Source organism: Achromobacter marplatensis, from assembly GCF_049060505.1.
Taxonomy (GTDB): domain Bacteria; phylum Pseudomonadota; class Gammaproteobacteria; order Burkholderiales; family Burkholderiaceae_B; genus Achromobacter; species Achromobacter marplatensis_A.
Window position 1 is genome coordinate 167,072 of record NZ_JBMGRB010000008.1, and the last position, 53,890, is coordinate 220,961.

Consider the following 53,890-nt stretch of genomic DNA (forward strand, 5'->3'; position numbering starts at 1 on the left):
CCAGAGGGGTGGTAGGTCACCCTTGAAGCAACGGTGTCAGCATGACGACACGTGCCAAGCCGCCGTGCCGGAATGCGGGCTATCTAGACTCAGCCTGTGCGTTGGCGCAATCGCGTCCAAAAACGCCGTATCGTGCGACACAACTACCATCGCGCCCGGATACGCTTTTAGCGCGTCCTCTAACGCCTCCGCCGACGCAATATCCAGGTGGTTCGTGGGTTCATCCAGCAGCAGCAATTGCGCGGGCCGCTCGCGCCACAATGCGCGCGCCAGGGCCGCCTTGACGCGTTCGCCACCGCTCAGCGTTTCCGCAGGGGCGTCGACCAAGGCAGGGCCCAGCCCCAGCAAAGCCAGGCGGCTGCGCAGCTCGCCTTCGGGCAGGGATGTGCCCAGGGTTTCCAGGGTTGCCAGCAATGATCGGCCGTCCGGCAAACCCGTAGCACGCTGATCCAGCATGGCGGTGGGCACACGCACGTCGCATGTGCCCTGCTTGGCGCCAAGCTCGCCAGCCAGCATCGACAAGAGGGTGCTCTTGCCGCACCCATTCGGTCCGTGGACAGCCAGCCGGAACGGGCCGCTCAGGGTCAGGCTCACTGCCTGCGCGTTTGCGGGATAAGGAGGCACGGCGTTTTCCAGATGCAGGACGCGCCGTCCCTGGGGGACGACTGTTTCTGGCAGCGCCAGCGCCACGCCCGGTGTGGGCGTCACGCGCGCCGCGGCTTGCTTGACGGCATCGTCAAGCGCGGCGCTTGTTTGCTGTCGGCGCAGGTGTTCGCGGCCGGCATGCCCTTGGGCATTTGCCTTTTTCATGCCCAGCAGGATGGCCGCCTGGTTGGCGTCGCGTGCTTGGCGGGCGTTACGCGCGCTGCGTTGGAGTAGGGCGTCGTGTTGTTGCCGCAGCGCGCGCAAGCCGGCCACGCGTTCGTGGCGGGCATGCGCCAGCGCGGCGTCGGCGGCGGCGGATTGCAGGCGGCGTTGAGCGCGATAGGCGCTGTAATTGCCTGCATGGCCGCTGAGCGTGCCGCGGTCCAATTCGACGATGTGGCACATGGCGTCCAGCAAGGCGCGGTCGTGACTGACGATGATCAGGCCGCCGCGCCATGCGTTGATTCTCTCCATAAGCCAGCCGCGCGCCCGCGTATCCAAATGGTTGCTGGGTTCGTCCAACAGCAGGCCGTCCGCGCCTTGCAACAGGGCGCCTGCAAGCGCTACACGGGTCAACTCGCCGCCGCTTGCGGCGCGGGCGGGATAGTCCGGCGCCCAGGCCGGCAGCCCCGCGTCGGCAAGCATGCGGGACCAATCATCTTGAATCAGCCAATGCCCATCGGCCAAATCGAAGTCGGTCTGCGCGGTGCTTCCGGCTTGGATGTTGGACAGGGCGCGCAGAATGGCGCCTATGCCAGCAACGTCGGCCAAGGTGGCGCCGGGTTCATGCGTGTGGGTCTGGGGCACGTAGGCGATACGCCCGTGGCGCGCGACACGGCCCGAATGCGCAATCAGGCCGCCCTGCAATACGCGCAGCAGTACGGACTTGCCTGTTCCGTTGCGCCCGACCAGCCCGTGGCGCGTCACGGCAAAGTCATGGCTGATATCGTCCAGCAGAACGCGGCCATCGGGCAGCGCGTAGCTGACGTGGTGCAGGGCGATGAAAGAAGCCGCCGCAGGCGGTTGAGGATGCGCCTGGGCCGGCGCGTGCGAAGACTGGGCCATGGAGAGCTCTCCGGATCAATGAGACGCCTTGCGCGCAAGGCGGCAAGGAGGATCAGGGGGGAGGGCTTAGAGAATCATGGCCTGGCGGGTCTCCGCGATGGGATCAATGGACGGTTCGAACGAGCCGGTGCGGGAAAGTTCCCGCGAGGGGCGGGCGCATCTGTGCGCGCCTACGCCCGAAAGCGTAAGAATATCAGCCTTCCAGCACGCGAAGATCGGGCGGGCGGTTTTCAATAATCGCTTCCATGCTGAAGAAGCCGGTCACCGTTGATAACTCAAAATCCGTGATCAGCTTCTGATAGAAGCGGTCATAACCCGCCATGCCGCGACAGACCACCTTGATCAGATAGTCCCAGTCGCCGCCAATGCGGTAGAACTCGGTCACCTCGGGCAGGCGCTCCACGTGTTGGCGAAACCCGTCCGCCCAGGCTTTGGCGTGGTGGTTGGTGCGGATCATCACGAATACGGTCAAGTCCAGCCCTAGCGCGGCCAGGCTGACCTCGGCCCGCGTGCCGCGGATGATTCCGCAGGCATTCAAGCGCTGCAGGCGGCGCCAGCATGCGTTTTGCGACAAACCCACCCGATCCGCCAGCTCCCGCTGAGACAGTGCGCCGTCTTTTTGCAGGCAGCTGATGATGCTGAGATCAAGTTTATCTATTTTTTCCATTTGTTCGATCATTTGATCTGTTTTTGCCGGTTTTAAGCAAAATATCGGTGATGTTTCATCATGGCTTCCATCGTATGATATTTCAGAATCTATCGGAATCCGCGCCACCATGAATACGCCCATTGCCACCGGCCCCGCCAAGCCCACCCTCTTGCAGCAGTTTCAAGAAAGCCTGAAAACCGGCGACGTCGCCGCGGCGCTCGCCGAAGGGCTTATCGGCAAGGACGCCGTCGTGGACGGCCCGTTTGGCACGAAGCCGCTGGTCTACGCGGACTACGTCGCATCCGGCCGCGCTTTGATGCAGGTGGAACGCTTCATCCTCGAACAAGTGCTTCCGTATTACGCCAACTCGCACACCGAGGCGTCCTATTGTGGTGGGTTCATCACGCGGTTGCGCCGCGAAGCGCGCGCCGCCGTCGGCCGGTGCTGCGGCGCCGGCGACGAGCACGCGGTGATTTTCGCGGGCTCGGGCGCAACGGCCGGCATCAATCGGCTGGTTCACTTGTTCGGCGTGCATGCGGCCATTGCAGCGGGTCGGAAAGTCCGCGTGATCATCGGTCCGTATGAACATCACTCGAACATTCTGCCCTGGCGCGAATGCGGCGCCGAACTCATCGAATTGGGTGAAAACCCCGAAGGCGGACCGGATCTGGCCGAGTTGGCCGCCGCGTTGCAAGCGCCGGGCGGCACGCTCGTCGTCTGCGCGCTGTCGGCGGCTTCGAACGTGACCGGCATCGTCGCGGATGTCCCGGCCATCACGCGGCTGGTCAAACGGTCGGGCGCAAAAATGCTGTGGGACTACGCCGGCGGCGCGCCGTACCTGTCCGTTCAGATGTCGCCGGCGCCGGATGCGCAGATCGACGCCATCGTGTTCTCGCCGCATAAGTTCATCGGCGGCCCGGGCGCCTCCGGCGTGCTGATCGTGCGGCGCGACGCCGTAACGGAGACGACGCCGACGTGGCCGGGCGGCGGCACCGTCAAATTCGTGTCGCCGGTGGGGCACGATTACAGCGGCAGCCTGGAATCCCGCGAAGAAGCGGGCACGCCCAACGTCGTGGGCGACATCCGCGCCGCGCTGGTCCTGCTGGTGAAGGAAGCGTTGGGCGCCGACTTCATGCAGCAACGCAACGCGCAATTCGTGCAGCGGGCGCTTGGCGCCTGGAAAAACGTCGAGCAACTGGAGCTGCTGGGATCGCTGACGGCTCACCGTCTGCCGATCTTCTCTTTCCGGGTTCGCAACGGCAAGGGCGGTTTCGTGCATCAGCAACTGGTCACCCGCATGTTGAGCGACCGCTTCGGCATCCAGGCCCGCGGCGGTTGCGCATGCGCCGGGCCTTATGTCCATCGCCTGCTCGATATTGGCGAGGATCAGTCGCTGCAAATGCGCCAGGCCATCCTTGACGGCCGCGAAATCGAAAAACCGGGATTTGTCAGACTGAATTTCAGCGCGCTGTTGCCTGACGCGAAGGCCGAGTTCATTCTGGAGTCGGTGCGCGCGTTGGCTGCGGACGCTGCCGATTTCGAAGGGCTGTATGGCTTCGATCCCAGCCGTGCCATTTTCTTCCCGAAAAGCGCCGAACTGGCCGCCGCGGCCTGATCAGTCTTTCATCTGCGGGCCGCAGGTCCGGATCCAGGCAGCCTTCATGTCGGCAAGGTCGTCCGACGCGCGGGTCAGCGTCTTGACGACCTGATCCGAGAAGGCCGCGCCCTCGCGGCGACACGCCTCGAAATCGTCGCTGAGCGCAAAGCGCGCATCCAGCAAGTCCAGGCGGCCTTGGCACAGGTCGCGATTCAATTGCAGGTCGTTAGATGCTTCGCGTGTGCGTTGCACGTCCTGCGCGCGTTTGACGCTGGCCAGCCCGGCGTCGATCCGCGCCACGCAATCGTCGGCGGCATGCGCGGACGCCCCCGCGCAGGCGGTGATGATCAGGAAGGCGGCCAGGGGCCGGCGGTGCGGAACTGCCATGCGGTGAACCTTGATGTGACGCTGAAGATGGTTCGCATCATAACTGCCGCGAAAACGCGTTGCGCCCGGTTGCGGCGCGGGCGCTGCCACTGCATGGAAAACCAGTATGGCAAATCGCCTGAACACGTCTACCATCGCTAACAGGTCAACGATTCCGAAGATCCAATCCGGCAAGGAAATTGGACGCACATCCGGCTGAAGTTCTGTTTTATCAACACGTTATGTTGGAGATGAAAGAGAATGTCGAATACGCTCATCAAAGTCGATCTGGACCAGTCCCCTTACGAAAACAAGCAAATCCATAACCGATGGCATCCGGACATCCCGATGGCGGTCTGGGTCAAGCCCGGCGACGATTTCGTGCTGGAAACTTATGACTGGACCGGCGGCGCGATCAAAAATGACGACAGCGCCGACGATGTGCGCGACGTGGACCTGTCCACGGTGCACTTCCTGTCTGGCCCGGTGGGCGTCGAAGGCGCCGAGCCCGGCGACTTGCTTGTCGTGGATTTGCTGGACATCGGCGCCAAGCCCGATAGCCTGTGGGGCTTCAACGGGTTCTTCAGCCGCAATAACGGCGGCGGCTTCCTCACTGAGCACTTTCCGCATGCGCAGAAATCCATCTGGGATTTCCATGGCATGTTTACCTCGTCGCGCCACATTCCGGGCGTGAATTTCGCGGGCCTGATTCACCCCGGCCTGATCGGTTGCCTGCCCGACAAGAAGCTGCTGGATACCTGGAACCGTCGCGAGCAGGCATTGATCGACACTAACCCCAACCGCGTGCCGCCGCTGGCGAATCCGCCGGCGCCCAAGACGGCGCACATGGGCGCGTTGCAAGGCGCCGAACGCGATAAGGCTGCGGGCGAGGGCGCACGCACGGTGCCGCCGCGCGAACACGGCGGCAACTGCGACATCAAGGACTTGTCGCGCGGCGCGCGCGTCTTCTTTCCGGTCTACGTGAAGGGGGGCGGCCTGTCCGTGGGCGATCTGCACTTCTCGCAAGGCGACGGCGAGATCACGTTCTGCGGCGCGATTGAAATGGCGGGCTGGGTGCATATGCGCGTGACGCTGATCAAGGGCGGCATGGAGAAATACGCCATCAAGAATCCCATCTTCAAGCCCAGCCCGATCACGCCCGCCTACAAGGACTACCTGATCTTCGAGGGCATTTCGGTAGACGAGACGGGCAAGCAGCATTACCTGGACGTGAACGTGGCGTACCGGCAGGCGTGCCTGAACGCCATCGAATATCTGAAGAAGTTCGGCTATTCGGGCGCGCAGGCCTATTCGCTTCTGGGTTGCGCGCCGGTGCAGGGGCACATCAGCGGCGTGGTGGATATTCCCAACTCCTGCGCCACGCTCTGGCTGCCGACCGAGATCTTCGATTTCGATATCCAGCCGTCGGCGTCCGGGCCCGTCAAGCACATCAAGGGCGGGGTGGACATGCCGCTGTCGCGCGACCGCTAGGAGACAACGATGCCCATGTACGACTATGCCTGCGGCGATTGTGGCGAATTCGCCGTCTTGCGGCCGCTGGCGCAATGGCGCGATCCTGCGGATTGCCCGCAATGCGGCGCGGCGTCAGGCCGCATCATCGGCGGCGCGCCTGCGATTTCGGCGCTGTCTTCCGCCGTGAACCGCGCGCGCGCCGTCAATGAGCGCAGCGCCAACGAGCCGCGCAGTTCACGTTCGGGCCACGGCATGAATTGCGGATGTTGTTCCAGCGGGCGCGCATCCGGCAAGACGCGCACTACCGCGGATGGGGCCAAATCATTCGCGGGCGCAAGGCCCTGGATGATCAGTCACTAGGACGATGAAGTTGAAGCCAAAGGGCCGGATTGTCCGGCCCTTTTTCGTCGTGGGCCGTAGGATGGGTGAAGCGCGAGAATTCTTAAGCAAGGACATTGCGGCCCAGCGCGCGCAACCCATCAAGCAGCGGTTGCTTCCAGGCAGGGGCGGCCACAACGCGACGGCTGCTTGATGGGTTGCGCGCGTTGGGGTTTCATGTTCTTTCGCACAGTTTCTCGCGCTTCATCCATCCTACGTTTCCTTATTCCTTGTTCAGGCCTCCAGGGGCGCGACGGCGGCGCCCTGGATCTTGTGCCGGGCCAAGGCGTCGGCGACAAAGCCCGACTTTTTCATGGCTTCAACGAAGGCCGCCAGATAGGCGCCGGCCTTGGCGCCGCGGCTTTTGGGCACGCCCATCGCCTGGCGGATCAGCATGAAGTGGCCGTCCAGCAGGCGCAGCCCGCCCAGGCGCTGCGCATCGCCTTCCAATTGTTGCTTTACGCCGGCGGCCACTTCCATGTTTTCTTTCAGGAACGTATCCACGACGGCGGGCGAGGTGGGGGCGCGGAAAATATCGGCCTGCTTCAGCTCGCGGGTCAGATACAGGTCATAGGCGCTGCCCTTGCCGACCACGACGCGCTGGCCTTTGCGGTCGATCTGGTCCATGGCGGTGATGGGGGAGTCCTGACGCACCAGGTAGGCGCCCTCGATCACGACGTAGGGCGCGGTGAACGCGATCTGTTCGCCACGCAGCGGATCGATAGCAAAAAAGCCCACGTCCGCCTGTTCGGCGGCCACCGCGTTGACCGATTCACCGGCGGACTTGAACACCACCAGCTCCAGTTTCACGTCCAGGCGCCGCGCCAGCTCCGTGGCCAGATCCACCGATACGCCGCCGGGCAGGCCGGTGGCGGCGTCGGTGTTGGCCAGGATGGGGTTGCCCAGGTTGATGGACGCGCGCAGCGCCCCGGTGGGGGCGAAGGCGGAGAGCAGCTCGTGATCGGTCTTCATGGCTTCCTTGGGGTAGGGCCGCGCCGCCGGGCGCTGGCGATTCCAGAAGAATAGCCGGAAGACCGAGGCTTGCGCGATGCCCGGGGCGTGCCTTATTGCGCGCGCCGCAGCACATAGTGCGGCGCCAGCGGGCCGGTCGGGCGCGTGCCGTCGCGGTACAGCATGGTCACCTGGTTTTCGCCGACGAAATAGCGCTGGCTGTCGCCCGACGCGTCCAGCCGGATGGTGCTGCCGTCGGATTCCCAACTGAAGGCGCCCGTGACGATTTCGGGCTGCGGTTCGCGGTCCAGGTATTGGGTCTGGCGTTCGTAGCGGTCGCCTTTCAGCAGCGTCAACCGGGTTTTGATGCCGGGGCAGTCGGCGCAGGGCAGGGTGCCTTCATAGCTACCGGGCCAATCCAGCGCGTTGCGCGCGGTGTGGCCGTCGGCCGGCGTGTCGCGGGCGTCGTTGGCGTTGAAGGGGGCGCAGCCGGCAAGCAGGGCAAGGCTCAGGGTGCAGGTCAGGGTGGTTTTCATCATGGCGAGCTCCTGGTGGGAAAACGGGTTCACGATACGGACAGTACCCGGGGCATGCTGAAACGGGATGTAAAGCCCCGGGGGAAATGTGCGCTACGCTTGGGGTCTTCTGCTGCCGGACCGGCGCGCATACCAAAGCCATCATGACGAAAGCGAAAGGCGAACACCACTACACCGTCACGGTGAACTGGACCGGTAACACCGGCACCGGCACCTCCAGCTACGCGGCCTACTCGCGCGACCACGTGATCCGGGCTGAAGGCAAACCCGATGTGCCCGGGTCTTCCGACCCGGCTTTCCGGGGAGACCCGGCACGCTGGAATCCCGAGGACATGCTGGTCGCGTCGCTATCCGCCTGCCACAAGCTTTGGTATCTGCATTTTTGCGCGGTCGAAGGCGTCACGGTGGAGGCCTACCGCGACGACGCACAAGGCATCATGACCGAGGATCCCGCCCGCGGCGGCGCGTTCACCTGCGTCACCTTGCGCCCCGAGGTCACCATCCGCGCGGGCGATGACGCGGCGCTGGCCGCCGAACTGCACGACCGGGCGCACCACTTCTGCTTCATCGCGAATTCCGTGAATTTTCCGGTGCGTTGCGAGCCCCGCATCGTGTTTGCGCCATGACCGCCGCTGCGGGCAAGACCACAATCTGGGGGCGGCGCAGTTCGTTCAATGTGCAAAAGGTGCTGTGGCTGGCGGACGAATTGGGCCTGGATTACGAGCACGTGCCCGCAGGCGGGCAGTTCGGCCTATTGGAGTCGCCCGAATTCCTGCGGATGAACCCGCACGGCAAGGTGCCGGTGCTGCGCGACGCCGACGCGACCGTCTGGGAGTCTCACGCAATCTTGCGGTATCTGGCCGCACGCCATGGCGGCCCCGCATTCTGGCCGGAGCAGGCGGCGGCGCGCGCCCGTGCCGACGGCTGGATGGATTGGGCGCAGACCGCGTTGCAGCCCGCATTCCTGGGCGGCGTGTTTTGGGGCTACTACCGCACGCCCGAGGTGCAACGCGACGCTGCGGCCATCGCGCGCAGCCTCGACGCCACCCATGCCTGCCTGCGCAAACTGGATGACGCGCTGGCGGATCAGCCTTATCTGAGCGGGCAGGCGCTGGGCCTGGCGGACGTGCCGGCGGCGACGGCCTTGTACCGCTACTACGAGTTGGACATCCCGCATCCGCCCTTGCCGCATGTGCGCGCCTGGTACGACAGGCTGCAGGCGCGGCCTGCGTATCGTCAACAGGTGATGGTGCCGTTCGAAGAACTGCGCGGGCGGCTGGAATTCTGATGGTCACGGTAGGGTAGACTGCTTCGCACCGTATGAATGTGGATAGCCATGACAACCGCTTTGATAGTGATCGATGTGCAGCGCGCTTTGTTTGAAACGTCGCCGCCGCCCGCCGACGCCGACCAGGTTCTGGACCGCATCAATGATCTGACCGATCGTGCGCGCGCCGCAGGTGTGCCGGTGATTTATGTGCAGCACGAAAGTCCCGGTAGCGCGTTTTTTCCCGGGCAGCCCGCCTGGGAGCTTGATTCCCGCCTGAAGCCCATGCCGGAAGACGCCCGCGTGCGCAAGACCACCCCTGATTCGTTTCATGGCACGACCTTGAGCCAGACGCTGGCCGATGCGGGCGTGACGGAACTGGTCGTGTGCGGCTATGCCACCGAATTTTGCGTGGACACCACCGTGCGCCGCGCGGCGGGGCTGGGCCTGCCGGTCACGCTGGCCGCCGATGCCCACACCACGCAAGACAAGCCGCACGCGCCGGGCGCGCAGATCCGCGCGCACCACAACGCCACGCTGTCCGCGATATCCAGCTTCGGCGTCAAGATCGCGGCCGTGCCTGCCGCCGACATCGCCTTTTCCGCAACGGCATCCCGCTAAGGCCGCGCGTTTCGTTCGATGGATCCCGAACTTCTCCAATTGCTGGTCACCCGCGACATGCCTTTCGGCAAGTACAAGGGGCGGTTGATCGCCGATCTGCCGGGCCCGTATCTGGCCTGGTTCGCGCGCAAGGGATTTCCCCCCGGGGAACTGGGCCGTTTGCTGGCCTTGATGCACGAACTGGACCACAACGGCCTGTCGTCGTTGTTGGCGCCCCTGCGCAAATCCCGGCCCGCCACACCCAAGGCATAGGCCCGAAACGGCGGGAAACAACTCTGCTTGCCGCTGTAGCGTCTTGGCACGTCCCCCGCTGGCGGGGGACGCTACGATAAGGCGATTCGTCCGGGGCGGGCCCACGCCGTTGCACGCTCGGACGATTGCTTACCAAACAGAGGTCGCCATGAAAAAACACACCCTTTCCGCCTTCCTGTTCGCGGCTTTGTGCGCGGCTGGCGCTGCGCAGGCCCAAGACGCTACGCAGGCCACGCGCGAATACCAATATCCCAGTTCGCCCTCCAAGGACGGCAGCCAGTCGCCGCCTTCCACCTTGCGCATGACGGTGACGCCGGCGCCGGGTGCTGCCCCCGCGGTCATCCGGGATTCGGCGGAAAGCCAGGCCCAGTACGTGCGTTGCCGCGAGGTTTCGGACCGTGCCGCGGTGTCCAATGCGCAAATGCAGGCCGGCGTGGCGCAATGCCTGAAAGAGCTGGAGCAGCGCCGGCAGCAGTAAGGGCGTCGCATGGGGAAAGGGCAGGCAGGGACGACAGCAGCCTACTGGCCGCGAAGCGAGTACACTTGTCCGCCGTTTTGCTATAAGCCCCAGAATTCTCCATGATTTCCTCTGCATGCGGCGTCGACTTCGGTACGTCCAACTCCACCGTAGGCTGGAGCCGCCCCGACCAACGCGCGCTCCTCGCCCTGGAAGACGGCAAGACCACCTTGCCATCGGCCATTTTTTTCCATGACGAAGACGCCGAGGTCAGCTATGGCCGCGCGGCCATTTCCGACTACCTGGCGGGCTACGACGGGCGCTTGATGCGTTCGATGAAAAGCCTGTTGGGCAGTTCGCTGATCGATGGGTCGACGGAAGTGCAGGGGCGTTCCATCCCATTCCGCGTGCTGCTGACGCGTTTCATCGCGGAATTGAAGCGTCGCGCTGAAACGGCCGCGGGCCGTGATTTCACGCGTGCCGTGCTGGGGCGGCCGGTCTTCTTCGTGGACGACAACGCCGCGGCCGACCAGACCGCCCAAGACACCTTGGGCGAAATCGCGCGCAGTGTCGGCTTCACCGACATCGAGTTCCAGTTCGAACCGCTGGCTGCCGCATTCGACTACGAATCGCAGATCGACCGCGAAGAGCTGGTCCTGGTCATCGACATCGGCGGCGGCACGTCCGACTTCTCGCTGATCCGGTTGGGGCCGGACCGCGCCGGCAAGGCCGACCGTCGCGACGACATCCTGGCCTATGGCGGCGTGCATATCGGCGGCGTGGATTTCGACAAGCAACTGAGCCTGGCGCACGTCATGCCGCTGCTGGGGCTGGGCAGCCAGTTGCGCAGCGGTAAGGACGTGCCCTCCACGCAGTACGGCAACCTGGCCTGCTGGCACACCATCAACCAGGCCTACACGCGCAAGGCAGCGGAACATTTCGCCTACATTCGCGCCGAAGCCGGCGACCGCGAGAAGATCGACCTGCTGTTGAACCTGGTCAAGCAACGCGCGGGCCACTGGGTGGCGGTGCAGGTGGAAGAGGCCAAGATTGCGCTGTCGGAAGCGCCGTCGGCCCGTATCGACCTTTCGCGCATCGCGCCGGAACTGGGGGTGGACGTAACGCGCCCGTCGTTCGACGCCTGCGTGGGGCGCTTGATCGAAAAGGTCGAAACCACGGTGGGCGCGCTGTTGCGCGACGCCGGCGTGACCACGGCCCATGTGGATACGGTGTTTTTCACCGGCGGTTCCAGCCGCGTGCCGCGCCTGCGCGAAACCGTGTCGGCGCTGGTGCCGGGCGCGCGCAGCGTGGAAGGCGACCTGTTCGGCAGTATCGGCGCTGGCCTGGCGCTGGACGCCCGCCGCAAATTCGACTGACAGGCGGGGGCAGGGCGCGGCGCTGGCCGCCCGGTCGGCGATGGTAAGCTGCATTGCTTGCCGAAGGCGCTGCGGCGCCTGCCTGTTCCAAGACCCCAGACCCCGACGCGCCCTCATGACCCGCCCGACCGATACCCATCTTGTTGAAACCCTGGTGACCAGCGAAGCGCCTTATGAAGGCAGCTTTCTGAAGATCCGCCGGGACACCGTCAGCCTGCCCAACGGCAACACGGCCGTGCGGGAATACGTCGTGCATCCCGGCGCGGTCGTGGTGATCCCCTTGCTGGATGACGGCCGGGTCTTGCTTGAACGCCAGTTCCGCTATCCGATCGGGCGCGTCATGACCGAATTTCCGGCCGGCAAGCTGGACCCGGGCGAAGACCCGCTGGTCTGCGGCAAGCGCGAACTGCTTGAAGAAACCGGCTATACCGCCGACCAATGGGCCCATGCGGGCGCCTTGCATCTGGCTATCGCCTATTCCACCGAGATCATCCACATCTTCTTCGCGCGCGGCTTGCGCGCCGGTCCGCGCCAACTCGATCAAGACGAATTCCTGGACGTGATCAGCGCGGATCCCGCCGAATTGCTGGCAGCGTGCAGCAAGGGCGAAGTGACCGATGCCAAGACGCTGACCTGCGTGCTGTGGATGCAAAATGTGCTGTCTGGCGCATGGCAGCTGGACTGGCAGGACAACGCCGGCTGACATGCCCGCGTTCCCGGTCCTGGTCCAACCCGCCGGCCTGCGTTTCGACGCCGATGCCGGCACATCCGTCTTGCTGGCGGCGCAGGCGGCAGGCATCAAGCTGCCCAGCTCGTGCCGCAACGGCACCTGCCGTGCCTGCATGTGCCTGATGCTTGAAGGCTCGGTAGCCTATGGCATCGAATGGCCCGGCCTGTCGCGCGACGAGAAGGAAGAAGGGTGGATCCTGCCTTGCGTGGCGCACGCCACCTCGGCCCTCGAGATCCAGGCGCCCCTGGCGGCGTTGATCGACACCGCGCCCGCCACACCGGCCGTGGCCCGGCCCCTTACCGGCGCGCGGCGCTAAAGGCAAAAACCGGCAACAGCCCAACGGCCATGCCGGCCGCCATGCCCAGCGCCATGCCGCCAAAGGGCGACGCGCCCAATGGAAGCGCCGCCATCACGCCCAGCCGCGCGCCCAACACCATTCCGACCGCCATCGCCAATGCGCAGACCAAGCGTTGCGCAAGCGGTGGGGCGGACGCCCGTCCCGCCGGCCATGGCGCCAGCGCAGCCAAAGCCATCGCGGCGCTGCTGGCGGGCATCAGGGCGCCGTGCCGCCTTGCCATGTCCAGCAGCCCGCCCGGCGCGCCGCATTCGCTGGCCAACAGCGCCGCGGGCGTCAAGCGGGTGTCGATCCATAGCCCCACCGCCATGGCCGCCAGGCAGGCGAACCACAGCGCCGCCATGGCGCGCGCGCCGTCAGGCGCAGGCGTGGCACGCCTTGGACGCGTCGTCGTACCGGTCATGGTGGCGGACCCAGTCGCCCAGGTTGAAGTGCGGGCCGGTTTCATTGCGGCCCAGCGGCGCGAAATCCAGATAGTTGTACGCGCCGACCAAGCGTTCCACGCCGCGTTCGAAGGCCGAGTAGGTGTGGAAAATCTCGCCGTCGGGATCGTGGAAGAACGCGCTGGCGCCCGAGCGTTCCTCCACGCTGCCATCGGCCCGCGGCACCGAGGCATGGAGGTCGAAGTTGAAGTCGCAGCCCTCGGACGAGAACCAATCGAAGCGCCAACCCATGCGCCGTTTGAAGGCGTCCAGCTTGGCCAGCGGCGCGCGCGACACCGCCACCACCGATACGTCGTGATGGCGCAAATGCGTCAGGGCGCTGTCCAGGTGATCGGCCAGGAACGAACAGCCTACGCAGCCTTCGTCCCAATCCGGGCCGTACATGAAGTGATAAAGGATCAATTGGCGTTTGCCGGCGAACAAGTCAGCCAGTCCGAGGGGACCGCTGGCGCTTTGGAATTGGTAGGGCTTGTCCACCCGCACCCATGGCAGTTCGAGCCGGTCACGGGCCAGGGCGTCCTGGGCCCGCGTCATGGCTTTTTCACGGTCTAGCAGGGCCTGACGGGCGGCGTCCCATTGCGGACGGGAAACGACGGGATGTGGGGTTTGCATGGTGCGACTCCTTTGCATGGGGGCCGGCGGGGCCCGGGCGGCAAACGGGCGGTTCACGCCTCGTTTGCCAGATGGTCCGCCAGCCGGTCCATCGCGCCTGCCCAGCCGTTCTCGTGGCTGTCGCGGGTTGCCTGGTCGACAAACGGAGTTTGCAGGAAGGCCAGTTCGGTGCCGCCCTGCGAGGGAGCGAATTCCAGCGTGATCAGCGACCCTTCCTGGGGGGTGTCGCGCCAGGCCCAGGTAAAGACCAGCCGGCGCAGCGGCTGCACCTCGCGGTACTCGCCGCTGGCGTAGTGCGACTGCCCGTCTTCCGTGACGAAGCCCACCTGGTAGGCGCCGCCCACGCGCACATCGGTGTCGGCTACCAGCACTTGCCGCGTGCCGGCGGGGCCGAACCAGCGCATCAGCGCTTGCGGGTCCGTCCAGGCGCGCCAGACGCGGTCGACGGGGGCGGCGAAGCGCCGGGTAAGGCGGAGTTCGATGGGGTCGGTGGACATGGGTGGATCTCCTCGTCGTGGTACAGGTACCGGGCCAGCGAATCCAGTTGGCCGTTCCAGAATTTCTCGTAGCGCGCCAGCCAGTCGGACGCCGCCCGCATCGGTTCGGGCGATAGCGTGCAACTGACGACGCGGCCATCCTTGGCGCGGGCGATGAGCCCGGCGTCTTCCAGCACGCGCAGATGCTTCATGAAGGCGGGAAGCGACATGGCGTGGGGGCGGGCCAGGTCGCTGACCGACGCCGTGCCCCGTTCCAGATCGGCCAGTACCCGCCGCCGCGTGCCGTCGGCCAAGGCGGAAAACAGGCTGTCCAATGTATCGTCGTTTAAGTTAACCATAAGGTTAAGTATCGGCCCGAAAAATGGCCAGCGTCAAGCTGGCTACATTGGGAATTTCCCTAGGTCAATCGTGTCTTGCTGCTTGAAGAACAGGGCGATGGCGGGCGCCGCGCCCGCCACGCCGAAGAAATGGTGGGCTATTTGCCGCGCGGCTTGATGATGTCGCAGGCGGCCGCCCGGTCGCCCACCTGGGCACTGCTGCCCAGCAAGGCTCGGGCGCCGCACACGGACCCGAACATGCCCTTGTTGTCGTGGCCGACGCCGCCAACCTCGAAGCTGTTGCGGTGTAGCGGCACGGGCTTGGGGCCACGGGCCGCCAATTGGTATTCGTATTGCACGTAGGCGGTGCCGCGGGCCAGCCGGGTGGCGCCTTGCGCCTCGGCGCCGCAGGTTTTGTCCAGCAGGCGGTGTTCGGGGTTGTTGTCGGCCCCGCCCAGCAGGTAGGTCACGTCGCGGGCGGCATAGCGGATGAAGAGCCGCGTATCGTCCGTTTCGCGCGCGTAGGCCGGCAGCTTGTCCGTGCCGTACTTGTACTGGTTGTAGGTGGGGCAGATGCCGCGTTCGTAGGGCGCATAGCCTTTGCCGTCGGCGCGCGGGCGCTCGTTGGTCAGGTACAGGTACGACGAGGGGTTGGCGACCACGTAGCGCAGCGCCAGTCCGTCGCGCCGCAGGGGGCCGTCGGTGTTGTTCAGCACGGCATAGCGTTGCACCAGCTGCCCGCCTGCGGAGTGCCCGGCCAGCACGATGTTGGCCAGGGCGGGCAGGCGCTTGCGGTCGTCCAGGCTGCGCAACAGGTCGTCCAGCACCTGGAACGAGGTGACCGGGGCTGGCCGTCCGGTGGCCTGGATGCTTTCCTCGCCGTCTTCCCAGCTGGCTTTGCGCCACGCGGCCATGCCACCGAATCCCGAATCGATGGATCCGGGAAAGCGCGGCGCCAGGACCAGCGTGTCGCGCGCCCGGTCCGGGTTCTGCGCAAGCAGGCCGGTGGCGGTGTCGAAATAGCGGTCGGCGTCGCGCTTCACGCCATGGATCATGATCAAGACCTGCTTGATATCGCGCAGGTCGTCCCGGGACAGGTTGCGGTTAGCATAAACCGGCATCTTGTACCGATGCCCCGGCTTGCCCAGTTCAACGGCCTGCCAGTGCAACGGCGTGGCGCGTTTGGGCGCGGGAACGGTTTCGTCGTAATCGTAGGGGGCAGGCAGCGGCGTCTGGGCGTGCAGGCCGCACGGTGCAAGCGTGCCGGCCAACGCCAGCGCGGCGCCCAGGCGGCGCCCGGAGAAGCGGCGCGCGCAAGCGGGCGTCGGCTGATCGGGCGCGGAAGAAGCAAAGGCGCGGCGCATGGCGCGGCGTGACGTCAGCAGATCTCGAGGCCCAGCAGTTGCTTGAGCGCAGGCAGATCCAGAATACGGACTTCGCGCTGGTTGATCTTGATCAGGCCTTCGCGCGCAAAACGCGAGAACAGCCGGCTGACCGTTTCCAGCGTCAAGCCAAGGTAATTGCCGATTTCCTCGCGGCTCATGCGCAGCACGAATTCGGTCGACGAATAACCCAGCGAGGCATACCGCTGCGACAGGTTCAGCAAGAAGGCCGCCAGACGCTGTTCGGAACGCATGGAACCCAGCGATGCCAGCATCTGGTGCGAACGCGTGATCTCGCGGCTCATCAGGCGCCGGAACTGCTGTTGCAGCGACGGCAGGTGCGCGGCCACGCGGTCGACGTCGGCCAGGCGGATGACACAGACTTCCGAGTCTTCCAGCGCGACGGCGGCCGACACGTGCTTGCCGTCCAGCATGCCGTCCATGCCGACGATTTCGCCGGGCAGATGAAAGCCGGTGACCTGGATCTGGCCGGTTGCGTCTTCCAACTGGGTCTTGATGCTGCCGAAGCGCACGCTGTAGACGGCATCAAGCGGGTGATCCAGCGAATACAGCGTCTTGCCCTTTTCCAGGCGGACACGCTCTTTCACCAGCTCGTCCAGTTTTTCCACTTCGGCGGCGGCCATTCCCACGGGCACGCACACGTGTCCCAACATGCATGTGGAACAGTGGGCGCCATCAGGGGCGACGGGAACCCGTTTTTGCATACGATGACCTCTATAGAGCCCGTCGCCAGCCAGGGGGGGCGAAACGGGTGTGAAGCGTGAAGACAGCGGCTATTGTAGTCCGTTGTTACTACGGCCGTCTTACGGGGTTCCGCGGGTTGCCCGGCCGTGCCGATGCGCGATCCAGTCTTCGCCGGCGATATCGGTGGCGGCGCCTCGCCACGCCGGGTCGATGGGGTAGTACTGGCAGCGGATTTCAGGGGGGCCTGGGGGTGTTGGATCCAGGCGCGCGACGATTTCGCGGCGCACAAAGCAGCCAGCCTGGCCGGGCACGTATTCCTCGATCTCGTCCATCAGCGCGATGAACGCCGGCGTTACTTCGTAGACCTCGCCGCGCACGCGGCGTCCGTCCGCCACCGGGATCAGCCCCGGCCAATCGCCGAAGTCCACCAGCATGCCGGGCACCGTCGCCGTGCCCACCGGCCGAGGGGCGGGCAGGCCTTGTTTGGCGGCGGCTTGCGCCAGGTCATTGATTTCGCCGGCGCGTAGGGTGCCATAGACAAAAACGTATATGCTCATAGATCGGATTGTGCTGCACGGCGTAGCAAAACAAGTTGCCGGATGGTGTTGAAATTCTCTCATCCGGCCGCATATTCAGGATATCGAGCCAGCCGGCACGTATCGGTCAGGCTCCCCAACAAGCCAAACGACCATCATGCGATTCGACAAACTTACCACCAAGTTCCAGCAAGCCCTGGCGGACGCCCAAAGCCTGGCCGCCCGCAACGACCATCCCTATATCGAGCCCATCCACGTGCTCTCCGCCTTGCTGTCCGACGCGGACAGCGGCGCAGGCAGCCTGCTGGCGCGCGCCGGCGTGGCGGTCAACCGCCTGCAACCCGCCCTGGAAAGCGCGATGAAGTCGCTGCCGCAAGTGCAGGGCGACGACAATGTGCAGGTCGGCCGCGACCTGAACGCGGTGCTGACCCGCACCGACAAGGAAGCCGCCCGCCGTGGCGACACCTATATCGCCAGCGAACTGTTCCTGCTGGCGCTGGCCGACGACAAGGGCGAGGCCGGCCGCATCCTGCGTGAAGCGGGCCTGCAGAAAAAGGCCCTCGAGGCCGCGGTCGACGCCGTGCGCGGCGGCGAAAACGTGTCCGGCGCCGAAGGCGAATCCAACCGCGAAGCGCTGTCCAAGTACACCATGGACCTGACCGAGCGCGCCCGCCAGGGCAAGCTTGATCCCGTGATCGGCCGCGACGACGAGATCCGCCGCACCATCCAGATCCTGCAGCGCCGCACGAAGAACAATCCCGTCCTGATCGGCGAGCCCGGCGTGGGCAAGACCGCCATCGTCGAAGGCCTGGCGCAGCGCATCGTCAATGACGAAGTGCCCGAGAGCCTGCGCGGCAAGCGTGTGCTGTCGCTGGACCTGGCCGCGCTGCTGGCGGGCGCCAAGTTCCGCGGCGAATTCGAAGAGCGCCTGAAGGCCGTGCTGAAAGAGCTGGGTCAGGACGACGGCAGCAACATCGTTTTCATCGACGAGCTGCACACCATGGTCGGCGCGGGCAAGGCCGAAGGCGCGATGGACGCGGGCAACATGCTCAAGCCGGCGCTTGCGCGCGGCGAGCTGCATTGCATCGGCGCCACCACGCTGGACGAATACCGCAAGTACATCGAAAAGGACGCGGCGCTGGAGCGGCGTTTCCAGAAAGTGCTGGTCGACGAACCGGATGTGGAATCCACCATCGCCATCCTGCGCGGGCTGCAGGAACGCTATGAGATCCACCACGGCGTCGAGATCACCGACCCGGCCATCGTGGCCGCGGCCGAGCTGTCGCACCGCTACATCACCGACCGCTTCCTGCCCGACAAAGCGATCGACCTCATCGACGAGGCCGGCGCGCGCATCCGCATGGAAATCGATTCCAAGCCGGAAGTGATGGACAAGCTGGACCGCCGCATCATCCAGCTGAAGATCGAACGCGAAGCCGTCAAGAAGGAAACCGACGACGCGTCCAAGCGCCGCCTGGGCGTCATTGAAGACGAACTGGAAAAGCTGCAACGCGAATACAACGACTTCGAGGAAATCTGGAAGGCCGAGAAGGCCGCGGTACAAGGCACGCAGGCCATCAAGGAAGAGATCGACAGCGTGCGCGCCGAAATGGCCGAATTGCAGCGCAAGGGGCAGTTCGACAAATTGGCCGAGCTGCAATACGGCAAGCTGCCGGACTTGGAATCGCGCCTGAAGGCCGCCGAAGTTGGCGCCGCGCAGGCCGCTGAAAATGCCGAGGGCGACGAAACGCGCCCGCGCTTGCTGCGCACCCGCGTCGGCGCCGAAGAAATCGCCGAGGTCGTGTCGCGCGCAACGGGCATTCCGGTGTCCAAGATGATGCAGGGCGAACGCGAGAAGCTGCTGCACATGGAAGAATTCCTGCACAAGCGCGTGGTGGGCCAAGACGAAGCCGTGCGGCTGGTCTCCGACGCCATCCGGCGTTCGCGTGCCGGTCTGGCGGACCCGGCGCGGCCCTACGGTTCGTTCCTGTTCCTGGGGCCGACCGGCGTGGGCAAGACCGAGTTGACGCGTGCGTTGGCCGAATTCATGTTCGACTCCGAAGAGCACCTGATCCGCATCGACATGAGCGAATTCATGGAGAAGCACTCGGTGGCGCGGCTGATCGGCGCGCCGCCCGGATACGTGGGCTACGAAGAGGGCGGTTACCTGACCGAAGCCGTGCGCCGCAAGCCGTACAGCGTGATCTTGCTGGATGAAGTCGAAAAGGCCCATCCGGACGTGTTCAACGTGCTGCTGCAAGTGCTGGACGACGGGCGTCTGACCGATGGCCAGGGCCGCACGGTGGACTTCCGCAACACGGTGATCGTGATGACGTCGAACCTGGGTTCGCATCACATCCAGAGCCTGGCCGGCCAGCCCTACGACGTGGTCAAGGAAGTGGTGTGGGGCGAACTCAAGCAGACCCTGCGGCCCGAGTTCCTGAACCGCATCGACGAAGTGGTCGTGTTCCACGGTCTTGAGGCCCAGCACATCGAGTCCATCGCCCGCATCCAGCTGCGCCGTCTTGGCGCGCGCCTGGAGAAGCAGGAAATGCGGCTGGAAGTCACCGAGCCGGCGTTGGCGGAACTGGCCCGTTCCGGGTTCGATCCCGTGTTTGGCGCGCGCCCCTTGAAGCGTGCGATCCAGCAGCAGATCGAAAACCCGGTGGCGCGCCTGATCCTGGAGGGCAAGTTCGGCCCCCGCGACGTGGTGCCGGTGGATTGGCGGGATGGCGAATTCGTGTTCACCCGAACCTTGCAGTAAGCGGTGGCGCATGAAAAATCCCGGCAGCAATGCCGGGTTTTTTTCGTCAGTCGTGCGCTGCGTCAGGAGTTGGCGTAATCGGCCCGCTGCGCGCCCATCTGCCGCCCCACGCTTTGCAGCGAGCGCAGCACCAGCGCCACTCCCCGTCGCGTGTCCTCGTCACGCAGCAGCGCCAGCAAACCCATCAGGCTGGGCGGATGCGTTTCTGCCAGCGTTTGCGCATGGGCGGCGCGCACGCTGTTGGCGGCTGTCCATGCGGCGCCCGCCGCTTGCTCGGACAGCAACCCAAGCTTTTCCACCATCGGCTGATCCAGCAGGTCCACCAGGTCGGAAGTCAGCGAGATCAGGTCGACGATGTTGTCCAGCCGTTGGCTGTCGACAAGCGGACGCAGCTTGCCGGCCAGCGCCTGCAGTGTTTCATCATGGGTATTCATGTTCATAGCATTCCCCTTGCGACCGCCCAGTACAGCCCCCGGTTGAATCCATGCCGAAGCAGCCCGCCCAGTTTGGTGGGAGGGGTGGGCTGCACGTCATGGGTGTAGTCGTACCAGAGGGGCATGCCCGCGTTCAGACCCATCTGGGCAACGGCCTGCACACGGCCTTCGTAGGCGCTGCAAGGGTGGCCCAGGCGGATTTCGCCCGCGATGTTGTTGGCGATGACGGGCGCCTGGTTGTGGCACGAGCCGCCCGCTTTGCTGACCGGCAGGTCCACCGTATCGCCGATGACGTAGACATTCTGCAACCCGTAGACCTGCATTGTCTCGTGGTCTGTCGGCAGCCAACCCTCGTTGTCCTCTGCCTGGGACACGCCCGACTCCAGCACGGCGTCGACGGCGCGTATCGGCGGCGTCGCCATCAGGATGTCGAACGGCTGCTCGCCGCCTTCCGCGGAATACGCGACGCGTGCCTCCGGGTCCACGCGCGCCAGCGTGAAGCCGCGCTGGAACTTGATGCCGCGTTGCTCGAAGATGGCGGGCAGCACCTCGCAAGTGGGCTGCTGCAAGAACAGGCAGTTGCGCAAGAGTTGCGATGTGGTGGGGTAGGTGTAGACGATTTCGACTTTGTCGCGCACGCCGCGACGGCGCAAGTAGTCGTCCAGCATCAGGGTGGTTTCAATCGGCGCGATGCCGCATTGGTGGGGGACGTTCGGCGTCTTCGGGAAGGTGACGCTGACGAAGATCCGGCCTTTGTCGATCTTGGACAGCCGGCTGGCCAACTGGCGCGCCGGCGCGTACTGGTAGAAATGGTCGCCGGCTTCCTTCAGGCCTTCTATGCGCTCGGGCGCGGGGATGCAGCCCGTGGCGATGACCAGGTAGTCATAGCCGTAGCGCTTGCCCTGTTGCGTCAGCAATTCCTGGCTGTTGAACTCAAACCGCGTGACTTTATCGACGTGGAAATGGATCTCGGGGCGCAGCAGGGAACGCTCCGGGCGCTTCAACTCTTCCTGGAAAAAAAGGTTGAAGGCCACATACATGAAGGCGGGCTTGTAGTAATGGTCGGGGGAGTCCGACAACAACGTGACGCTGACTTCGCCTCGGGACACTTCGGGGTATAGCTTGGAGACCAGTTGGTTGGCCAGCATGGTGCCGCCAACCCCACCGCCTACGACAACAATTCGCTTGCTCATAAAAATCCTCCAGTGAGAATAGTCAGGAACCAAGTGCAGTTGCGCGTCTATATGTACCAATGGCGGGTAAGAAGGTCAAATAAATAACTATTTCTTATATTTGATGGTGTCGAATATGCGCCCGAGGCGGTCAGCCACTTAGGCCTGGCGCGGCTGGCAAAGGCCGGCGCTACCGGACAGGCCGCCTGGCGGAATGCGGCAAGGCGGCGGATGCCGCCGACCGCGATTCGACTCCGTTGCCGAGGCCAACGCCCTTACGATTGGCGACGGCTTGCCGGCAGAGCGCTGCCATTAAGCGGTGGACCCGATCAATAGTCCCAGATCACCGGAACCCAACGAAAGGCGTCGCCGTCGACCGCTACGCGGCCGACGGAGGGGAACGGCAGATGAGCGGCCACCAGCAGGCCGCCGTTCTGCGCCAGTTCGTTAAACAGGCCAAAGCGGACTTTGGCTGATTTCTCGGGGTCGTGTTCGAAGCCGTTATGCCAGTCGGGGTGATCGAAGGCGACGGGGAACATCGCGTCGCCGGCAAAGGTCAGCCGTTCGCCGCCCGATACCAGGTCGACCACGCTGTGTCCGGGCGTGTGGCCGCCGGTAAGCCGGACCACCACGCCCGGAGCCACTTCATGCCGGTCTTCGAAGATCTGCAAACGGTCACGGTAGGTGTTGTAGAAGCTGGTGGCGGTGGACCGGAGTACGTCCGGCACGGGATTTGGCATGACGGTTTGGGAGAAATCGGGCGAGGTCCAGAATGCGACTTCCGCCGCGGCGACATGGATGCGCACGTCGGGGCGCAAGCGCCGCTTCACGTCGTCGACCAGCAAGCCGCCCACGTGATCCATGTGCATATGGGTGATGATCACATCCGTCACGGATTCCAGCGCGATGCCGGCTGACGCCAGGCGTTGCGGGAATTGCCCCGCGCGCGGAAAACCGGGGAATTGTCCGCCCAGCCCGGCGTCGATCAGGATGGTCTGGTCGCCGCTGCGAGCCACCATCACATTCAGGGGCCAGTCGAACGCGTCGGGCGGCATGAACATGTAGCGGAGCCAGTCCGCCAGGTCGGCGGGGTCGACGTTGGTGGCCATCGTGGAGGTGGGCAGCGGCAGCACGCCATCGCTGACCACCAGCGCATCGATTTCGCCTATGCGCACGGCATAACGGGACGGCACCAGATCGATAGGCGCGACCGGGCTGGAAGGCAAGGCGTGGTTTACGGAAAGCATAGCGGTATCTCCTGAAGGGCGGCCGGATTCACCGGCCGGGGTGTGCCAGGCAGTTGGCAGGGAATGGGGCTTTGAACGGCCGCGCGGTCACGCGCGGAGAAAGGCAAGCAGGTCGGCGTTGACCTGATCCTGCAGGGTGGCGGTAAGGCCGTGCGGCGCGCCGGGGTAGTAGATTTCCCGTGCGTTCTTCACCAGCCGCGCCGCTTTCTTCGCGGCGTCGTGCACGGGCACGATCTGATCGTCCTCGCCGTGCATGAACAGGGTCGGCACGTCGACCCGCTTCAGGTCTTCCGTGAAGTCCGTTTCAGAGAAGGCCTTGACGCATTCGTAGGCGTTCTTCTGGCCGCTCTGCATGCTCCACATCCAGAACTGATCCAGCAGCCCTTGCGAGACCTTGGCGCCATCGCGGTTGGCGCCGTAGAAGGGAATGGCCAAGTCTTTGTAGAACTGGGAGCGGTCGCCGGCCACCCCATCGCGGATGCCGTCAAAGACATCGATCGGCAGGCCTTCGGGGTTGGCGGCCGACCGGAGCATTACCGGCGGCACCGCGCCAATCAGCACGGCTCGGGCGACGCGTCGCGTTCCATGGCGGCCGATGTAGCGCACGACTTCGCCGCCGCCGGTGGAGTGGCCGACCATCGTGATGGCCTTCAGATCAAGCATCTCGATCAACTGCGCCAGATCATCGGCGTAGCCATTCATGTCATTGCCCGACGAGGGCTGGGACGAACGACCGTGGCCGCGCCGGTCGTGCGCGATGACGCGAAAGCCATTGCTCGCCAGGAAGTGCATTTGTCCATCCCAGGCGTCCGCGTTGAGGGGCCAGCCGTGCGAGAAAGTGACGACCGGGCCTTCGCCCCAATCCTTGTAGTAGATCTGCGTGCCGTCGGCGGTGGTGAAGGTGTTGCGGTTCATGGGAAGACTCCTGTTGTGGTGCGCGTCGCGGGGGGGATTGATGCCTCTGCATGGAGGGTGAGGGCATCGTAGGCGTGGCGCGTTGAGCCCGGTAGATCCGCAGCGGGAAGCACGCTGTTGTGCCGGGCGCACCAATGCCCTGATGCCTCGCGAAATCGTCTTCGCCGGATTGTTGCCGTCAGGGCAACACCATGCGTCACGGCGCGGCGCTACCGCAGGGCGAGCGGCGGTTCTAGCATTCGTACCGACGATGCAGGCCATGCACGTCCGAAGGCGCGGCTATCCGCGCATTGACTTGGCGCTTGAGGGCGCAGGACCGAGACCGTGCATCTGGGAAAAGCGTATCGCCTGACCGAATTTGTCGTGTGGACGCGGCGGAGTATTTATTACCTGTTGGCGCTGGGTCTTGTCCCGGTTCTGCTTTATCAGGTTGCCGGCATGAAATGGCTGGCGCTGCCGTTGTCCGTGGTGTCGTTGCTGGGCACCGCGACCACTTTCGTGGTTGGGTTCAAGAACGTGCAGACGTATACGCGCACCGTCGAAGCGCAAAGGATATGGACAAACATTGTCAGCACCAGCCGCTACTGGGGGGTGATCAGCCAATCCTGTGCCCGCGATTCGGACCAGGCCCCCGCGCTGGTGGACCGGCATCTGGCATGGCTGACCGCGCTGCGTTATCAATTGCGCGAAGCCCGTGTGTGGGAAAACGCGTCCAGCCGGCCGAATGCGGAGTACCAACGCCGATACGTGATTCCGGAACGCCGCGAATCGCTGGAATCCGCGCTGTCGCGGTATCTGCCGCCACAGGAGATGGCGGGGCTGGCGCGTGTGGACGACAAGGCCGCGCAGCTGCTTGCCCTGCAGGGACGGGCCGTCAGAAGCTTGCTGGACAATGGCGCCATCAGCGCGTCGGAGTATGCCGAGCTTAACGGTCGCATCAGGGAGTTGCTGGACCTGCAGGGGCAGGCCGAACGCATCAAGAATTTCCCTTATCCGCGCCAGTACGCGATTATCAACACCTTGTTCGTGCGGTCTTTCTGCGTGGCATTGCCCTTTGGCCTGACGGCCCAGTTCGATCAGATCGGCCAGAGCATCAACGGCTTCATGCAGGGCCAGACGGCGTGGCTGGCCGTGCCCTTCAGCGTGATCATCTCGTGGATCTACACGTCGCTTGAGCAAGTCGGCGAAAGTACCGAGAACCCCTTCGAAGGCAGTGCCAACGATGTGCCGATCAGCCGCCTGTGCACCATGATCGAGCGAGACCTGAAACAGATGCAGGGCCGCGCCGATCTGCCGGAATTGGCTGCCACGGTCATTGCGCTGTAGTGTGTGCGGCCCGGTACGGAAAAATGGGGAGGCAAGCTTCACACTTGCGCTTGTCGTCATCGCGCGGCTGCGGCAGAATACTTGGCTTCCGGTTCGCCTTCCTTGGCGTTGACGCCCTCCATGACCGACTCCGTGCTCGCCTTTGAGCGTCATCGCCCTCGCTTGTACGGCATCGCCTACCGCATGCTGGGCGCCGTCGCCGAGGCGGAAGACGTGGTGCAGGAAGCCTGGCTGCGTTGGCACGGCGCCGATCGCGCCGCCGTGCAGAATGCCGAAGCCTGGCTGGTCACCGCCACCACGCGCCTGTCCATCGACCGTCTACGCGTCGCCAAGGCCGAACGGGACCATTACGTGGGGGTCTGGCTGCCCGAGCCAATGCTGATGGCCGCGCCCGCCACGCCGGAGCAAATCCACGAGCAAGCCGACGACGTGTCGGTGGCCTTCCTGTACATGCTGGAACGCCTGTCACCCGATGCCCGGGCGGCCTTTCTGATGCGCGAGGTGTTCGATGCCGACTACGAAGACATTGCGCTGACGCTGGACAAGACCGAGGCAGCGGTCCGTCAGTTGGTGCGGCGGGCCAAGCAGCAGTTGCGTCAGGGCGAGCCCCGCGAGGCCGTGCCCCGCGCGACGTTGCAACGCCTGCTGAACGCTTTTGCCGATGCGATGCAACGCAGCGATTTCCACGGTCTGCACGCGCTGTTGAGCGACGACGCCGAGTTGATCGGCGATGGCGGCGGCAAGGTCTCCAGCTTTGCCAGCCTGGTGGGCGGAAAACGCCTGGCGCAATTGTTCTATGCCGGCAAGCGCCGCTTCCGCGACGCGTTGCGCATCGAAGTGGTCCAGGTAAACGGCCAATGGACCTTGTTGCGTTTCGTCGATGGCGAGCTTGAATCCGTGCAGTCCTATGATACCGACGGTGAACGCCTGACGCGCGTATTGGTGCAGCGCAATCCGGACAAGCTTGCCCGCATCGCTGCCGCGCTGGCGCAACGCTGATACGGCGGTTGGTGCACGCGTTGGTGCATGGTGGGCAACATGGTGATCCCCTGCGCGGATCTACCGCCCTGCGGCCGGCACTCCTACGATGGCGGTTCCTCCACGCTGCCAAGGACTGGCCATGTTGAAAATCTTGAAGTTCGGGTTGCCTTTTGTCGCCGCAGGCGCGCTATTGAGCCCGCTTGCCCATGCCGCCTCCGGCGCCACGCCGGCCGACGCCATCGTCACGGACCTGATGCGCAAGGACCTGTCGGACTTTCCCGGCAAGGAAACGCAGATGATTGTCGTCGACTATCCGCCCGGCGCCGTCGATCCCGTCCACCGCCACGATGCCCACAGCTTCGTCTATGTGCTTGAAGGCAGCATCGTCATGCAGGTGAAAGGGGGCAAGGAAGTGACGCTGACCCCCGGACAAACGTTCTATGAAGGCCCGCACGACGTCCACACCGTGGGCCGCAATGCCAGCCAGACGCAGCCGGCCAAGTTCCTGGTCGTCCTGATCAAGAAGCAGGGCGCGCCGGTTCTCACGCTAGTTAAATAGGGACGAATAACGGCTCGCCTGGCGCGCAGCGCGGGGGGCCAACGCCTCCGAAGCTGGACTTCCTCTGGGGAGAGCCAGCTTTTTTGCGTTTGATGTCACAAAACGACCCGGTGCGCCGTCTTATCGGTAGGATCAACCTACTTTGCGACGCCGCCATCATGCCGACACCCGTCCCAACTCTCCCTGCGGCCAACGGGCCCGATTCCCTGGCCGACAGCTTCGCCACCAGCTATGCCGGTGTCATGGCGTTTATCGCCGTCGCCGTCGAAGGCAACTTCGCCAAGGCCGGCGACCGGCTGGGCATCGGCCGGTCCGCTGTCAGCCGCAGCGTGCAAAAGCTGGAAGACCAGCTTGGCATCCGGCTGTTCGTCCGCACCACGCGCAGCACGTCCCTGACCGCAGAGGGAAAGCGCTTCTATGAACAATGCCATCCTGGCGTGGAACGGATCATCCGGGCGCTGGACGACATGCGCGACCTGCGCGAGGGCCCGCCCTCGGGGCTATTGCGCGTGTGCGCCACGGTCGGCTTCGGCCGCAAAGTCGTCGCGCCGCTGCTGAACGGGTTTCGCGAGGCCTACCCGAACATCTCGGTCGAGCTGTTGCTTGATGACGGACCCACCGACTTCACCACGGACCGCGTCGACGTGTCGTTCCGCAACGGCCGCATGGAAGACAGCCGCGTGATCGCCAAGAAGGTGATCCCCATGCAGATGATGCTGTGCGCGTCGCCCGCATACGCGGCCAAACAGGGTTTGCCGGACAGCGTGGAGGAAATCTCCAACCATCGTTGCGTGAACTTCCTGTTCGCGTCGGGACGCGTCTACGAATGGGAATTCAAGGTAAACGGCCAGCTGCGCAAGGTTGCGCCGCCCGCCATGCTGACGTTCAACGACGCCGATCTGGTGCTGCAAACCGTGCTGGATGGCCACGGTATCGCGCAGATGGCGGGTTATCAGGTGTGCGATCACTTGCGCGCGGGCAGCCTGGTCGCCTGCCTGCCCCAATACGCGCCGGACGACCGCGGGCATTATCTGTGCTTCCTCAGCCGCGAGCACCTGCCGGCCCGCATGCGCGTCTTCATCGACTACATGACCGAAGGCATCCGCGCACGGGATCTGCAGACGCTGGATAGCCTGCTGCTGAAGCGGGCGTAAGCCGCTATTGCGTCAGCACCACCACGCTTTCGATTCCGTTCTGCGCCATCTTGGAATACGGGCACAGGCGTTCGGTGTTGCGCACCAGCTCTTCGGCCACGGCCTTGGTCACGCCGGGCAGGTGGATGTTGACGTTGGCCGTCACCGAGAACAGACCGTCGACGGGGTCGCGGCCGAACGAGACCGTGGCCGTCACCGAGGCATCCGGGATGGAAAGGCCGGCGCGCGCGGCCAACATGCTTAACGCGCCGTGAAAGCACGCCGCATAGCCGGCCGCGAACAGTTGTTCGGGGTTGGTTCCGCCGCCCGTTCCCCCCATTTCGACTGGCAGCCGCAATTCCACGAGCAGTTCGCCATCATCTGAAATGGCAATGCCAGAAGCGCGGCCGTGCGCGGCCTCGCCGCCGCGCACCGTCACGCTGGTCGTGTACAAGGGAAGGAATTCCCGCCCGCGGTACTTGTCCAGGAGCGTCAGGGGAGGGGGCTGCAGTTTGCGCATGAAAGCACTCGTGCGGCTACTTTTTCGCGCCCGATTGGCTGAACCAGGTGTCGAAGTCGATCTTGCCCAGGCGGGGATTGGGGCCCGGAACCAGCGTGTCGTCGTCAAGCAAGGCGCCGAAATAGCGTGCGCCGGGGTCTGCGCGCACCAAGCGTGCGTCGCCGGTTTTGCGCAGGTAGCGTTGCACCAGTTCGGCCAGGCGCACGCGTTCGGGTCCGGCGATTTCCACCGTGCCGTTCACCGGCGCCGCCAACGTGGCGTCGGCCATGGCCAGGGCCACATCGTCGGACGCAATCGGCTGCACAAAGGCGGGCGACAGCCGCACGTCGTCACCCTGGGCGCCCGATTGCACAATGCCGCCCAGGAATTCAAAGAACTGGGTGCTGTGAACGATGGTGTAGGGGATACCGGCGGCGGTGATCAGTTGCTCCTGGGCGATCTTGCCTCGGAAGTACCCGCTTTCGGCCAGACGGTGGGTGCCCACCACGGAAAGCGCCACATGGTGGCGCACGCCGGCGCGGGCTTCGGCTGCCAGCAGGTTGCGGCCTGATACTTGGAAGAACTCCAGCACGGCCTTGTCTTCGAACGACGGGGAATTGGCTACGTCGACGACCGTGTCGACGCCCGCCAGCGCGTCGTCCAGCCCTTCGCCCGTGATCGTGTTCACACCGGTGGCGGGCGATGCGGCAATGGCGTCGTGGCCGCGTTCGATAAGGAGCTTGACGAGTTTGGAGCCGATCAGGCCCGTACCGCCGATGACGAGGATTTTCATGGCGATTCCTTAGTTGAACTGGGCTTTGTCCAGGCCATAGGCCTTATCGGCCGAACCGGGGACGGTGCGGAAAGCCACATTCAGGCGGTTCCAGCCATTGATGGCCATGATGGCGAAGCTGAGGTCCGAGATTTCCTTTTCGGACAGCTCGGCCCGCACCCGCTCATAGATTTCGTCGGGCACGCCGTGCGCGCCCAGCGTCGTCAGGGCCTCGGTCCAGGCCAGGCAGGCGCGCTCACGCGGCGAGAATTCAGTGGATTCGCGCCAGATCGCGACGTGGTGCAGGCGCAGTTCGCGTTCGCCACGGATCTTGGCTTCTTTCACGTGCATGTCCAGGCAGAAGCCGCAGCCATTAATTTGCGAGGCGCGGATCTCGACCAGGCTCAGGATCGGCTGCTCGATCGCCCCGGACTTCAACAGCATGCCGAATTCGACGAATTTCTTGAAGAGCTGGGGCGATTGGGCAAAGGCGTTCAGACGTTGACTCATGGTGACTTCCTCGAGATGGGTGGGCGTGGCCTGGCGGCGGGCCAGACGCGGCGCATGCTAGGACAACGCCCAAATCGTAGGTCCGCGCGAAGATCCGCAGAAGACCCGGCCAAGGGACCACCGTGTTGCCGCAATGGCAACAATGCCCGTCGCGGCCCGAGGCGCCATCCCGACGGCAAATCAAGTCAGCGCCGTGCCTCCCGCAGCAGAGTGATGAACGCCTGATTGAAAGCCGGGATATCGTCCGGCTTGCGGCTGGAGACCAGGGTCCGGTCGACGACGACGGCTTCGTCAACCCATTGGGCGCCCGCGTTGCGCAAATCGTCTTGCAGCGACGGCCAGCTCGTCATCTTCCGGCCCTTCACCACGCCCGCGGAAATCAGCAGCCAGGGGCCGTGGCAGATGACCGCCACCGGTTTGTCGGCCTGGAACATCGCCTGCACGAATTCCTGCGCTTTGGGATGCATGCGAATTTCGTCGGCATTGATCACGCCGCCCGGCAGCAGCAGGGCGTCGAAGCGCTCGGGTTCCGTTGCGGCTTGCAAGAAGGTCAGATCGACCGGGAAACGGTCGCCCGGCTTGTCATGATGCATGCCCAGGATGGGATCGGTCCGGGCGGAAATCAGCACCGTCCGGGCGCCTTCTGCTTGCAGGGCGTGGCGGGGGCCGGTCAATTCCACTTGTTCAAAGCCGTCGACCGCAAGAATCGCCACATTCATATCTTTAAGTGTTGCCATGGTTGCTCCTGGTTGATGGCCCCGGGGACGCGGCACGCGGCGCGCCGGGGCCTTGCGCGCCAGGGTGTCCGCAGCAAGTGGCATGCCTTCAAGGACGGGCGAGCCGCCGATTTGCGTGCGCCGGTCGTTGACAGTCCAACGATGGTACCCATCAGAATTCCCGCCGTGGACAAATAATCGCGCGACGAATGGGTACGGCAACCTCGATGAAACCCCCTGCTTCAAGGCAAGAGCTCCTCCGCAATATTCATGCAAGACACTGGCGGTTTCGCTTGGAAATCGCCACCATTCCCGCAAGCCACTTTCGCCGGGCAGTCCCCCTTTGGCAGGATCATGGCTTGCACGCCGATGCGGCGATGGTGCTGACGGACGTGATCCTCTGGAACACGATGATCCTGCAGTTCGCGAACGACCTATCGTCGGGGCCTTTGGCGTCCTATTACCGGGCCGACGCAATGTTGGGCCGGGTCGATCACCTGTCATCGTTGTTCCAACGCCATTTCGCCGCCAGTAGTCTTCACGAATTGGAGGCACTGACGATGGTCGGGCAGGCGCGGATCGTCGAGAGCGTGGCGCAGCACTCGGAAACGTCGCTTTTCGACCCCTCGGTTGGGCCGATCAAGACCCTTGGCGGAAAGATCCAGTGCTTCACCTGCATGGCCTACGCTGACGCGTTGTCGAAGCTGCGGCGGTGGAAGCAGGTCATGTAGTTCCTGCTTCCACCTGGGTGGTCGTTGATGGCTTCTTATTGCATCGTGTGCTCGGTCCAGCCTCCACCCAGCGCCTTGTACAGTTCGATGAGGTTGTTCAACCGTGCCAGGCGTGTTCGCACCAGCACTTGCTGCGTGCCATACAACATGCGGTGGGCCTCGAGTAGGGTGAGGTAGTCATCCTCACCTTCCGTGAAGCGCTGCTGGGCCAGGTCGTAGGCGCCGCGGCTGGCCGTCACCGAAAGCTGCTCCGAGCGAATCTGCGCGTCCAGCGTGCGCTTGCCCGCCAAGCCGTCGGCCACGTCGCGGAAGGCGACTTGAACGGCTTTTTCGTAGTTGGCGATCTCGATGCGTTTTTGCACATGCGCCACGTCCAGGTTCGCTTTCAGGGCGCCGCCACGGAAGATCGGCACCGTGATCCGGGGCAAGAAGCTCCAGGCTCCCGAGCCGGCCCCGAAAAGCCCGTCCAACGACGCGCTGGCCGTCCCTGCCGACCCCGTCAAGCTGATCGTAGGGAAGAATGCGGCGCGTGCGGCGCCGATATTGGCGTTCGAGCCGCGCAGCGTCTGCTCGGCCGCGCGAATGTCGGGGCGGCGCGCAAGCAATTCCGATGGCAACCCGGCTGGCAGGTCGGGTGGCACGATACCGTCGGGTAGGGTGATGGCCTCGTCCAACTGTCGCGATAGCTCCGGCGTCAGGGGCTGGCCCGTCAACAGCACAAGGGCGTTGCGGTCCTTGGCTGCTTGCCGTGTGTAGGCCGCGTGAAGGGCCTCGGCATTGCGCAGCGCAATCTCCGCAAGGCGCAGGTCGAGTTGCGTGGAGTTACCGGCTTCCACAAGCCGGGCGGTCAGTTCATACGAACGCATCTGCGCGGCCAGGGTATCGTTTGTCAGCCGCAACAATTCTTGGTCGGCCCGTAGCGTGAGGTAGACATTCGCCACTTCGGACACCAGGCTCATCTGCGTGGCGATGCGGATTTCGGCCAGCGCCAGATACGAGGCCAAGGCCTGGTCGCTGAGGTTGCGGATGCGGCCCCAGAGGTCCAGCTCCCAGGCGGCGGTCACGCCCGCCGCCTCGTATCGCCGGCCGACACGGGAAGCGCCCGTGGCGTCCAGGTCGGCCGGCACGCGCTCGGCCGCGGCGCTGCCGGAAACCCCCAGGTTGGGCAACATCTCGGCGCGCTGGATGCGGTATAGCGCCTGCGCCGCTTCGACGTTGAGCGCGGCTTTGCGCAGATCCTGATTATTGTTCAGGGCGATGTCGATCAATTGCTGCAATAGCGGATCGCGGAAAAAATCCCGCCACCCGATGTCGGCGCTTGCTGCCTCGCCAGGCGTGGCAAGGGCGGCGGGATCATAGGCGGCTCCTGATGGATAGGCCGCTTCGATGGGCGCCGCCGGGCGCTCATGATTCGGTGCCAGCGAGCATCCGGCCAGGGCGGCCGCCAGGGCCAACGGCGCCAGCGGACGGGCTGGGCGGGAGAGTGCGGATAGTATCTTCATGTCCAGTATTTTCATAACCGTCAGGCGCGCTGGTCGCTTGCGCTGCCGCGGGTTTCAGGGGCGACGCGACGCAGCGCCAGTTTGCGCACCACGACATAGAACACAGGCGTCAGCAACAGGCCGAACAGCGTCACGCCCAGCATGCCGGCGAACACCGCAATGCCCATGGCGTGGCGCATCTCGGCGCCGGCGCCAGTGGCCAGCACCAGCGGCACGACGCCAGCGATGAAGGCAAACGAGGTCATCAGGATGGGACGCAACCGCAACCGCGCCGCTTCCAGGACCGCCGCCAGGGGGTCAGCGCCTTCGATTTCCTTGGCGCGGGCGAATTCGACGATCAAGATCGCGTTCTTGGCGGCCAGGCCAACCAGCACCACGAAGCCGATCTGCGTGAAGATGTTGTTGTCGCCGCCCGACACCCAGACGCCCCCGATCGCGGACAGCAGCGCCATCGGCGCAATCAGCAGCACCGAGAACGGCAGCGACCAACTGTTGTATTGGGCTGCCAGGATCAGGAAGGCCAGCAGCACCGCCAGCGGGAAGATGTACAGCGCCGAATTGCCAGCCTGCTTTTCCTGATAGACCAGGTCGGTCCATTCGTGAATCATCCCTTCCGGCAGGGTCTCGCGCAGGATCTTCTCGATCGCGTCCGTGGCCTGGCCCGACGAATAGCCCGACGCCGGGCCGCCGCTGATGTCCGCGGAGGGAAAGCCGTTGTAGTGAACGATCCGATCCGGGCCCGACCCGCGCGTGATGGTCACGAACGCGCTGAGCGGAATCATGTCTCCGGCCGCGTTGCGCACCTTGAGCAAGCCGATGTCCTCGGCCTGCATGCGAAACGGCGCGTCCGCCTGGGCCATGACCCGATAGGTGCGTCCGAAGCGATTGAAGTCGTTGACGTAGAGCGACCCCAGGTTGATTTGCAGCGTCTCGAATACGTCGGTCAACGACACGCCCAGGGACTTTGCCTTCACCCTGTCGACTTCCACCCCCAATTGCGGGGCGTTGGTCTGGAAGCTGGCAAGCATGTTCGCCAGTTCGGGAACCTGCATGGCCTTGCCCATGACCTCGCTTTGGGCCTGCGCCAACGCTTCGAAGCCCAGTCCCGCCCGATCCTCGATCTGCAACTTGAAGCCGCCCATGGCCCCCAGGCCCGGTACGGGCGGCGGCGGGAAGATGCCGACGAAGCCGTCCGGAATCTGGCTGAACTTGCCCATCAGCTTTCCTGCGATGGCGTTAGCGGTAAGCGAAGGATCCTTGCGCTCGTCGAACGGTTTGAGCATGGCGAACATCAGTGCCGAGTTCGGCACATTCACCGGGCCATTCACCGACAGCCCCGGGAAGGCCACGACGCTTTCCACGCCCGGCTCCGCCAGCGCGATCCGGGACATCTCCTTGACGACGGCCTCCGTGCGGTCAAGCGAAGCGCCGCTGGGCAATTGGGCGATACCGACCAGGAAGTACTTGTCCTGGGCCGGCACGAACCCATTGGGCACTTGATTGAAGCCCAGCCAGGTCAGGCCCACGAAGCCGGCATACAGCAGCAGTACGATGGCGCTGCCGCGCACCGCGCGCCGCACGGCCCCGACGTAGGCGTTCGAAGCCCTGTCGAAGAAGCGGTTGAAACGCTGGAAGAACCCGCCGAGCACGCTGCCCATCAAGCGCGTGAGCCAATCGGACTTGGCCGCCTCGTGATGCGGCTTGAGCAGGATGGCAGCCAGCGCCGGGGACAACGTGAGTGAATTGATGGCCGACAGGACGGTCGAGATCGCGATGGTCAAGGCGAACTGGCGGTAGAACTCGCCTTGCAGGCCCGAGAGGAACGCCGACGGGATGAACACCGCCGCCAGCACCGACGTGATGGCCAGGATCGGCCCGGTCACCTCGTCCATGGCTTTGCGCGCGGCTTCCCTGGGCGGCTCGCCCAGCGCCATATGGCGTTCCACGTTTTCGACCACCACGATGGCATCGTCCACCACGATGCCTATCGATAGCACAAGGCCGAACAAGGACAGCGTGTTCAGCGAGAAACCGAACATGTGCATTACGGCGAAGGTGCCCACCAGCGACACTGGCACGGCCACCAGTGGAATGATCGATGCGCGCCAGGTCTGCAGGAACAGCACCACGACGATGACGACCAGGGCGATGGCCTCCAGCAGCGTGATGGCCACTGACTGCAGCGAGGCGCGCACGAAGACCGTCGGGTCATAGGCGATCCGGTACGCAATGTCCTCCGGAAAACCCTGCTGAAGCGCCTGCATCTTGGCGCGAACCGCGTTGGAAACGTCGATGGCGTTTGCACCGGGGCTCTGGATAATCTGCAAGGCAGGGGCCGACTCGCCATCGATCAGGCTGCGCAGGGTATAGGCGTCCGCGCCCAGGGACACACGGGCGACGTCGCGAAGGCGGGTGACCTGGCCATCGGTGCCGGTCTTCACGACGATTTCACCGAACTGTTCCACGCTGGCCAGGCGGCCAAGCGTATTGACGGTCACCTGGAAGGCGGCCGACGTATCCGGTTGCTGGCCCACGGATCCCGCGGCGACCTGTACGTTCTGCTCGCGGAGGGCCGCCACCACATCGCTGGCGGTCAATCCGCGCGTGGCGACCTTGGAGGGGTCCAGCCAGACGCGCATGGAGTACTCCCCGGCGCCCCAGACCAGCACGTCGCCAACGCCGGGCAGGCGCGCGAGTTCGTCGCGCACCTGGCGGAAAGCGAAGTTGGACAGGTAGAGCGGGTCGTACCGCTTTTCGGGCGAGACAATGTGCACGACCATCAATACGTCCGGAGACGTCTTCTGCGTGACGACGCCGATGCGCTGCACTTCCTCGGGCAGACGCGGCAAAGCGCGCGAGACCCGGTTTTGCACCTGGATCTGCGCCATGTCTGGGTCCGTACCCTGCTTGAACGCGATGGTGAGCACCATCCGGCCATCGGTGGCCATCTGGGAATTCATGTAAAGCATCCCCTCGACGCCATTGATCACTTGCTCAAGGGGAGAGGCGACCGTGTCGGCGATCACCTCGGGGTTGGCGCCTGGGTAGCTTGCCGTAACCTGTACCGTGGGCGGCGTGACGGCGGGGTATTCGCTCAGGGGCAGTTGCCAGAAGGCGATGGCCCCAGCCAGCAGCATGAGCAGGGACAGGACGATGGCGAAGATCGGCCGTGCGATGAAAAAGTGAGGGAACTTCATTGGCGGGCCTCCGCTGGACCGGCGCCGTCCGACTTGGCGCTTGCCAAGGCAGGCGCCTGGGGCGAGCCCGAGGCGGCGGGCGGCTGCATGGGCACGGGCCGAGGCGTGACCGCCATGCCCGGGCGCACCAGGCCCTTGATGACAATCCTGTCGCCGCGTTGCAATCCGGTATTAATCACACGCAGCCCTTGCTCCATCTGGCCGAGTTCCACCGCGCGGTACTGGGCCAGGTTGTCCTTGCCGACGACCAGCACATAGTTCTTGCCTTGGTCGGTGCCAACGGCCAGGTCATCAACCAGGATGGCCGGGCGCTCGCCGCCGGTTGCCAGCCGGGCCCGAGCGAACAGGCCGGGCGCCAGCTGGCCGTCGGGATTCGGTATCACGGCGCGGGCGCGGATCGTGCCGGTGCTGCGATCGATCTGATTGGCGACAAAGTCGAGCGTGCCTGTGTAGGGAAAGCCTTTGTCCGTGGTCAACCCCACGGCGACCGGCAACGCCGGGTTGCCGCCGCCGGCATCGGGGCGGGCGTGTCTTACGGCGTTGAGGTAGGTCGCCTCGTCGATGTCGAAGTACACGTACATGGGGTCGATCGACACGATGGTCGTCAGCAGCGTGGCCGCGCCCGCCGCGCCACCGCTGACCAGATTGCCTTCGGTCACCAGCACCCGGTCGACGCGCCCGGAGATCGGCGCGGTGATGCGCGCGTAGGATAGGTCCAGCCGCGCAGCGGCGACGGCCGCCTTGGCCACCTGCACCTGGGCTTGCCGGGCGTTGCGCGCCGAAACGGCATCGTCGTAGCTTTTGCGCGAGACCGCGCCGGTGGACACCAGCCGGTGGGCCCGGTCGAAATCCGCCTGGGCCTGGCCCGCCAGCACTTCCGCCTGGCGCCATTGCGCCGTGGCGGTATCGAGCGCGACCTGAAACGGCCGCGGGTCGATCTGAAACAGCTGCTGTCCCTTACGGACCAGACTGCCTTCGGGAACGGTGACCGCATCGACGGTCCCGCCAACGCGTGAGCGCAGTTCGACGGTCTTGGGAGCCGCCATGAATCCCGTGAAATCAGTCGACGGCGCGATGGTGCGCACGATGACCTCGGCCACGGGCACTTGAGGCGCCATCGGCGCTCCCATTTTCCCTTCGTCCCCCGAGACTTCGCTGGGGACGAACGCAATGGCTCCGGCCGCTGCGATGAGTCCCGCCAGCACGGCAATCTTGAATTTTCGACGCATGTACAAGCCCCTTCCGTGCAGCAGGGCTTCGGCCCTTCCGAAGCGTCTCCGCCGCATTTTTTGGAAGGTTAGGTACTGCAATGGTTGGAAGGTCAAGGTGTTCGTATGCGTGCCAGCGGGATGTTGACCTTGCAATCGTTGGAACGAATAGATTGCTTGAAGGTCGGCGCGTATCGCGCCATTCCATTCACCTGAAGCCATCGGAGCAATCATGCAGAAAACACCTAGCGAACATCTTCATCGCCACGCGGAGAGCGGCCATTCTTCCGTTGGCGAGGGCAGTGCCTCTGACGCATACCGCGCCATCAATGACCGCATGCACGCGGACATGGTGATCGAAACAACGGGCGATGCCGACGTCGACTTCATGCGCGGCATGATCCCGCACCACCAAGGCGCGATCGACATGGCGAAGGTGGCGCTTCTCCATGGCAAAGACCCGGTGGTTCGCGCGCTTGCGGAAGCGGTGATCCGGGCGCAGGATGGCGAGATCGCGATGATGCGGGAGTGGCTCGACGCGCGAGGCATGCGATGAACGCGACGCGTGCGATTGCGTGGCGGCTCCTCGTCTGCGCCCTCGGGGCCAAGCGTGAAGGAACCCAGGCATGAGCATCAAAACGGTCGATTTCCGGCAAGCGCGAATCACGCTGGCGGCGCATGACGGGCAGTCCATCCTTGAGACTGCGCTTCAGAACGGAATTGCCTACCCGCATGGCTGTCGTTCGGGGCGCTGCGGAAGTTGTAAATCGCGCTTGATCGAAGGCCAGGTAGAGATGCTCCCGCACTCGCGCTTTGCATTGACCGATGAGGACAAGGCCGGCGGCCTCATTCTTGCTTGCCGAGCGGTGCCCAAAACCGATGTCGCGGTGGCCTGGGTTATGGCCGAGGGCGACGCCGATCCCGCGCCGGCTCAAACCTTGCAAGGCGTGGTCGTCTCCATTGACGACCTGACCCACGACATCAAGCGCTTCAGAATTCGTCCCGACGGGGGGGCGCTTGCTTTTTTAGCGGGGCAGTATGCCGATGTCGGATTCGGGGAACTGCCGTCGCGCAGTTACTCGATGGCCAACCGGCCGGGCGATCCCGAGCTGGAATTCCACATTCGCCGGGTGCCAGGGGGCGCAGTTTCGGACTACGCGCACACTGTCGTGAAAGCCGGCGACCGCGTTGCGCTGGAAGCGCCACGCGGCGCATCGCATCTGCGGGAACATCACGGCGGGCCGATGCTCTGCATCGCAGGAGGATCCGGATTGGCGCCCATCAAGTCCATCGTCGACACGGCGCTGGCGCATGGCGCGCGGCAGGCGATCCACATCTATTTTGGCGCCCGGACGGAGCGGGATCTTTACCTTGTCGATTACTTCGAAGCCCTTGCTCGGCAACACGCCAATCTGGTCTTTACCCCGGTGCTGTCCCAGGCGCGGACCCCGTCGCGCCGTCAGGGCGTTGTTACACAAGCCGTGGCAGAGGACCTGAGGAATCTCGCCAATTGGAAGGCATATATCGCCGGGCCGCCGCCCATGGTGGAGGCGGCAATGGAAATCGTGTTCGCGCAAGGGCTGAAGCCCGAAGACGTACACGCCGACGTGTTTTTCACGCCACAAGAGCAAGCCGCGTCCGGGGGCGGGGGATGAAACCATGTGCTTGACCTTCCCAAGGTTGGAAGCTTTAACGTGTCCCTCATGCCTACTTTGAACAATGGGAGCAAGCCATGAGCATGCCAAACACCCGTGACGCTAGCGCCTTTGCAGCCACGATAAGCCTGCCGATCGAGGGCATGACCTGCGCAAGCTGCGTTGGCCGGGTCGAGGCCGCCCTGGCCAAGGTCGAGGGCGTTGGCAAGGTTTCCGTGAACCTTGCCACCGAACGCGCGGACATCGTCGCCGTGGGGCCGGTCGATCGCATGGCATTGGTCCAGGCGGTCGAGAAGGTAGGCTACGACGTGCCTGCCGGCGCTGTCGAACTGGCAATCGGGGGCATGACCTGCGCATCGTGCGTGGGCCGCGTCGAGAAGGCGCTGAAGGCGGTGCCCGGCGTTACGCAGGCCACCGTGAATCTGGCGACCGAACGCGCCACCGTGCATGGGATGGCGGTCGCGCAAGACCTGATCGCGGCCATCGAGAAGGCCGGCTACGAGGCGCGACCGGTCGACACCGGCGCGCAGGCCGAAGCGGCCGCTGCCGAAAAGAAGGACGCCGAACGGGCGGAGCTCAAGCGTGACCTGATTCTGGCCAGCGTGCTGGCCTTGCCGGTGTTCGTGCTGGAAATGGGCTCGCACGTCATTCCCGGCATGCACGAATGGGTCATGAATACCATCGGCATGCAAGAAAGCTGGTATCTGCAGTTCGTCCTGACGCTGCTGGTGCTGGCCGTGCCGGGCAGGCGCTTCTACCTGAAGGGTTTTCCGGCGCTGGCGCGCTTGGCGCCGGACATGAATTCGCTGGTCGCGGTTGGCACCGCGGCGGCGTTCGGCTATTCGCTGGTGGCTACCTTCGCGCCCGGGCTGCTGCCCGAGGGGACCGTCAACGTCTACTACGAGGCAGCCGCCGTCATCGTGGCGCTGATCCTGCTGGGCCGTTATCTGGAGGCGCGCGCCAAGGGGCGCACCTCCGAGGCGATCAAGCGTCTGGTCGGCCTGCAGGCCAAGGTAGCGCACGTGCAGCGCGATGGCCGAGTCGTCGACATTCCGATCAGCGACGTGGCCCTGGACGATCTGGTGGAAGTCCGGCCTGGCGAGCGGGTGCCGGTCGATGGCGAAGTGACCGAGGGCCGCAGCTTCGTGGATGAGTCCATGATCACGGGCGAGCCCATTCCCGTCGAGAAAGAAGCCGGCAGCGCCGTCGTCGGCGGCACCGTCAACCAGAAAGGGGCGCTGACGCTGCGCGCCACCGCCGTGGGCGGGCAGACCATGCTGGCGCAGATCATCCGCCTGGTCGAACAGGCCCAAGGGTCCAAGCTGCCCATCCAGGCGGTGGTCGACAAGGTGACGCTGTGGTTCGTGCCGGCGGTGATGATTGCCGCCGTGCTGACCTTCCTGGTGTGGCTCGCGTTCGGGCCGTCACCGGCCTTGACCTTTGCGCTGGTCAATGCCGTGGCGGTGCTGATCATCGCCTGCCCCTGCGCCATGGGCCTGGCGACGCCGACCTCCATCATGGTGGGCACCGGCCGAGGCGCCGAGATGGGCGTGCTGTTCCGCAAGGGCGAGGCGCTGCAACTGCTTAAGGACGCCCGGGTGGTCGCCGTGGACAAGACCGGCACGCTGACTGAAGGTCGCCCGGTTCTGACCGACCTGGAGATTGCTGCGGGCTTCGAGCGCAACGACGTGTTGGCGAAGGTGGCTGCGGTGGAATCGCGGTCCGAGCACCCGATCGCCCGCGCCATCGTCGAGGCCGCCGTGGAAGACGGCATCGCGCTGCCGACCATGACGGATTTTGAGTCCGTGACGGGCATGGGCGTGCGCGCCACGGTGGGCGGCGCCCGCGTGGAAGTCGGCGCCGACCGCTACATGCGTGAATTGGGCCTGGACGTGGGCGGTTTCGCGCAAACCGCCGAGCGTCTGGGCGACGAAGGCAAGTCGCCGCTGTATGCCGCCGTCGATGGCCGGCTGGCCGCTATCATCGCCGTCGCCGATCCGATCAAGCCCAGCACGCCCGCGGCCATTGCAGCGTTGCATCAACTGGGCCTGAAGGTGGCCATGATCACGGGCGACAACGCCCGCACGGCCCAGGCCATCGCCAAGCAATTGGGTATCGATGAAGTGGTGGCCGAGGTGTTGCCGGAAGGCAAGGTGGACGCGGTGCGCCGGTTGAAGGCGGCGCACGGCCAGATCGCCTTCGTGGGCGACGGCATTAACGATGCGCCGGCGCTGGCAGAGGCCGATGTGGGCTTGGCCATCGGCACCGGCACCGATGTGGCGGTCGAGTCCGCCGACGTCGTGCTGATGTCCGGCAACCTGCTGGGCGTGCCCAACGCCATCGCGCTGTCCAAGGCCACCATCGGCAATATCCGCCAGAACCTGTTCTGGGCCTTTGCCTACAACACGGCGTTGATACCCGTGGCGGCCGGGGCGTTGTATCCCACTTGGGGGGTGCTGCTGTCGCCGGTTTTCGCGGCGGGCGCCATGGCCATGTCGAGCGTGTTCGTGCTTGGCAACGCGCTGCGCCTTCGCCGCTTCCAGCCGCCTTTGGCGCAATGAACCCGCGCTGACTGCGTTCCCCGGACGTGTTGACCGCGGCCGGGGGCCGCGTGGCGATGTGGGGCGTGACCAGCACGCGCGGGTGGCGCCACAGCGCGTGCTCGGCCGGTAGCGTCGGCGCTGGACGAGACGCTGGCCGCTTTGTGATCGGCGCGTGCTGGCGGTATCCGGGTATCAGGCGGCGTACACGCAGCCGTCCTGGATGCGCAGAGCTTGGGGATCCAGCGCCGCGCCCTGGCAGGGGCCTTCGATGCAGTGTCCGTCTTCGAAACGGAATAGCGCGGAATGGTGCGCGCACATGATCACCTGGCTTTCGTAGGTCAAGACGATGCCGGATGCGGCCGCGAGCGGCACCGAGAAATGCGGGCAACGGTCGGCGTAACCCCAGACCGTGTCGCCGCGCCGCACCAGCACCAACGGCCGTTCAACGCCTGCCAGGGAAAGGGCGCCGCCATCGGGGATGTCGGCGACGCGGCACAACTTGCGCGCAGGCGCGGCGCGGTCATTGCGCTGCGCGGGGCAAGACGAAGTCATAGACGCCTTCATGGAAGTCCGAGCCGAATCCAAATCGGGCCGCCAGCGGCGATCCGGGCCCGCGTGGCGAATATGCCAGGACAAGCGCCGGCTTGACACCGAACACCGCATCGGAAGCCAGATAGGGATCGCCCGCGTTGAACACGTGCGTGACCAGCGTGCGGTGGCCGGGCGCTTCGATCATGAAGTGCAGGTGCGCGGGTCGGTACACATGACGGCCCGTCGCCGCCATCATGCGGCCCACCGGGCCGTCGTCCGGGATCGGGTACGACACGGGCAAAATGGTGCGGATGGCGTAGTAGCCGGATTCGTCGCTGCGGTAGCGGCCGCGCAGGTTGCCGTGGGGCTGCCGTTTGTCTTGGCCGGAATACATGCCGTTGGCGGCCGTTTGCCAGACGTCGAGCACGGCGCCGGCTATCGGCCGGCCTTCCGTGTCCCGCACGTGCCCGTGCACCAGCGCGGGCTGGCCCGGCGTTTGGGCCATGTCTTCGCCGGCTGCGCGTTCTGGCATGCCGGCCATGTAGAAGGGGCCGAACACCGTGCTTTCCGTGGCGTTGCCGGGCTTGCGGTGATTAATGGCATCGACCAGCATGGAAACGCCCAGCGTGTCGGACAGCAGGATGAATTCCTGCCGCACGACGTCATCGCACATCTGGCCGGTCTGGGTCAGATACCGGATGGCCGCCAGCCATTCTGCTTCGTCTGGCTCGACGTCGGCGACGAAGGCATGCAGATGCCGCACCAAGGCTTGCATTACCTGCCGCAACCGCGGATCAGGGGTGCCGGCGAAGGCGGCAACGACTTGTTCGGTCAGCGCCGCTTCCGCGCTGCGCGTGTCTGTGTCCATGATGTCTCCCTGTGTGGCCGCCCGTCGGCGGCGCGGCGTCATGCCACGGAATCGCCGCGCCAGGCGCGTTGCAGCATGGCCAGAACGTCGTCGTGCAGCACGGGCCGCGGGTTGTAGTAGGGGTTTTCGGTGGCTATCTTGGCCGCCTGCCCGACACCGTCTTCGGGCATGCCGATCTGCGCCAGCGACCAAGGCAGCCCCAGGCTGCGGTTCAATGCCATGAGCAAGGCGCCGGCCTGGGCAGCCGTATCGCCGCCCAGGGCGCGGGCCACGCGCTGTAATGCCTTGGGCGCCGCCGTTTGGTTGTAGTGGGCCGTATAGGGCAGCATGATCGCGTGGGTCTGGGCGTGGGGCAGGTTGAAGCTGCCCCCCAGCGTGTGGCAAACCTTGTGGTGCAGCGCCATGCCCACGGCGCCCAGACAGGCGCCCGCGAGCCACGCGCCGTATAACGCGTCGGCCCGCGCCGCATCGTCGTGTATGTCGGCGACGATGGCCGGCAGGGCGCGTGCCAGGCTGCGGATGGCCTCTTCCGCCATCAGGCTGACGATGGGATTTGCGTCCTGCGCGTACAAGGCCTCGACCGCGTGCGCCATCGCATTCATGCCGGACGCGGCGGACAGCGCGGCGGGAAGATCCCGCGTCAGCAAGGGGTCGTAGAGGACGGTCTTGGGCAGAACGCGCAAGTCTCGGCCCGTGGTTTTCAGCCCGTTTTCCGTCATGCCGTAGATCGGCGTCATTTCCGAGCCTGCATAGGTGGTCGGCACGGCCAGGATGGGCAAGGATGACGTCAGTGCAATCGCCTTGCCCAAGCCGATGGTGGACCCGCCGCCAATCGCGACGCAGCAGTCCGCGGACAGTTGCTCGGCCTGGGCGCGGGCGGCTTGCGCCGCTTCGCTGGGCACGTGCATGACGGCTTCGCTGCAGATGCCGGCGGCCAGCGGGCCCAAGGCCTGGGCTGCCTTTTCGCCTAACGGCCGCTGGCCCGGGGTGGTCAGGACCAGCACACGGCGGGCGCCCAGCCGTTGCACTTCGTCGGGCAGCCGGGCAAGCGCGCCCGTCTGGAAAATTACCCGAGCGGGCAGGGCCTGATAGACGAAATCCAGCATGACACCTCCTTAGCGCTTGAAGTGCGCGGGGACTGCTGCATCGACATTAACCCAGACCGACCGTGCGTCGGTATAGTCGTGCATCGCTTCGAAGCCCATTTCGCGTCCATAGCCCGACTGGCCCACGCCGCCAAAGGGGCTGCCCGGGTTGACCCGCTTGTAGCAGTTGATCCAGCACATGCCTGCCTGGATGGCGCCGGCCATCTTGTGGGCGCGGGCAAGGTCTCGCGTCCACAGCCCGCTGCCCAAGCCGTAGTCGGTCGCGTTGGCGATGGACAGCGCGTCTTCATCATTGCCGAAGCGCAGCACGGTGACGAAGGGGCCAAAGACCTCCTCTTGCGCCACGCGGTCATGCGGCTTGGCTTCCACGATCGTTGGCGTCACGTAATAACCGGCGGCCAGGTCCGCGCCGGGCGCATGGCCGCCCGTCAGCACCCGCGCGCCCTGATCGCGCGCGATCTGCGTGTACGACAGGACTTTGTCGCGGTGCTGGGCAGAGGTCAACGGCCCCATCTCGGTGTCGGGCAGGCGCGGATCGCCCAGCCGGATGGACGTGGCCAGCGCCGTGAAGCGCTCCAGGAAAGCGTCCGCGATCTTCTCGTGCAGCATCAGCCGCGACCCTGCGATGCATGCCTGGCCCTGGTTGTGAAAGATGGCCCACGCCGCGCCGTTGATGGCGGCATCCAGGTCAGCGTCTTCGAAGACGATGTTCGCGCCTTTTCCGCCTAGTTCCAATTGCACGCGCTTCAGATTGCCCTGTGACGCCTCCACGATTCGGCGGCCCGTGGCCGTTGAACCGGTGAACGCGATCTTGGCGACCGCGGGGTGCTCGGCCAGCCGTTGGCCTGCGGTGTGGCCATATCCGGGCACGACGTTGACCACGCCGTCGGGGAAGCCGGCGGCGGCAATCAGCTCCGCGATGCGCAGCGTCGACAACGGTGTCAGCTCTGACGGTTTGAGCACCACGGTATTGCCGGCGGCGAGTGCGGGCCCCAGTTTCCAGCTGGTGAACATCAGCGGAAAATTCCAGGGCACGATCTGCCCGACAACGCCGATGGGCGCGCGCCGAACATAATTGAGGAAACCCGCTTCGACCGGCACGACGCTGCCCAGCAGCTTATCGGCCATGCCGCCGAAATAACGGAAGCAGGCGGCGGTGCGAGGCACGTCCAGTCCGCGCGTATCGCGAATGGGGTGCCCCGTGTCCAGCGTTTCCAACTGCGCCAGTTCCTCCGCGTTGGCTTCGATCAGGTCGGCCAGTTTCAGCAACAACCGGCCGCGTTCGGCCGCCGCCATGCGTGACCAGGCGGGAAAGGCGCGTTGCGCGGCCTGCACGGCCAGGTCGACGTCGGCCGCCTCGGCCGCGGCGATGGCGGTGATGCGCGCTCCGTCATGCGGGTTCAGGACGTCGATGGTGCCGCCCGCGACCGCGTCGGTAAAGCGGCCGCCGATAAAGAGTTTGTTTTGCATGGCTAAGGTTCGCTAAGAGGAAAAAGGAAAACAGCGCGGTCAGAACGCCACCGGGTAGGGCGGGAGCTCGCCGCTCTCGTAGCGTGCCGGAAGATCGGGCGTGGCGTTTTCCCAGACCAGCAACATGGACCGCTTGGTCGAATAGCCCTGGTGCCGGATGTCGGCGGGCATTGCGCAGATATCGCCTGCCCGCATCGTGATGCGCGCGCGCGGCGCGCCGGTGTCCTTGTCGGCGACGTCCCAGACGATTTCGTCGGAAAGCTGCAAGAACCACTCCACGCGGTCGTTGCCGTGGAATACCGGCAGGATGAATTCTTCCGTCGTGGGGCAGAACAGGCTTGCGCCGCAGACCGAGGTGACGGAGGGATTCCAGGTGACGTCGGAACGGGACAGGTACTTGAACAGGTTGAAGGCGTGCAGCTGGCCTTCGTAGCCCGGTTCGGGAAGGACTTGGGGTTCGTCCTGGGGCACATCGGCGAAGGCGCGGTTGACGGGCAGGTCGTCGCGTAGCGGCGAGTCGTCCGGCAAGCCGGGCATGCGGCGGGTGGCGATTCTGGAACGCTCGATCGCGGCCGCGTTTTCGCCGTGCTTGCGGCCATAGGCCGAGCCGGTTTCCTCGGGCGCCGCGAAGGGGTCGAAGCCTGCGTTGGTCCAGTCGTGCAGCATGGCTTTGAAGGTGGCCATGATGGTCGGCGTGTCGAACGTCTCGGTGTAGTCCACGCCGGCCGCCTTCATGACGCCGTTGAACGAGCCCGCGTAGACATCCACTTTTCCGTAATGGTTGCGGGTGCCGAACACCTGGTCGAAGTTCACCCAGCCGTAGAAGAACCCCCAGGCCACGTCGCGCATCAGCGCTCGCAGGAACGCGTCGGCGGGGATGGCGTGCGTGCGGGTCTGGCCTTTGGCGGGCCAATGTACTTTTGCGAAATACTCGTCGCGGATGAACTCGAAAGCACCGAGGCGAAAGCCCTTATAGCCGGTGGCGGCATCGGGGGCGGTCGCGACGACTTTGTCCGCGGCGAAGGCGGGGGAATGCGGGGAGGTGTCAAGCATGGCCATGGCGGCTCTCCTGAAGGGTAAGGGCGGGGGCGGACGGGCGGCAATCAGCGGGCGGCAATCAGCGGCCGGCAGTCAGCGGACGCAGATATCGGCCCACTTTTCGACCGACAATTCGCCCAGGCGGGTCTGCACCAGCAAAACGCCGGGCCGGTGAGCCGTGATGCGGTAAGCGCAACCAGCCGGCAGCAGGCATTGGTGCCCGCGGCCCAGGGCGACGCGTCCCATGGGTTGGCCGGCCGGCGCGGGACCGGCCAGCGCGGTGCCCTGGCCCGGCGAGGGAGGGGCGTCCAGCGCCAGGAATTCGACTTGGGCCTCGCCATCCATCAGAACGGCGAATTCGTCATGGCTGCAGGCGTACCAGGGAGATTTCCCTTCGATGCGCAGCGTTTCGATGACGTACTCCAGGTTCTTGCCCACCACGACCTTTTCGTAGGGGGCTGATTGCGCGGCCACTTCGAAGATGTTGGAAAAGACATAGTGGCGGGGAGAGCCGTTCGTGATTTCGATGGCGCCTTTGCGGTAGCGCGCCAGCGAGCCGAAGGCGGTGGGGGTTGCGGCAGCGTTCATGGTGTCTCCTTGGTAGGACGGGCTGTCAGTCCACCCGCAGGTGGATCTTGCGGATGACGGCTGCCCACTTGGCGGCGTCTTCCTGTAGTTGCAGGGCGGTATCACCGGGCGTCCGGGGCAGGGGATTCAGGTCGTTGGCCTGCAGCTTGCGCTTAACCTCCGGCCGCGCCAGCGCGCGCGCCACTTCTTCATTCATGCGGCGCACGATGGCCTTGGGCGTGCCTTTGGGCGCGAACAGCATTTCCCGGAAGGTGGCGTCATAACCGGCGACGCCGGCTTGCGACATCGTGGGCACGTCCGGCGCCAGGGTGGATCGCGTGGAGCCCGATACCGCCAGGCCATAGAGCTTGCCCGCCGCCACATAGGAGGCCACGACGGGGGAAGCCAGATAGCCGCACGGCACCTGGCCGGCCAGCACGTCCTGGGCGGCGGGCGAGGGGCCTTTGTACGGAACGTGCAGCACGTTCAGGCCGGCTTGAGCCAGGTAGAGCTCCATTGCCAAGTGGCCGGGAACGCCTTGCCCGCCCGAGGCATAGCTGAGCGACCCGGGCGCCTTCCTGGCTGCGGCATCCAACTGATCAAGCGTGCGCAGGCCCGAGGCGGGCGCGCACACCAGCATCTGGTTGAAGTTCGCCAGCGCGATGACCGGCATCAGGTCCGAGGGCGCGAAATTCAACGAACGGTAGATCGCCGGATTGATCGTGACCACCGTGTCCGGCGCTTCCAGAAAGGTGTAGCCGTCGGGCGCCGAGCGGGCCACCGCTTCCGCGCCGATATTGCCGCCGGCGCCGGGGCGGTTTTCAACGACCAGTGCCTGGTTGAGCGCTTGCCCGACGGCGTCCGCCACGATGCGGGTCGCGGTGTCACCCGGCGATCCCGCGGGAAAAGCGACCACGATGCGGATGGGCCGGCTGGGCCAGTCGTCCTGCGCGAGGGCGCAGGAGACCGGGCCGGCGGCCAGACAGGCCGCCAGCGCAAGAATGTGGGGTTTCATGGATTGTCTCCTTGGGGGCTATTGTTTTTGCTGTGTCGCGTGCCGCTTGCTACCACCTGCCGATATGGATGCCGACCTTCTCCTCTTTGCGCGTCCACTGCGTCATGGCGCGGTGGCTGATGGTGGGATGGATCTTGCGCTTTCGCAGCCAGTCGAACAGCGCGGCCTGATAGCGCTCTCGGATGGGGGCGTAGGCGGGCTCGGTGCCCAGATCCACGAATTCGTCCGGATCGTCGCGCAGATCGAACAACTGTGGCGCCAGCCCGTCGAAGTGGACGTACTTCCAATCGTGGTCGCGCACCATGATCGAATGGCAACCGTCCGCGGGGCGGCCCAAGGGCTCACGCACGAAATCGCGAAAGGCGTAGTCGTTCTCGGAGAACACGGCGTTGCGCCATTCGACGGGCGTCTTGCCGTGAAGCAACGGCATCAGCGAGCGCCCCTCGACAACGTGATCCGGAACCTCGACGCCATAGGCTTCAAGGATCGTGGGCACCAGGTCGATGGCTTCCACCAGTCGGGGCTCTACCGCGCCGCGCCGCGCGTTGCGGTCGGCGCCCGGCAGGCGGATGATCAGCGGCACCTTGGCCACGCAATCGTGGAACAGCTCTTTTTCGCCCAGGTAATGGTCGCCCAGGTAGTCGCCATGGTCGCTGCAGAACACGACCATGGTGTCTTGGTCGCGCCCGCTGTCGCGCAGGTAGTCGAACAGCACGCCCAACTGGTCGTCCACTTGCTTGATCAACCCCATGTAGGTGGGGATGACGGTATCGCGCACCTGCTGTCGGGAGAAGTTCTGGCTGACCTCCGCTTCGCGGAAACCGCGCAGCACCGGGTGCGCGTGCTGCAATTCACGCGGATCCTGCTTCACCGGCATCACATCGTCCCGCGTATAGATGGCGTGGTACGGCGCTGGCGCGACGTAAGGCCAATGCGGCTTGATGTAGGACAGGTGCAGCACCCAGGGCGAGGTTCGATTTTCCTCCATGAACTCGATGGCGCGGCGTGTCATGTAGGGCGTTTCGGAGTCTTCTTCGCGGACCCGGGCGGGAAGCCCGGCCGATCGCATCCGCCAGCCGGACAGGATTTCGCCCGCCGCGCCAAGGGCGGAGTTGGCGTGGTCGTGCCACGGGTTGGGGCCGTCGTAGCCGCGCTGGCGAAGATAGCGGGTGTAGTGGTGCGAATCGTCGGCGAACCCCGGTGGCCAGATGCCATCGTCCCGGTCGAAAGGCTCGAAACCGCCCTGCATCGCCAGCCGGGCGGCGGGGCTGTCCAGGTCGACGCCCAGGCGTCGCAGGCCGGCGATGTCCGCCTCGACATGGGTTTTACCCGCCACCGCGACACGCACGCCGTGCGGTCGCAGATGGTCGCCCAACGTCAGCTCGCTGACCGGCATTGGCACGAAGTTCCACACAGCGCCGTGGCTGGTGACGTAGCGGCCGGTGTAGTAAGACATTCTGGACGGTCCGCAGACCGGACCTTGCACGAACGCGTTCGTGAAGCGCATGCCCTCGGCGGCCAGCCGATCGATATTGGGCGTGTGCAGCCGCGGATGTCCATAGCAGGAAAGATAGTCCCACCGCAATTGGTCGCACATGATCCACAGCACATTGCGTACAGCGTGTCCGCTCATTTCCGCCTCTTGGCCCGATATGTCCGCCGATGCGGCTTTCCATGGCTGCAACGATATTTCGCGGTGTTGGGCGACTCAAGCGCGATCTGCTAGAGTTTCACTGGGTGAAATCCTGAAATATGCAGGAATAAGGATGCGCAATGAGCCGGTGGGCCCCGAAAGTCAAGACGATCGACGCGTTGGCGCGGGGTCTGGCCGTGCTGGACGAAGTGCGCGCCACGCAGGGCGCAAGCCTGCACGAACTGCATGTGCGCACCGGCTTTGCTAAAGCCACCTTGCTGCGCATCCTTGCCACGTTGCAGTCGCGGGGCCTGATCTGGCGGCGTCTGGCCGACGACTATTTTTGTCCGGCGGGCGCGCCCGACGCGCGCGGCCGCCAGGCCCAGGCGCTAGACAGGCTGGGCCAATGCGCCGCGCCGGCGCTGGATCGCCTGCAAGCCGAAGTCCTGTGGCCGTCGGACCTGGCGGTACGCCGCGCAAGCGCGATGATCGTCCGCGAGACCAATCGCAACCAGTCCTACTTCACGATCCGACGCGACAACATCGGGTTCCGGATCAACATGCTCCATTCGGCGGTGGGGCGGGCATACCTGGCTTTCTGCGCGGAAAAAGAGCGCGAATGGGTGCTGGCGGCTTTGCGCCGCAGCCGCCGCGAGGGCGATGCGCTGGCGCACGACAGCCGTGCCGTGGCCGCGATGCTGGATCGAACCCGCCGGCTGGGATACGGCTTGCGGGACCAGCGGTTCGGTGGAGACTACGACAAGCCGCGGCGCGATCAGAACGACAGGCTGGAGGCGTTGGCCGTACCGATCGTGGCGGCGTCAGGGCGTGTCTATGGCTGCGTGAATGTCGTCTGGATCCAGGGTGTGCGTTCGGTGGATCAGATGGTGGAGCAATGCCTGGACCCGCTGCGTTGCGCCGCGCAGGCCATCTCTGCCGGCATGGTCGGGCGTTAGGGTTTCCCGTCCGGGGCCACGTCCGCATTCGCGTCGGCCCGAGCCTGCCGGATGATGGCCTGGGCCGTCCAGCGCACCACATCCGTGATCTCCGGCAGTTCCAGCTGCCAGATGTCCTTCAACACCAGGAAGACTTCGGACCCATACACCAGCGACAACGCTTGCGCGACGCGGTCTTGCTGCGCGGGCGTCAGGTCGGCGGCCAGCGGCGCGATGGCGCGTTTCAGGATGTCGACCCGATGGCCGCGCACCAGGCGCGGCTCATTGCCAGCCTTGCCTGCGCTGGCTTCGGCATGCTGCTGCAGCGACACCATGATGGCCGCGCGCAACGAGGCTTCGTGCGCTTCCAGCCGGGGAAACGCAAAGCGCAGCAGTTCGTCGACGCGCGTGGCGGCGTCGGACGAGGCGGAGTTCCAGGCCAGGATGGGCCCAAGGCTCTCGTCCACGACGGCGGCGATCAGGGCGCTTTGGCTGGGGAAGTAGCGGTAGGCGGTCGCGCGCGACACCCGCGCGTGCTCGGCCAGCTCGGCGACGGACGGGGTAATGCCCTGCGCCATCAGCTGTTGCGCCGCGTCCAGCAGCGTCTTGCGCATGCGGGCGCGTGGTCCGTGGGGCGGTTCTCCGCTGGCCGCGGCCTGCCGGCTGGCGGGCGCGATCAGGCGCGCGGTGCCGCCCGCGGCAGCCGCGGGCGTGGCGGGGAGGGAGGTTTGACGTGAGACAGGTGTCTCAGTATGATTCTTTCGTCTCATTTCTTGATTCTACAGGCCTAGCGGCCTCACATATTGAGGCGCGCACCGAGTGTAGCCGCCCGCGGAGGAGCCATGACGCAATCGAACCGGCGGGTGTTTGTCGCCGCCACCTACGACACCAAGGGCCACGAAGCGGAATACGTGGTGGATCTGCTCAAGCGCGAAGGCCTGGACGTGGTGTCGGTGGACGTGTCCACGTCAGGCGCTGCCAGCGCCGCGCAGGTGCAGGCCCAGGAAGTGGCCCGCAGCCATCCCGACGGCCCGCAAGCGGTGTTCACGGGCGACCGCGGCACGGCGATCGCCGCCATGGCGCTGGCCTTTGAACGCTACGCGGCCGGCAATAGCGCCATCGGCGCCTTGCTGGGGCTGGGCGGGTCGGGCGGCACGGCGTTGATCACGCCGGCCATGCGCGCGCTGCCCATCGGCACCCCCAAGCTGATGGTGTCGACGATGGCCTCGGGCAACGTCGCGCCTTATGTCGGCCCCTCGGATATCGCCATGATGTACTCGGTGACGGACGTGGCCGGGTTGAACCGCATCTCGCGCCGCGTGCTGGCCAATGCCGCCGGCGCGATCGGCGGCGCATTCCGGCAGGCGGGCGTCGCCGTTGAAGACGATGGACGGCCCGCCGTGGGCATCACGATGTTTGGGGTGACCACCGCGTGCGTGCAGCAGGTGACGCCGTTGCTGGAATCCCGCTATGACTGCCTGGTGTTCCACGCCACGGGCACGGGCGGGCAGTCGATGGAAAAGCTGCTGGACAGCCATTTGCTGGGCGGCGTGCTGGACCTGACCACGACCGAAGTCTGCGACTTTCTATTCGGGGGCGTGCTGGCTTGTACGGAAGACCGCTTCGGCGCCGTGGCCCGCACCCGCGCGCCTTATGTGGGCGCGTGCGGCGCGCTGGATATGGTGAACTTCGGCGGGATAGAAACGATTCCCGAGCGCTATCAGGGCCGCAAGTTCTATCCGCACAACCCGCAGGTGACGCTGATGCGCACCACCGTCGAAGAAAACACCCGCCAGGGCGAGTGGATTGCCGCCAAGCTGAATCAATGCGACGGGCCGGTGCGCTTCCTGATTCCCGAGGGCGGTGTATCCGCGCTGGATGCGCCGGGCCAGGCGTTCTGGGACCCCGAGGCCGACGCGGCCCTGTTCGCCGCGCTGGAGGCCAACCTGGTGCAGACGCCGCAACGCCGGCTGGTGCGCGTGCCCTGCCATATCAACGACCCGCTGTTCGCAAAAACGGCGGTCGACCATTTTCTTGAAATCGCTAGCCATTGAAGGATTGCCGCCATGCCCCGTTTCGACCGTAACGAACTGCTGGACAAGTTTCGCGCCATGGTGCGCGCGCGCACACCCATCGTGGGCGGCGGCGCGGGTACGGGCCTGTCGGCCAAGTGCGAAGAAGCGGGCGGCATCGACCTGATCGTGATCTATAACTCGGGACGCTACCGCATGGCGGGCCGGGGCTCGCTGGCCGGCCTGCTTGCCTACGGCAACGCCAACGAGATCGTCGTCGACATGGGCCGTGAAGTGCTGCCGGTGGTGAAGAAGACGCCGGTGTTGGCCGGCGTGAACGGCACCGACCCGTTCTGCGACTTCGACGTGTTCCTGGACGACCTGAAACGCCAGGGCTTTTCCGGCGTGCAGAACTTTCCCACCGTGGGCCTGATCGACGGCACCTTCCGCGCCAACCTGGAAGAGACCGGCATGGGCTATGCGCTGGAAGTGGACATGATCCGCCTGGCTCACCAGAAGGGCATGCTGACCACGCCCTACGTGTTCAATGAAGACGACGCGGTAGCGATGACGGAGGCCGGCGCGGACATCATCGTGGCACACATGGGCCTGACGACGGGCGGGGCCATCGGCGCCGAAACCGCGCAGACGCTGGACGACTGCGTGGCTGCGATCGACCGCATCGCCGCCGCTGCGCTGGCGGTGCGCCCGGATATCATCGTGCTGTGCCACGGCGGCCCCATTGCCACGCCTGAAGATGCCGCGCACGTGCTGCGCGCGTGCAAGCATTGCCACGGCTTCTACGGGGCCAGTTCGATGGAGCGCCTGCCCACCGAGCAAGCGCTGACCGCCGCCACGCGCGCGTTCAAACACCTGACTTTCTAAGGGGCGATCCCGCGTAGATTCGCGGGCCCGGTGGAACAAACAATCGGCCGCGCCGCCCGGCGCGTGGCAGGGCGGAGCTATCCCCGTATCCGCACTTCCCCTAATATCCGCCCCTGTTCTTATACGATTATCGTATTTTCAACGCACCCCTTTCCGGGGCGCGTACACAGCCGAGGCAACGCGGGCTGGCAATGAGATGCACGTTTCCGGACGAACTTCCTTATGCCTACTTCAGCTTCTCGAGTACTGTTGAAAAAGGACGCTGTCGTTCCGTTCCAGTCAGAACCCAACCTGACTGACCGGGTGACAGAGATGCTGCTGGACGAGATCACCAGCGGCGACTATCAAGTCGGCGAGGTCCTTCCCCCGGAGCAGACCATCGCGACCCGGCTTGGCGTTTCGCGCACGGTGCTGCGCGAAGCGGTTTCCCGCCTGAAGGGCGATGGCATCGTACAAAGCAAGCAGGGCCGTGGCCTGACCGTCATGCAGACGGCGCGGCCGTCGGTGTTGCGCATGCAAGCCGCGGATATCGGCGATGCCGAACAAGTGCTGCGTATCGTTGAACTGCGCCGGGGCTTCGAGATCGAGGCGGCGCCGCTTGCCGCGGAACGCCGCAGCGAAGAAGACCTGGCCGCCATGCGCCAGGCGTTGCGCAAGATGGCCGACGCCATCGCATCCGGCGATGTGGCGGTGGGGGTGGATGCCGACATGGAATTCCATCGCTGCGTGGCGCGCGCGACCCGCAACGAACACTAC

At 65.2% G+C, this 53,890-nt stretch carries 56 protein-coding genes (1 of these 56 only partly in view); 24 read left to right on the plus strand and 32 right to left on the minus strand.

Translation table 11 applies throughout. From position 1 onward, the window contains the following. Positions 1-36: 36 nt before the first annotated feature. Positions 37-1,710: an ABC-F family ATP-binding cassette domain-containing protein gene (locus ACI0FO_RS20340; protein WP_416029571.1), complete on the minus strand. Its 1,674-nt coding sequence runs from the start codon at positions 1,708-1,710 to the stop codon at positions 37-39. Positions 1,711-1,903: 193 nt separating this feature from the next. Further along, on the minus strand, positions 1,904-2,389 hold the full coding sequence (locus ACI0FO_RS20345) for an Lrp/AsnC family transcriptional regulator (protein ID WP_416029573.1): 486 nt from the start codon (positions 2,387-2,389) through the stop codon (positions 1,904-1,906). A gap of 97 nt (positions 2,390-2,486) precedes the next feature. Here ACI0FO_RS20345 and ACI0FO_RS20350 point away from each other — a divergent pair, with 97 nt between their 5' ends. Beyond that, the gene (locus tag ACI0FO_RS20350; RefSeq protein WP_416029575.1) at positions 2,487-3,974 is read left to right on the plus strand and encodes an aminotransferase class V-fold PLP-dependent enzyme; all 1,488 of its coding nucleotides are present in this window, start codon (positions 2,487-2,489) and stop codon (positions 3,972-3,974) included. On the opposite strand, the gene ACI0FO_RS20355 is transcribed toward ACI0FO_RS20350, so the two are convergent. After that, entirely contained in the window at positions 3,975-4,343 is a 369-nt protein-coding gene (locus tag ACI0FO_RS20355) for a hypothetical protein (RefSeq protein WP_416029577.1), read from the minus strand. A 240-nt stretch (positions 4,344-4,583) separates the two neighbouring features. Between ACI0FO_RS20355 and fmdA the strand changes: the two genes are divergently transcribed. Continuing rightward, positions 4,584-5,813, plus strand: a complete 1,230-nt coding sequence (gene fmdA, locus ACI0FO_RS20360; protein WP_416029579.1) for a formamidase — start codon at positions 4,584-4,586, stop codon at positions 5,811-5,813. 9 nt (positions 5,814-5,822) lie between these two features. Continuing rightward, positions 5,823-6,155: an FmdB family zinc ribbon protein gene (locus ACI0FO_RS20365; protein WP_416029581.1), complete on the plus strand. Its 333-nt coding sequence runs from the start codon at positions 5,823-5,825 to the stop codon at positions 6,153-6,155. Between the two features lie 252 nt (positions 6,156-6,407). On the opposite strand, the gene ACI0FO_RS20370 is transcribed toward ACI0FO_RS20365, so the two are convergent. After that, positions 6,408-7,145, minus strand: coding sequence for an ABC transporter substrate-binding protein (locus tag ACI0FO_RS20370; protein ID WP_416029582.1), 738 nt, complete (start codon positions 7,143-7,145; stop codon positions 6,408-6,410). Between the two features lie 92 nt (positions 7,146-7,237). Beyond that, positions 7,238-7,663 carry a copper resistance protein NlpE gene (locus ACI0FO_RS20375; protein WP_416029584.1) on the minus strand — a complete coding sequence of 142 codons (426 nt, stop codon included), beginning with the start codon at positions 7,661-7,663 and terminating at the stop codon, positions 7,238-7,240. A 140-nt stretch (positions 7,664-7,803) separates the two neighbouring features. On the opposite strand from ACI0FO_RS20375, the gene ACI0FO_RS20380 reads away from it, so the two are divergent. From ACI0FO_RS20380 to ACI0FO_RS20415, 8 genes are all read left to right on the plus strand, one after another. Further along, entirely contained in the window at positions 7,804-8,286 is a 483-nt protein-coding gene (locus tag ACI0FO_RS20380) for an OsmC family protein (RefSeq protein ID WP_416029586.1), read from the plus strand. Then, positions 8,283-8,948 (plus strand): glutathione S-transferase family protein, encoded by a 666-nt coding sequence (locus tag ACI0FO_RS20385; protein WP_416029588.1) that lies wholly within the window; start codon positions 8,283-8,285, stop codon positions 8,946-8,948. Before ACI0FO_RS20380 ends, ACI0FO_RS20385 begins: the two co-directional genes overlap by 4 nt. A 48-nt stretch (positions 8,949-8,996) precedes the next feature. Continuing rightward, on the plus strand, positions 8,997-9,548 hold the full coding sequence (locus ACI0FO_RS20390; protein ID WP_416029590.1) for a cysteine hydrolase family protein: 552 nt from the start codon (positions 8,997-8,999) through the stop codon (positions 9,546-9,548). Positions 9,549-9,566: 18 nt separating this feature from the next. Continuing rightward, positions 9,567-9,800, plus strand: coding sequence for a DUF3820 family protein (locus tag ACI0FO_RS20395; protein WP_416029592.1), 234 nt, complete (start codon positions 9,567-9,569; stop codon positions 9,798-9,800). 148 nt (positions 9,801-9,948) lie between these two features. Next, a complete protein-coding gene (locus tag ACI0FO_RS20400; RefSeq protein ID WP_416029594.1) occupies positions 9,949-10,278 on the plus strand; it encodes a hypothetical protein in 330 nt (109 codons plus the stop codon). Between the two features lie 101 nt (positions 10,279-10,379). Then, positions 10,380-11,633, plus strand: a complete 1,254-nt coding sequence (locus ACI0FO_RS20405) for an Hsp70 family protein (protein WP_416029596.1) — start codon at positions 10,380-10,382, stop codon at positions 11,631-11,633. A gap of 115 nt (positions 11,634-11,748) precedes the next feature. Beyond that, a complete protein-coding gene (locus ACI0FO_RS20410; RefSeq protein WP_416029598.1) occupies positions 11,749-12,336 on the plus strand; it encodes an NUDIX domain-containing protein in 588 nt (195 codons plus the stop codon). A gap of 1 nt (position 12,337) precedes the next feature. Then, complete coding sequence (locus ACI0FO_RS20415; protein ID WP_416029600.1) at positions 12,338-12,679, plus strand: 2Fe-2S iron-sulfur cluster-binding protein; 342 nt, start codon at positions 12,338-12,340, stop codon at positions 12,677-12,679. Here ACI0FO_RS20415 and ACI0FO_RS20420 read toward each other — a convergent pair. The 7 genes from ACI0FO_RS20420 to ACI0FO_RS20450 form a co-directional block, all read right to left on the minus strand. Further along, a complete protein-coding gene (locus ACI0FO_RS20420; protein WP_416029602.1) occupies positions 12,660-13,121 on the minus strand; it encodes a hypothetical protein in 462 nt (153 codons plus the stop codon). The two genes, ACI0FO_RS20415 and ACI0FO_RS20420, sit on opposite strands and share 20 nt — an antisense overlap. Beyond that, a complete protein-coding gene (locus ACI0FO_RS20425; RefSeq protein ID WP_416029604.1) occupies positions 13,075-13,773 on the minus strand; it encodes a DUF899 domain-containing protein in 699 nt (232 codons plus the stop codon). Before ACI0FO_RS20425 ends, ACI0FO_RS20420 begins: the two co-directional genes overlap by 47 nt. Positions 13,774-13,826: 53 nt before the next feature. Further along, positions 13,827-14,270, minus strand: coding sequence for an SRPBCC family protein (locus ACI0FO_RS20430; protein WP_416029606.1), 444 nt, complete (start codon positions 14,268-14,270; stop codon positions 13,827-13,829). Next, positions 14,177-14,608: an ArsR/SmtB family transcription factor gene (locus tag ACI0FO_RS20435; RefSeq protein ID WP_416029608.1), complete on the minus strand. Its 432-nt coding sequence runs from the start codon at positions 14,606-14,608 to the stop codon at positions 14,177-14,179. The genes ACI0FO_RS20430 and ACI0FO_RS20435 overlap by 94 nt, the downstream gene beginning before the upstream one ends. Before the next feature lie 137 nt (positions 14,609-14,745). Then, complete coding sequence (locus tag ACI0FO_RS20440) at positions 14,746-15,951, minus strand: hypothetical protein (RefSeq protein WP_416029610.1); 1,206 nt, start codon at positions 15,949-15,951, stop codon at positions 14,746-14,748. 14 nt (positions 15,952-15,965) lie between these two features. Then, positions 15,966-16,694: a helix-turn-helix domain-containing protein gene (locus ACI0FO_RS20445; protein ID WP_416029612.1), complete on the minus strand. Its 729-nt coding sequence runs from the start codon at positions 16,692-16,694 to the stop codon at positions 15,966-15,968. 99 nt (positions 16,695-16,793) lie between these two features. Beyond that, entirely contained in the window at positions 16,794-17,231 is a 438-nt protein-coding gene (locus ACI0FO_RS20450) for a gamma-glutamylcyclotransferase family protein (protein WP_416029614.1), read from the minus strand. A 136-nt stretch (positions 17,232-17,367) separates the two neighbouring features. Between ACI0FO_RS20450 and clpB the strand changes: the two genes are divergently transcribed. After that, positions 17,368-19,974 (plus strand): ATP-dependent chaperone ClpB, encoded by a 2,607-nt coding sequence (clpB, locus tag ACI0FO_RS20455; protein WP_416029616.1) that lies wholly within the window; start codon positions 17,368-17,370, stop codon positions 19,972-19,974. A 62-nt stretch (positions 19,975-20,036) separates the two neighbouring features. Here clpB and ACI0FO_RS20460 read toward each other — a convergent pair whose 3' ends face one another. From ACI0FO_RS20460 to ACI0FO_RS20475, 4 genes are all read right to left on the minus strand, one after another. Then, positions 20,037-20,414, minus strand: a complete 378-nt coding sequence (locus tag ACI0FO_RS20460) for a DUF1641 domain-containing protein (RefSeq protein WP_105556420.1) — start codon at positions 20,412-20,414, stop codon at positions 20,037-20,039. Next, the gene (locus ACI0FO_RS20465; protein WP_416029618.1) at positions 20,411-21,601 is read right to left on the minus strand and encodes an NAD(P)/FAD-dependent oxidoreductase; all 1,191 of its coding nucleotides are present in this window, start codon (positions 21,599-21,601) and stop codon (positions 20,411-20,413) included. Before ACI0FO_RS20465 ends, ACI0FO_RS20460 begins: the two co-directional genes overlap by 4 nt. A 308-nt stretch (positions 21,602-21,909) precedes the next feature. Next, positions 21,910-22,827, minus strand: coding sequence for an MBL fold metallo-hydrolase (locus tag ACI0FO_RS20470; RefSeq protein WP_416029620.1), 918 nt, complete (start codon positions 22,825-22,827; stop codon positions 21,910-21,912). A gap of 87 nt (positions 22,828-22,914) precedes the next feature. Beyond that, positions 22,915-23,742: an alpha/beta fold hydrolase gene (locus ACI0FO_RS20475; RefSeq protein ID WP_416029622.1), complete on the minus strand. Its 828-nt coding sequence runs from the start codon at positions 23,740-23,742 to the stop codon at positions 22,915-22,917. Positions 23,743-24,066: 324 nt separating this feature from the next. Here ACI0FO_RS20475 and ACI0FO_RS20480 point away from each other — a divergent pair, with 324 nt between their 5' ends. From ACI0FO_RS20480 to ACI0FO_RS20495, 4 genes are all read left to right on the plus strand, one after another. Then, on the plus strand, positions 24,067-25,068 hold the full coding sequence (locus tag ACI0FO_RS20480) for a bestrophin family protein (RefSeq protein ID WP_416029624.1): 1,002 nt from the start codon (positions 24,067-24,069) through the stop codon (positions 25,066-25,068). Between the two features lie 120 nt (positions 25,069-25,188). Then, positions 25,189-26,067 carry an RNA polymerase sigma-70 factor gene (locus tag ACI0FO_RS20485; protein WP_416029626.1) on the plus strand — a complete coding sequence of 293 codons (879 nt, stop codon included), beginning with the start codon at positions 25,189-25,191 and terminating at the stop codon, positions 26,065-26,067. A 121-nt stretch (positions 26,068-26,188) separates the two neighbouring features. Beyond that, positions 26,189-26,608: a cupin domain-containing protein gene (locus ACI0FO_RS20490; protein ID WP_416029628.1), complete on the plus strand. Its 420-nt coding sequence runs from the start codon at positions 26,189-26,191 to the stop codon at positions 26,606-26,608. Between the two features lie 158 nt (positions 26,609-26,766). Then, positions 26,767-27,762: a LysR family transcriptional regulator gene (locus ACI0FO_RS20495; RefSeq protein WP_416029630.1), complete on the plus strand. Its 996-nt coding sequence runs from the start codon at positions 26,767-26,769 to the stop codon at positions 27,760-27,762. Between the two features lie 4 nt (positions 27,763-27,766). Here ACI0FO_RS20495 and ACI0FO_RS20500 read toward each other — a convergent pair whose 3' ends face one another. From ACI0FO_RS20500 to ACI0FO_RS20515, 4 genes are all read right to left on the minus strand, one after another. After that, a complete protein-coding gene (locus ACI0FO_RS20500) occupies positions 27,767-28,261 on the minus strand; it encodes an Ohr family peroxiredoxin (RefSeq protein WP_416029632.1) in 495 nt (164 codons plus the stop codon). Positions 28,262-28,277: 16 nt separating this feature from the next. Further along, positions 28,278-29,033, minus strand: coding sequence for an SDR family oxidoreductase (locus ACI0FO_RS20505; protein ID WP_416029634.1), 756 nt, complete (start codon positions 29,031-29,033; stop codon positions 28,278-28,280). A 9-nt stretch (positions 29,034-29,042) separates the two neighbouring features. Beyond that, positions 29,043-29,522, minus strand: a complete 480-nt coding sequence (locus ACI0FO_RS20510) for a carboxymuconolactone decarboxylase family protein (protein WP_416029636.1) — start codon at positions 29,520-29,522, stop codon at positions 29,043-29,045. 185 nt (positions 29,523-29,707) lie between these two features. Further along, the gene (locus ACI0FO_RS20515) at positions 29,708-30,259 is read right to left on the minus strand and encodes a type 1 glutamine amidotransferase domain-containing protein (protein ID WP_416029851.1); all 552 of its coding nucleotides are present in this window, start codon (positions 30,257-30,259) and stop codon (positions 29,708-29,710) included. Positions 30,260-30,465: 206 nt separating this feature from the next. Between ACI0FO_RS20515 and ACI0FO_RS20520 the strand changes: the two genes are divergently transcribed. Next, on the plus strand, positions 30,466-30,969 hold the full coding sequence (locus ACI0FO_RS20520; protein ID WP_416029638.1) for a ClbS/DfsB family four-helix bundle protein: 504 nt from the start codon (positions 30,466-30,468) through the stop codon (positions 30,967-30,969). Positions 30,970-31,004: 35 nt separating this feature from the next. Here the strand turns inward: ACI0FO_RS20520 and ACI0FO_RS20525 are convergent, their stop codons facing one another. The 3 genes from ACI0FO_RS20525 to ACI0FO_RS20535 are packed head-to-tail and all read right to left on the minus strand — an operon-like array spanning position 31,005 to position 36,897. Beyond that, positions 31,005-32,471, minus strand: coding sequence for an efflux transporter outer membrane subunit (locus ACI0FO_RS20525; protein WP_416029640.1), 1,467 nt, complete (start codon positions 32,469-32,471; stop codon positions 31,005-31,007). 20 nt (positions 32,472-32,491) lie between these two features. After that, positions 32,492-35,668, minus strand: coding sequence for an efflux RND transporter permease subunit (locus ACI0FO_RS20530; RefSeq protein ID WP_416029642.1), 3,177 nt, complete (start codon positions 35,666-35,668; stop codon positions 32,492-32,494). After that, positions 35,665-36,897, minus strand: a complete 1,233-nt coding sequence (locus tag ACI0FO_RS20535; protein ID WP_416029644.1) for an efflux RND transporter periplasmic adaptor subunit — start codon at positions 36,895-36,897, stop codon at positions 35,665-35,667. Before ACI0FO_RS20535 ends, ACI0FO_RS20530 begins: the two co-directional genes overlap by 4 nt. Positions 36,898-37,108: 211 nt before the next feature. Here ACI0FO_RS20535 and ACI0FO_RS20540 point away from each other — a divergent pair, with 211 nt between their 5' ends. The 3 genes from ACI0FO_RS20540 to ACI0FO_RS20550 all read left to right on the plus strand — a co-directional run bounded on the left by ACI0FO_RS20540 (position 37,109) and on the right by ACI0FO_RS20550 (position 41,092). Continuing rightward, a complete protein-coding gene (locus ACI0FO_RS20540; protein ID WP_416029646.1) occupies positions 37,109-37,432 on the plus strand; it encodes a CopM family metallochaperone in 324 nt (107 codons plus the stop codon). A gap of 70 nt (positions 37,433-37,502) precedes the next feature. Beyond that, positions 37,503-38,531, plus strand: coding sequence for a 2Fe-2S iron-sulfur cluster-binding protein (locus tag ACI0FO_RS20545; RefSeq protein ID WP_416029648.1), 1,029 nt, complete (start codon positions 37,503-37,505; stop codon positions 38,529-38,531). A gap of 77 nt (positions 38,532-38,608) precedes the next feature. Then, on the plus strand, positions 38,609-41,092 hold the full coding sequence (locus ACI0FO_RS20550) for a heavy metal translocating P-type ATPase (protein WP_416029650.1): 2,484 nt from the start codon (positions 38,609-38,611) through the stop codon (positions 41,090-41,092). A gap of 174 nt (positions 41,093-41,266) precedes the next feature. Here ACI0FO_RS20550 and ACI0FO_RS20555 read toward each other — a convergent pair whose 3' ends face one another. From ACI0FO_RS20555 to ACI0FO_RS20590, 8 genes are all read right to left on the minus strand, one after another. Continuing rightward, entirely contained in the window at positions 41,267-41,626 is a 360-nt protein-coding gene (locus tag ACI0FO_RS20555) for a Rieske (2Fe-2S) protein (protein WP_416029652.1), read from the minus strand. Next, a complete protein-coding gene (locus tag ACI0FO_RS20560; protein WP_416029654.1) occupies positions 41,595-42,473 on the minus strand; it encodes an intradiol ring-cleavage dioxygenase in 879 nt (292 codons plus the stop codon). The genes ACI0FO_RS20555 and ACI0FO_RS20560 overlap by 32 nt, the downstream gene beginning before the upstream one ends. A 38-nt stretch (positions 42,474-42,511) precedes the next feature. Continuing rightward, positions 42,512-43,579 carry a maleylacetate reductase gene (locus ACI0FO_RS20565; protein ID WP_416029656.1) on the minus strand — a complete coding sequence of 356 codons (1,068 nt, stop codon included), beginning with the start codon at positions 43,577-43,579 and terminating at the stop codon, positions 42,512-42,514. A 9-nt stretch (positions 43,580-43,588) separates the two neighbouring features. Further along, a complete protein-coding gene (locus tag ACI0FO_RS20570; protein ID WP_416029658.1) occupies positions 43,589-45,049 on the minus strand; it encodes an aldehyde dehydrogenase family protein in 1,461 nt (486 codons plus the stop codon). A gap of 39 nt (positions 45,050-45,088) precedes the next feature. Then, a complete protein-coding gene (locus tag ACI0FO_RS20575) occupies positions 45,089-46,108 on the minus strand; it encodes a hydroxyquinol 1,2-dioxygenase (protein WP_416029660.1) in 1,020 nt (339 codons plus the stop codon). A gap of 72 nt (positions 46,109-46,180) precedes the next feature. Then, positions 46,181-46,675 carry a hydroxyquinol 1,2-dioxygenase gene (locus ACI0FO_RS20580; RefSeq protein ID WP_416029662.1) on the minus strand — a complete coding sequence of 165 codons (495 nt, stop codon included), beginning with the start codon at positions 46,673-46,675 and terminating at the stop codon, positions 46,181-46,183. Positions 46,676-46,700: 25 nt separating this feature from the next. Continuing rightward, entirely contained in the window at positions 46,701-47,669 is a 969-nt protein-coding gene (locus ACI0FO_RS20585; protein ID WP_416029664.1) for a Bug family tripartite tricarboxylate transporter substrate binding protein, read from the minus strand. Between the two features lie 49 nt (positions 47,670-47,718). Then, positions 47,719-49,302, minus strand: coding sequence for a sulfatase-like hydrolase/transferase (locus tag ACI0FO_RS20590; protein WP_416029665.1), 1,584 nt, complete (start codon positions 49,300-49,302; stop codon positions 47,719-47,721). A 140-nt stretch (positions 49,303-49,442) separates the two neighbouring features. Here ACI0FO_RS20590 and ACI0FO_RS20595 point away from each other — a divergent pair, with 140 nt between their 5' ends. Further along, on the plus strand, positions 49,443-50,258 hold the full coding sequence (locus ACI0FO_RS20595) for an IclR family transcriptional regulator domain-containing protein (protein ID WP_416029667.1): 816 nt from the start codon (positions 49,443-49,445) through the stop codon (positions 50,256-50,258). On the opposite strand, the gene ACI0FO_RS20600 is transcribed toward ACI0FO_RS20595, so the two are convergent. Further along, on the minus strand, positions 50,255-50,917 hold the full coding sequence (locus ACI0FO_RS20600; protein WP_416029852.1) for a TetR/AcrR family transcriptional regulator: 663 nt from the start codon (positions 50,915-50,917) through the stop codon (positions 50,255-50,257). The two genes, ACI0FO_RS20595 and ACI0FO_RS20600, sit on opposite strands and share 4 nt — an antisense overlap. A gap of 162 nt (positions 50,918-51,079) precedes the next feature. Between ACI0FO_RS20600 and ACI0FO_RS20605 the strand changes: the two genes are divergently transcribed. From ACI0FO_RS20605 to ACI0FO_RS20615, 3 genes are all read left to right on the plus strand, one after another. Then, complete coding sequence (locus ACI0FO_RS20605) at positions 51,080-52,291, plus strand: Tm-1-like ATP-binding domain-containing protein (RefSeq protein ID WP_416029669.1); 1,212 nt, start codon at positions 51,080-51,082, stop codon at positions 52,289-52,291. A gap of 12 nt (positions 52,292-52,303) precedes the next feature. Then, complete coding sequence (locus tag ACI0FO_RS20610; RefSeq protein WP_416029671.1) at positions 52,304-53,134, plus strand: phosphoenolpyruvate hydrolase family protein; 831 nt, start codon at positions 52,304-52,306, stop codon at positions 53,132-53,134. A gap of 249 nt (positions 53,135-53,383) precedes the next feature. Further along, on the plus strand, positions 53,384-53,890 hold the 5' portion of the coding sequence (locus ACI0FO_RS20615; RefSeq protein ID WP_416029673.1) for a FadR/GntR family transcriptional regulator. 231 nt of this gene lie beyond the right edge of the window; only the first 507 of its 738 coding nucleotides appear in the window; the start codon lies at positions 53,384-53,386; the stop codon falls past the right edge of the window.

Excerpts from the sequence above, each read along its gene's own strand:
- ACI0FO_RS20450 (WP_416029614.1), bottom strand. The coding sequence starts at position 17,231 with ATGAGCATATACGTTTTTGTCTATGGCACCCTACGCGCCGGCGAAATC.
- ACI0FO_RS20380 (WP_416029586.1), top strand. The coding sequence starts at position 7,804 with ATGACGAAAGCGAAAGGCGAACACCACTACACCGTCACGGTGAACTGG.
- ACI0FO_RS20590 (WP_416029665.1), bottom strand. The coding sequence starts at position 49,302 with ATGAGCGGACACGCTGTACGCAATGTGCTGTGGATCATGTGCGACCAA.
- ACI0FO_RS20405 (WP_416029596.1), top strand. The coding sequence starts at position 10,380 with ATGATTTCCTCTGCATGCGGCGTCGACTTCGGTACGTCCAACTCCACC.
- ACI0FO_RS20530 (WP_416029642.1), bottom strand. The coding sequence starts at position 35,668 with ATGAAGTTCCCTCACTTTTTCATCGCACGGCCGATCTTCGCCATCGTC.
- ACI0FO_RS20390 (WP_416029590.1), top strand. The coding sequence starts at position 8,997 with ATGACAACCGCTTTGATAGTGATCGATGTGCAGCGCGCTTTGTTTGAA.
- ACI0FO_RS20515 (WP_416029851.1), bottom strand. The coding sequence starts at position 30,259 with ATGGCAACACTTAAAGATATGAATGTGGCGATTCTTGCGGTCGACGGC.
- ACI0FO_RS20500 (WP_416029632.1), bottom strand. The coding sequence starts at position 28,261 with ATGCGCAAACTGCAGCCCCCTCCCCTGACGCTCCTGGACAAGTACCGC.
- ACI0FO_RS20460 (WP_105556420.1), bottom strand. The coding sequence starts at position 20,414 with ATGAACATGAATACCCATGATGAAACACTGCAGGCGCTGGCCGGCAAG.
- ACI0FO_RS20365 (WP_416029581.1), top strand. The coding sequence starts at position 5,823 with ATGCCCATGTACGACTATGCCTGCGGCGATTGTGGCGAATTCGCCGTC.
- ACI0FO_RS20555 (WP_416029652.1), bottom strand. The coding sequence starts at position 41,626 with ATGACTTCGTCTTGCCCCGCGCAGCGCAATGACCGCGCCGCGCCTGCG.
- ACI0FO_RS20595 (WP_416029667.1), top strand. The coding sequence starts at position 49,443 with ATGAGCCGGTGGGCCCCGAAAGTCAAGACGATCGACGCGTTGGCGCGG.
- ACI0FO_RS20415 (WP_416029600.1), top strand. The coding sequence starts at position 12,338 with ATGCCCGCGTTCCCGGTCCTGGTCCAACCCGCCGGCCTGCGTTTCGAC.
- ACI0FO_RS20445 (WP_416029612.1), bottom strand. The coding sequence starts at position 16,694 with ATGCAAAAACGGGTTCCCGTCGCCCCTGATGGCGCCCACTGTTCCACA.
- ACI0FO_RS20545 (WP_416029648.1), top strand. The coding sequence starts at position 37,503 with ATGAGCATCAAAACGGTCGATTTCCGGCAAGCGCGAATCACGCTGGCG.
- ACI0FO_RS20525 (WP_416029640.1), bottom strand. The coding sequence starts at position 32,471 with ATGAAGATACTATCCGCACTCTCCCGCCCAGCCCGTCCGCTGGCGCCG.
- ACI0FO_RS20575 (WP_416029660.1), bottom strand. The coding sequence starts at position 46,108 with ATGGCCATGCTTGACACCTCCCCGCATTCCCCCGCCTTCGCCGCGGAC.
- ACI0FO_RS20340 (WP_416029571.1), bottom strand. The coding sequence starts at position 1,710 with ATGGCCCAGTCTTCGCACGCGCCGGCCCAGGCGCATCCTCAACCGCCT.
- ACI0FO_RS20425 (WP_416029604.1), bottom strand. The coding sequence starts at position 13,773 with ATGCAAACCCCACATCCCGTCGTTTCCCGTCCGCAATGGGACGCCGCC.
- fmdA (WP_416029579.1), top strand. The coding sequence starts at position 4,584 with ATGTCGAATACGCTCATCAAAGTCGATCTGGACCAGTCCCCTTACGAA.
- ACI0FO_RS20580 (WP_416029662.1), bottom strand. The coding sequence starts at position 46,675 with ATGAACGCTGCCGCAACCCCCACCGCCTTCGGCTCGCTGGCGCGCTAC.
- ACI0FO_RS20585 (WP_416029664.1), bottom strand. The coding sequence starts at position 47,669 with ATGAAACCCCACATTCTTGCGCTGGCGGCCTGTCTGGCCGCCGGCCCG.
- ACI0FO_RS20355 (WP_416029577.1), bottom strand. The coding sequence starts at position 4,343 with ATGGCAGTTCCGCACCGCCGGCCCCTGGCCGCCTTCCTGATCATCACC.
- ACI0FO_RS20605 (WP_416029669.1), top strand. The coding sequence starts at position 51,080 with ATGACGCAATCGAACCGGCGGGTGTTTGTCGCCGCCACCTACGACACC.
- ACI0FO_RS20410 (WP_416029598.1), top strand. The coding sequence starts at position 11,749 with ATGACCCGCCCGACCGATACCCATCTTGTTGAAACCCTGGTGACCAGC.
- ACI0FO_RS20385 (WP_416029588.1), top strand. The coding sequence starts at position 8,283 with ATGACCGCCGCTGCGGGCAAGACCACAATCTGGGGGCGGCGCAGTTCG.
- ACI0FO_RS20435 (WP_416029608.1), bottom strand. The coding sequence starts at position 14,608 with ATGGTTAACTTAAACGACGATACATTGGACAGCCTGTTTTCCGCCTTG.
- ACI0FO_RS20550 (WP_416029650.1), top strand. The coding sequence starts at position 38,609 with ATGAGCATGCCAAACACCCGTGACGCTAGCGCCTTTGCAGCCACGATA.
- ACI0FO_RS20430 (WP_416029606.1), bottom strand. The coding sequence starts at position 14,270 with ATGTCCACCGACCCCATCGAACTCCGCCTTACCCGGCGCTTCGCCGCC.
- ACI0FO_RS20520 (WP_416029638.1), top strand. The coding sequence starts at position 30,466 with ATGAAACCCCCTGCTTCAAGGCAAGAGCTCCTCCGCAATATTCATGCA.
- ACI0FO_RS20470 (WP_416029620.1), bottom strand. The coding sequence starts at position 22,827 with ATGCTTTCCGTAAACCACGCCTTGCCTTCCAGCCCGGTCGCGCCTATC.
- ACI0FO_RS20475 (WP_416029622.1), bottom strand. The coding sequence starts at position 23,742 with ATGAACCGCAACACCTTCACCACCGCCGACGGCACGCAGATCTACTAC.
- ACI0FO_RS20350 (WP_416029575.1), top strand. The coding sequence starts at position 2,487 with ATGAATACGCCCATTGCCACCGGCCCCGCCAAGCCCACCCTCTTGCAG.
- ACI0FO_RS20345 (WP_416029573.1), bottom strand. The coding sequence starts at position 2,389 with ATGATCGAACAAATGGAAAAAATAGATAAACTTGATCTCAGCATCATC.
- ACI0FO_RS20440 (WP_416029610.1), bottom strand. The coding sequence starts at position 15,951 with ATGCGCCGCGCCTTTGCTTCTTCCGCGCCCGATCAGCCGACGCCCGCT.
- ACI0FO_RS20610 (WP_416029671.1), top strand. The coding sequence starts at position 52,304 with ATGCCCCGTTTCGACCGTAACGAACTGCTGGACAAGTTTCGCGCCATG.
- ACI0FO_RS20420 (WP_416029602.1), bottom strand. The coding sequence starts at position 13,121 with ATGACCGGTACGACGACGCGTCCAAGGCGTGCCACGCCTGCGCCTGAC.
- ACI0FO_RS20490 (WP_416029628.1), top strand. The coding sequence starts at position 26,189 with ATGTTGAAAATCTTGAAGTTCGGGTTGCCTTTTGTCGCCGCAGGCGCG.
- ACI0FO_RS20510 (WP_416029636.1), bottom strand. The coding sequence starts at position 29,522 with ATGAGTCAACGTCTGAACGCCTTTGCCCAATCGCCCCAGCTCTTCAAG.
- ACI0FO_RS20565 (WP_416029656.1), bottom strand. The coding sequence starts at position 43,579 with ATGCTGGATTTCGTCTATCAGGCCCTGCCCGCTCGGGTAATTTTCCAG.
- clpB (WP_416029616.1), top strand. The coding sequence starts at position 17,368 with ATGCGATTCGACAAACTTACCACCAAGTTCCAGCAAGCCCTGGCGGAC.
- ACI0FO_RS20375 (WP_416029584.1), bottom strand. The coding sequence starts at position 7,663 with ATGATGAAAACCACCCTGACCTGCACCCTGAGCCTTGCCCTGCTTGCC.
- ACI0FO_RS20485 (WP_416029626.1), top strand. The coding sequence starts at position 25,189 with ATGACCGACTCCGTGCTCGCCTTTGAGCGTCATCGCCCTCGCTTGTAC.
- ACI0FO_RS20495 (WP_416029630.1), top strand. The coding sequence starts at position 26,767 with ATGCCGACACCCGTCCCAACTCTCCCTGCGGCCAACGGGCCCGATTCC.
- ACI0FO_RS20395 (WP_416029592.1), top strand. The coding sequence starts at position 9,567 with ATGGATCCCGAACTTCTCCAATTGCTGGTCACCCGCGACATGCCTTTC.
- ACI0FO_RS20540 (WP_416029646.1), top strand. The coding sequence starts at position 37,109 with ATGCAGAAAACACCTAGCGAACATCTTCATCGCCACGCGGAGAGCGGC.
- ACI0FO_RS20400 (WP_416029594.1), top strand. The coding sequence starts at position 9,949 with ATGAAAAAACACACCCTTTCCGCCTTCCTGTTCGCGGCTTTGTGCGCG.
- ACI0FO_RS20370 (WP_416029582.1), bottom strand. The coding sequence starts at position 7,145 with ATGAAGACCGATCACGAGCTGCTCTCCGCCTTCGCCCCCACCGGGGCG.
- ACI0FO_RS20535 (WP_416029644.1), bottom strand. The coding sequence starts at position 36,897 with ATGCGTCGAAAATTCAAGATTGCCGTGCTGGCGGGACTCATCGCAGCG.
- ACI0FO_RS20560 (WP_416029654.1), bottom strand. The coding sequence starts at position 42,473 with ATGGACACAGACACGCGCAGCGCGGAAGCGGCGCTGACCGAACAAGTC.
- ACI0FO_RS20570 (WP_416029658.1), bottom strand. The coding sequence starts at position 45,049 with ATGCAAAACAAACTCTTTATCGGCGGCCGCTTTACCGACGCGGTCGCG.
- ACI0FO_RS20465 (WP_416029618.1), bottom strand. The coding sequence starts at position 21,601 with ATGAGCAAGCGAATTGTTGTCGTAGGCGGTGGGGTTGGCGGCACCATG.
- ACI0FO_RS20505 (WP_416029634.1), bottom strand. The coding sequence starts at position 29,033 with ATGAAAATCCTCGTCATCGGCGGTACGGGCCTGATCGGCTCCAAACTC.